Below are 55,281 nucleotides of genomic sequence, written 5' to 3'. Positions count from 1 at the left end.
CGCTACAATTACAGATGCTTCGGCAGAATTTTTGAAAATTTCGTTGTGAATTTTCTCGAATCTTGTCTCCTCAAATTGTCCTGGACTTTTGTAAGTGATATTTAAGATGTTTTTCATCTGAATTTTATTAAAAAGTTAGTCTCTTTTGCTTCTCTTTTTTGAATCAGATTATTATTTCAAATCAAAAAAAAGAGTTCTCAAAAAAGAAGTATTTAAAGCAAATATAAAAATATTTTATTAATTTTATATTTATTATTAAAATATTTTAATAAATATAAAATTAAAAAATGGTACTGTATTTTTCAGTTTTACTGTACCATTAAATATTTCAATTACAGCTCTATATGAACTGTAAAATGCTATGCTTTTTCTGAATAATCAAGATCGGTAAAAAAGGTTTCTTTCAATCTTGAAAGAGCGAACAATGAAATAAGTGATAAAACTGCACCTACCAGCATACCCGCTTTTAGAATATTTCCAGTAAAAACAGAATCTCTAATATAAGAGTAAGCCAAAATTATTAACGGAAGTGATCCACGAACAAAATTGGGCGCTGTCGTTGTTACTGTTGCACGAATATTGGTTCCGAACTGTTCTGCAGCAATAGTTACAAATAATACCCAATATCCAACCGAAACCCCCATCAATAAACATAAAAAATAGAAAAGACTTGTTGAGATATTAGATGTATTTAGATAAACAAAAACCATCACAAGATTGAATGCTAAAAACCAATACATCACTTTTTTTCTGCTTTTCAACCACTGACTCAGTAAACCACTTGCAATATCTCCTAAAACCAAACCAGAATAACAAAATGCAATGGCTTTTCCGGCTTCGATTGTGTCAGCTTGTTGTATTCCTAATGCTTTTGCGAATTCAGGTGAAAATGTAATTAAAACCCCAACCAAAAACCAAAGCGGCATTCCGATCAGAATACAATTTATGTATTTTAAAAACCTTTTTTTATTGGTAAATAAAGACAAAAAATCGCCTTTTTTCTCTGTATTATTTTCTTGTACTTTTTTAAATATTCCAGATTCGGTAATACTAATTCTTAAAAACAATAATAAGATTCCTAAAATTCCTCCAGCATAATAACACAAACGCCAATCCTGAAAAATTTCGTAAACTAAATAGGCTGCAACAGCTCCGGAAACACCTACAGAAGCCACAATCATAGTTCCGTATCCTCTTTTTTCTTTTGGCAAAGATTCGGCAACTAATGTAATTCCGGCTCCAAGTTCTCCAGCCAGACCTATTCCGGCAATTAATCTCCAAAAAGCATATCCGTCAACAGTGGTTACCATTCCGTTTGCAATATTGGCGACAGAATAAATTAAAATCGAGCCAAATAAAACAGAAATTCTTCCTTTTTTATCGCCTAGAATTCCCCATAAAATACCCCCAAAGAGCATTCCGAACATTTGCATACTGATCAAATATTCGCCCTGGTCCCGAATGGCATCGCCGGTTATTCCTAAATCTTTTAAACTGTCGGTTCGGACAATTCCGAATAATAATAAGTCATATATGTCTACAAAATAACCTAATGCAGCTACGATAACCGCTGCATTTAAGATTGATTTTGAGTCTGTTGATTTTACTGCTGAAAAAAGTTTCATAAAATAATTATTGTGGTTTGGTTGATAGCAAGTTTAAAAGAATCCTTAATGTGCAATCCAGATATCTTCAATTTCTTCCAGAGATTTTCCTGTTGTTTCCGGAACGAAAAAATAAGTAATTAAAAGATATGGAATACACATTACTGCAAAAATCCAAAAAGAGATAGCAGGACTTAGAGATTCTAAAAGAACCGGAGTTAACTGGCCTATTAAATACGAACCTATCCAAAGTGAGAAACCAGCCATAGACATTGCCAGTCCACGAACTTTTACAGGATACATTTCTGAAATAAGAACCCAGATAACAACACATATTGAAATAGCGCAAAAGAAGATATATCCAATTATTAAATACAATAGAATAGTAGGATTATTTAGTGCTAGAGAAAAATAGAAGCCAATTGCAATTAGCATCACAAACATTCCGGTAACACCAATGTAAACCAATTGTTTTCTACCGATTTTATCCACAAGATACATTCCTAATATGGTAGATACTACATTCACAACGCCAATCACAATCTGAAAATCGAGAGAGCCTTGTGAAGCCATTCCTGCTTCTTTAAATATAATTGGGCCGTAATAGAAAATTACGTTTACTCCCATGAATTGTCCTAAAATTGCCAAGCTCATTCCTATGAACAAAGCCGTTCGATAACCTTTTTGGAATAAAATCCTCCAATCTGATTTTTCTTTATTGGATAAAGATGTTTTGATATTTTCAACCTGAATTAGAGCTTCGCTTTCGCCAAATAACTGCGTTAATGTTTTTTCTGCAGAAGCGATATTGTTTTTAGAGATCTGCCATCTTGGACTTTCAGGAATAAAAAAGATTATGACAAAGAAAAGAAAAGAGGGAACGGCACACAATCCTAACATACCTCTCCAATGTTCATCCTGAAAGATAAATTTCATCCATTGTGAATCAAAATGACCTGTATTAGCCCATTGCAAAACTTGTGCATTAGCAAAGTACGAAGCAACAATTCCGATGGTAATTGCTAATTGATAAAGTGTTACTAAAGTTCCTCTAAAACGGGCTGGCGAAACTTCTGAAATGTATAACGGAGACACAATTGAAGCTACTCCAATTCCCATACCGCCGAGAATTCTGCACCAAATTAAGATTTCAAAACTTGTCACAAACATACATCCCAAAGCAGAAATAGTAAAAAGTGTCGCTGCTAAAAGCATCGTCCATTTGCGTCCTAAAATATCTGAAATTTTACCTGCAAAAGCGACTCCAACTATAGAGCCAATTAATGCACAGCCCACATACCAGCCTGTTGCTATATTATCTAAAGCAAACTGTTTGGATACCTGCTCAATAGTACCAGATATGACGGCAACATCATATCCGAAAAGAAATCCTCCTATTGCGCCGATTACCGATAGAAAAATTACATATTTAATATTTTCTTTTTGATTCATTAGTTTTTGGTTAATTAGTTAAAATGGTTTTTTATTTGATATCAAAATACTCTTTATATCTGTCATACAAATGCCCCGCTTGCAAATAAGCCGACTGCGGACTCATAAAATGCGAAAATTCAAATGTAATTCCTTTTTGAAAACCAGCTCTTTTTGCAGCTTCCAGTTTAAGGCGTAGTTTTTCAAATTTGATTGGGAAAAATTTGATTGGCATGTCTCTGTCAAAAGTTTCAGCATTTGTCCAGCATTCTAAACCGTATTTATCACCTAATTTTTTATTTACTGAGAAGAAAGCATCTAATTCGTCATAATCAATATGTCCGTCCTGAAAGGCACACGCATCAACAGCTCCTTTGATTCCGTCAAAAATTTCGCCCCATTCTTTTTCATGCTCCTGAACCGAAACGGCATCAGCTTTAGAAAGTGTTCCAGAAGCAGCCATAACCGCTTTTTTTCCGTCAATCCAAGGTGACATGAAAGTTGGTAAACCTCCCGAAACATCTTTACATAATTGTCCTAAAGTTCTGAAAGATTCTATAGCGCCTTTTGTTTTTCGGCTTATTTCTCCACTTAAATACCATCCGGCAAAGCTTTTATAGTGTCCGTATTTTTTCCAAACTTCTTCGATTACAAATTTATTCGATTCTATTTCTACCGTCATATCTCCGGTATCCCAATAAACCCCAGAATCATACAATCCGAAATAAAACTTCATTTTATGTTTATCTGCTAGTCTCAAATACATATCTAACAAATCGACACCTGGTTTATAGCATCCTTTTTTTATTAAATAATCTGAGTTATAGGTAATAAATTTTCGGTATCCGGAACGAATCATAATTACGGTATCAATTCCGATAGCTTTCATGTGGGCAAAGTCCTGATCCCATTCTTTTTCACCCCAATTTTGATGCGGAATATCATGCGAGATTTCGTCTAAAAAAGTTCCTGTAATTTTTAGTGCATTCCCTTTTGGAACTAATAATTCTGGACGATCTTCTGTAATTATCTCTGGTCTTTCAACATCTTTTATAGACGAATCACTCTCAAAAGAGCTCAATAACGGAATACTCACTGCAGATGCTGCTCCTAATCCTAATTGGCTCAAAAAATCTCTTCTGGTTTTCATTTTTTATTTTTTTATAGCTTAGTAGTTATTTTTTTATCTCGAACCAAAAATATCAATTGATTCTCCGCTTTCACCAAAAGAACTTAAATTAAAGTAACTTTTAGCAGGACATTGCATATCTGTAAAGCGTTTCGTATGCATTGGTGCTTTTTCGATAGTACCATTTACAGAACGAAACAAAAAGGTTTCAGACCATTTTGCACCTGTCACTTTTGCTGTTGTCGGTTGAACTGGCTTTCCTTCATTTGCTACCTGATCGATTGCATTTACCCGTTTGTATTGTGCCATAAATGTTGCATCGTAACCATCAACATCAAAAATTTGTTCGTATTTTTTCCCAGCACCTTCAACAATAAATTTCAATTTTTTAGATTCTATCAACTGAATACTGATAGTAACTGTTTCTCCTGGATACCAATAATATTTGGCTTCGGCAGGCGCATTCATGTAAAGTGCGGTCTGACCAGATTTATAACCTGTTCGGCGCAGAAACGGACGAAACGCTTTGTGTTCTTGACTAACAGAACCATCTGCTTCGCGAATGACTTCCCAAGTTAAGCCTATATCTGTTTCCTGTTCATCAGAATTTCCTCCTAAATATACTGAGGCATTATCTAAATAGGCTCCAGGTTTATTTGGATTTGTTCTAGAAGGGTCGTAAGTTAAAACCGGCAGTGTTACTATTCCTCCTATTCCCAGCCAAAAATCTTTACTTGAATATGCTTTTCTATAATAAGCTCCTGAAAAACAAGGACTTGAAGCTAAAGGCAGTATTTCTTTTTCAAATTTGGTTTTGATTTGTTCTTCTATGCTTAGTTTAATAGCGGGTTTTGATTGTGAATTACTTTCTGAACAACCAGCAAGAAAAATCATGCATGAAAGTACAAATAATTGAATTAAACAACTGTTTTTCATGGTTAGTTAATTAATGTTAGTTAATTCTAATTTCGTCTACAAATAAAAATGTAGGTTGTCCAGCAGAATAATGCCATTCTGGAATTTTCTCAAAAATTGGAGCGTTGATTTTTACAAATCTTGCATCTTGTGCAGCAAAAACAGCTTTTAGAGTTATAATTTTTGGACCATCCTCTTTTTGGGCAATTTTTAAATCTTCGCTATGAACTTGTGTAAAATTTATTCCGTCTTTTGAGATAAAAACTTGAAATTGTCTCGGACCAAAAATCCAGTCATTTGGAGAGGTAAATGTATTTAAGCTGACCTCTGTTATTTGTTGTACCGATCTCAAATCTATAGTAGCTTCAAAATCATCTTTGTAAAGGGCTATCCAGTCTCCAGTACTAAATGCAGTTGTACCTGTTCTTCCATCAACCAATGTTTTTCCCCCATTAAAACGATAACGGTCAACAGGTTCATTTTTTAACACAATTGGTTTTGAAGTTGCTTTGTTAAAATCAAACTTTTTGGTAAAAATTTTACTTTTATAATTTTCTGAAATAACTGCCGCTTTTACCGTCAAAGAACCTCTGATAATTATGCTTTCTTTATATTTCTCACTTTTCAATGTTGGTTCTAAACCATCTAGAGTATAATAAATTGGAGATTTACTTGACGTTTTTAAGTTTAAAATCAATTGACCATTTTCTGTATCTACTTTATATTCTGAAGAAACCTCTAGAATGTGTTTCGCATAATTGTAATGCAGCTTATTATAAATAGTCAAAAAACTAGATAATCGTTTCAAGAAATCATCATAATTCTTTTTATCAGCATTTGTCCATACCACTTCGCTTAAAGCAGCAAGCCTTGGCAAAACCATATATTCTGTCTGTTCATCGGTAGCGATATATTCTCTCCAAAGATTTGCCTGTGCACCTATAACAAGTTTTCTTTCATTTTCTGTCAATTCTTCCGGAACTGGTTCAAAAGAATAGACACGTTCTATATTTGTAAAACCGCCAATCGCTAATGGCTCTGTAACAGCATCTGTACTTTGGTAATGGTCAAAGTACACATGCGAGCTTGGTGTCATAATAGCTTTATGTCCTTGTTTAACAGCTTCTATTCCCGCCTGAGAACTCCTCCAAGACATTATTGTTGCATTTGGAGCAATTCCGCCTTCGAGTATTTCGTCCCAACCTATTACCTGTTTTCCTTTTGCATTCAAAAATTTTTCTATTCTTGACATACAGTAGCTCTGCAACTTTTCTTCTGCACTGTGATAACTGTCTTTTTGCAAATCTAATGTTGCAATTTTGGCTTGGCATTTAGGACATTTTTCCCATCTTTTTTTAGGACATTCATCTCCTCCAATATGAAAATATTTTGAAGGAAAAAGCGGTATTAATTCACTAAAAACTCCTTCTAAAAAAGCAAACGTCTTTTCATTTCCAAGACAAAGAACATCATCTGAAACTCCCCATTTCTTGTACACTTCATACCCCTCTCCAACACAGCCAAGTTCTGGATAAGAAGCCAAGGCAGCAACCATATGTCCAGGCAAATCAATTTCAGGAATAATCCTTATAAAGCGCTTCTTGGCATAGGCTACAACTTCTTTAATTTGTTCTTGAGTATAAAAACCTCCATGTGGTTTTCCATCATAAACTCCGGCCTGTTTTCCTACTTGTGTTTCAGTTCTTACTGCTCCTACTTGAGTTAATTTTGGGTATTTTTTAATTTCTACTCGCCATCCCTGGTCGTCAGTTAAGTGCCAATGAAAGGTATTGATATTGTGAAGAACCAATAAATCAATATACTTTTTTACAAATTCGACTGATGCGAAATGACGGGCAACATCTAAATGCATACCGCGGTAAGCAAATCTTGGGTAATCTGTAATTTCTACAGCCGGAAATTCGATTTGTGATTTTGTTTCATTTTCCAGCAGCACTTTTCTCAGCAATTGTGCACCATAAAAAGTTCCTCCAGCCGATGCTCCACTTATAATGATTTTATTTTGATCTACATTGAAAGTATAAGCTTCCGAATTATCATGTTTTAGATTATTCTCTAAAACAATAACATTTTCTTTTACTGGTGAGTTTATAACCTGAACTTTTATTCCTTTTGCTATTTCAATATATTCTGAAAGAAAAACTGCGATTTGATTTAAGTCGGCATTGCTTTTTGGACAATAAATCTTTGTTTTTGACGAAAGTATAAATGGTTTTCCTGAAACTAAATTGATGTTTTGTGCTAACGGAATTGTTCTATAAAAATCATTTTTTGCGTTTTGCCCAAAAACAGACAAACCTAAAAACAAAAAGACTAAGCAAATGATATGTTTTTTCATGATTTGATTTTACTTGTTTTTTTTAAAATAATCCTATTTGTTTTTTGAGCTTAATAGAGGCCTAACGGGTTTTAAAAACCTGTTAGGTCTTCATGTCAAAGCTATTTTTTACTGATTTTATCCGTCATTTTAAAAACTAATTCCCCTCCATAAGCAATTTCATTATGACTGAAGAAAAGCGAATTCAGTTTTTTTCCATTTAAAGAAACTGATTCGATGTATTTATTTGTTGGTCTATTATTTATTGTTTTGATAATTAGCTTTTTACCATTCTCAAGTTCAATAGTCGCTTTATCAAAAAGAGGTCTTGATAATGTATAAGTTGGATTTCCGGGAGCAACTTGATAAAAACCAAGCGCATTTAAAATATACCAAGCCGACATTTGCCCACAATCTTCATTTCCGCTCAAACCATCAGGAGCATTTCGATATTGTTCGCGCATGATTTTATCAGCAAGTTCTTGTGTTTTGTATCCTTTGTTTAAAAAATTATAGAAATAAATGATATGATGACTAGGTTCATTTCCGTGTGCATATTGACCGATTAAACCTGAAATATCAGCCGATGCCTCTGAACCTTCCACTTTAGCAGAAGTATTAAAAAGGGCATCTAAATTTTTCTCAAAAGCTTGTTTTCCGCCCATCAGGTCAATTAATCCAGGAACATCCTGAGGTACAAACCATGTCCACTGCCAGGCATTTCCTTCGCAATAGGGACTATTCATGTGATCTGAAAACGAGGGATTAAAAGGCCCAATAAACTTTCCATTACTGTCTAAAGCTCTCATGAAACCGGTTTCTTTGTCAAAATATTTTTTGTATCTCAAGCCTCTTTCTGAAAGATAATTGTAGTCTTCCGTTTTTCCCATGTCTTTCGCCACCTGAGCCAATGCCCAATCGTTATATGCATATTCTAAACCTCTCGACGTAGCAAAAATCACATCTTTATCGGCAGGGATAAAACCCATTTCCTGATTGTATTTTTTTCCTTTTGTCATCAGCCATTCCCAAATGGCAGGATGATTTACTTTGATTCCGGTTGTATCATAAGGAACTGATCGCATCATGGCTTTGTACGCCAATTGTGTGTCATAACCTCTTATATTTTTGGTATAAGCATCTACAATTAAGGATGTCGCATGTGCGCCAATCATTGTACCGGTATAATTTGCGGCAAGATCCCACATTGGCAATAATCCGCCTTGTTGGTATTTTAGTAAAAGTGAATTAATAAATTCATTTGTTTTTGAAGGAAAAACTAAATCTACCAATGGCATTTGTGCTCTGTAAGTATCCCAAAGTGAAAACACCGTATAATAAGTTCCTGATTCTAAAGTGTGAATTTTAAGGTCCTGACCACGGTATCTTTTATCTATATCAGAATAAGTAGACGGATGAATGAAGGCATGGTATAAACTGGTGTAAAAAATTACTTTTTCGTCTTGGGAACCTCCTTCAATTTTTATTTTCTCTAGTTGTTTTTCCCAAGCGTTTTTAGCTTCTTTTTTTACTTTTTCAAAATTCCAGTCTGCGATTTCGGCGTTTAAATTTTGAAATGCTCCTTTATCATCAACAGGCGAAATTCCAACTTTTACCTTTACTGTTTTGGGATTTTCAAAATGAAGTACTGCTTTTACATTTTCATCTTTCAATTGTTTGCCATCAATTGCTTTATTATTTTTGTATAATTGAAAAGTAAATGGCTTGTCGAATTTGGCATAAAAATAAACGTAATCTCTCTTAGACCAGCCTTCCGTTAAACGCATTCCTCTAATTTCAGTATTACTCACAATTTCAATCGAAGATTCAAGTACTTTTTGATTGTTTAAATTATGATGAAGGTCTATAATAATCCCCGAATCAATAGACGGAAATTCATATTGATGAAAACCAGCTCTTGTTGCGGCTGTCAAAGAAGCTTTAATTCCGTTATCAAAAAGAACACTATAGAAACCTGCTGATGCATTTTCATTTTTATGAGAAAAATTCAATGGATAATACTCTTGAATATTATTATCCTCCATTTTTAATTTTCCTGAAAAAGGCGTAAATAAAACATCGGCAAAATCTGTCATTCCAGTTCCGCTTAAATGACGATGCGAAAATCCGAGAATACTGTTATCATCTGTATAGTATCCACCACAGGCATCCCATCCTTGCGTTCTTGTGTCTGGACTCAACTGAACCATTCCAAAAGGCAACACTGCGCCAGGAAAAGTATGGCCGTGACCACCTGTTCCAATAAATGGATTAATGTACTGAGTCAGGTTTTTATTTTTTTGACTTATTACTTTTGATGGCGCAAAACAAAAAAAAGTAATTGATAATAGCAGGACAATTTTTTTCATTTTAAAATATTGTATTTATATTTTTTTCAAACATTTTCCAGTCTGATTCTTTAAGTTCTAAAACATACGCAAAACCTTTTTCATCTCCAGACTGCATCCATGTATCAACTAATTTTTGTTGATCACTACTGATTAGTTTCCCATCATTATCCCATACTTCACTTGTGCACAGGCATCCCAGAGAAGGTGTTTGTCCGTAAAATTCTTTGCCAATATATAAATTTTGATCAATGGTAGTACCATGAAAATAAATTTCTGACCTTCCGGCTTTTCCAGCCCAGTAAGATTGTTGCAAACTGAGGTTTTTCTGCATTTCTTTTGAAAAAAAAGAAAGGTAATGGCTTAAGGTAAAATCTTTTGTTTCATCACTAAAAAATAAATCTGCCGAACATTCAAAGGGCAAATAAGCAGCGAAACTTTTTGTTGGTCCAATGAATAAATTGTCAGAGATTGCTAAATTATGTATGCGATAAAGTCCAATTGGTGTATTTCCGTTGGTAATATACATCGGAAGATTTGTTGCGCTTCTGGCCAATTGATCGATTAGTATAATTTTGCCTTCCTTTCTGACAATTTGGCCATTTTTATTCTGAATAAAAACTTTACCAATTTTATCTCTATTTTGATGCTGAATGGAATATAAGACTTTGCTTTTTTTATCAAAATTAAATTCAATTAACTGTTTTAATTCTTTAAAAGAAATCGGTTTGTAACTTGTTAAAAACTGATTTCTTAAAGCTTTTAAAATGGGATTGTCGTTATTTTTGAATTTTGTTTTTAATAAATATCTAATGTCTTTATTGTTTCGGGATAAATAGTTAACGGCACTTGCAAAAACTTTTTCACTTTCAGATTCATTTTCTGCGATTACAATTACTTCATTAACAAAATCATTTGGAAAACAGGCAAAAACCGATTCGAATACTTTTTGCAATTCAGCTTTAGAGAATTGCTTATAGTCGCTTAATGCTTTTTTAAGAACGGTATAATTTTGCAAAGAATTATCTATAATTAAGGTTGTAGCCCAAGCATAACCGTTCCAATTAATTTTTTGATTATTTAGGAATTTATCAGCTTCCGTTTTAATGATAGAATCCTTCAATTTTATTATTAAATTTTCCCGGCTTTTTTTAGACGCAAAAGAAGATGAAACCTCTTGCGAAAAAATATTGCAAACTGTCAGAAGTAGAACCGGTAAAAATATTTTTATGCGCATTAGGTAACTTTTTCAATAATTAATTCTAATCGATTAAAGAAAAACTTCCATCGGGCAAATTTTTTCTTCGCCCGATAGTCGTTTTTTTTATTTTTATTTTGAACCATACTTTGTTGTGAAATACTCTGAGTTGTATTTTAATCCTTCAAAAAAGAAGAAAATTTCTCCGCTCACATAATTATTTCTGTTCTCATTAATTATTTGCTCTAAATATTGATTCGATGTATTGTAGGTTCCTGATTGCAAAAGTACACCTGCATACAATTTAGATCGGTCTGCGCTATTTTTTACATACGAAATTTGAGATTTCAATGTCTGAGTATAAGAAGCCAAATCATAACGATACAATTGCGGAATTACATAATCGCAGTATTTTTTATCCAGCCATGTTGGCCAGTCCTGCAGATAATTTTCCTTAGCCCAAGGATGTACACTTGGAGCCATTGAAACTATTACATTTGGTTTTGCTGCTTTTACCGCTTTATATAAATCACCTAAAAATTCAGTCAGTTTATTCGTTCTCCAGTCAGTCCATGTTGCATCTTTTTCATTCGTCGGAGGAGTAACACCTTTTTCAGTTTTATAAAGTTGAACTGTATAATCATCATACCCTCCGGCAATTGGCATCGCAGGTAATCTGTCATCTCCCTGAATTCCGTCTACATCGTATTTTTTTACCACTTCCAAAACGAGTGATTTTATAAAATTCTGAACATCAGGATTAATTCCGTTCATCCATTCAAAACCACTAGACGAAACCAGTAGGTTTTTATTAGCGTTTTTTGCGGCCCATTGCGGATATTTTTTAAGGATTACGCCACCTTGCTGATTGTTTGAAGCTGCAAATCCATATTCAAACCAGGCATGTACTTTTATTTTTTCTTTATGCGCTTCGGTAATCATTTCTAATAAAGGATCTCTTCCTTCATAGCCTTCCATAATTGAAATACCGAATTCCTTGTTCATGATTTCACTCGGGTAAAGTGTTCTTCCTTTATTCCAAACTACTACATAAATATCTGTAATGTTCGATTTTTTACAGGTTTGAACAGTTTCTTTAATCATATTTAAAGAACTCAATGCAGATGAAGCCACGTTGGTTACCCAAACACCTTTTATTCCTTTCGTAGTTTGTACAGGTTTGTTTGGCAAAACCGTTGGCGGTTCTTCACTTGCACAGGCAAAAAATAAGGCCGCAATTGATAAGATTAAAAATTTTTTCATTTTATTTAATTTTTAAACGGGAGATTTTGCAAAGCGAGCAAAATCTCCCATTTTATTTATTTCTCTAGTTTATAAACCGCTAAACGATCATTTGTTCCGTAATACAATACATGCAGTTTACCATTTATTACTGCGAAGTCTGCATCTACAGTATTATTGGCATTTGAAACAGCGTCTCCAGTTATTTCTAAAATTGGATTTTCAAGAGCATAAACGCTTGCTGTTGTGTAATCTAATAATCTAAAAACGTGTTTTCCTCCAATAAATGCTACATAAGCGATATACTTGCGGTTTTGATATGTTATTGTTTTACAATCTGTTGTTACGATACCGGAAGTTGTTTTAAAGCTTTCAGAGAAAGAACTTCCTAATATGTTTACACCGCTGTAACTTGTTCCTGTAGACGCACCTATATAACCTGTGTCATCTGGCTGAACACTAAAATAGAATCCTGTACCAGTATACGGGAATGATTGCTGAACAGGAGTAGGATTTAATACTCCATTAGTTACTTTCCAAACCAACACATTATTCTTTTGTGCAAGAGGTACTGTAATAGTCGCATTTCCGTCTAAAGATCCGCTAATATTGATACCAGCACTACGAGGCGCAAATGCTAAACCTAAACTATTTTGAGAATAGGTAATGTAATTTGTTGGTGCAGCATCTGTAATAGAGTTCCATTTAATAATTGACAATGTTGTCGCTGCTCCGGCTCCAGCTCCTAATTGAACACCTAATATTTTTCCGTTATCATCAGTAGCCAGTTTACGAATTCCTGTAACAGCACCACCGTCGAAGTTTGTACCGGTTTTAGAAAGTCCATTTAAATAATTTCCAGATAAATCATAAGCATTGATTCCTAAAGCCGCTGTTTGACCCGCAAGCATAGCATTTGTAGCGATAACAATATTGTTTCCGCTAAATCCTGCTGATGAACCTGCATTTGCAGCAAAACCAAATTGAGCATGTGATTTTTCAAGAATTGGAGTTGATTTTATCAAAGGATTTTTTACAGTAAATTCTCTTTCAATTCCATCAGTACCAGTCACTTTAACTTTAAAGCCAGCTAACGTATTTACATTTGTTCCTGTAAAAGCAGGGTCAATCGTATTTCCAAAAGAAGCGTTTATTACTACTGTTGCAGCTGAGAAATTTGTTAAATAAGGTACAACAGGCTGAATAATATTTTTTGCAGCATCTACGACAATGATTTCTGAAGTTAAATCTCCATTGATCACCATACTATTGATTTTTGCCGGTCCTACAGCTTCTGAAGTAAATACTACATCATATTTGTAAATTGTAGTTCCGTCAGCTCCTAAAACTTCTAATTTGAAAGGAGGTGTAGCTGGTAAATTGAATGTGTAATTTTTTGAAGTACCATTAACAAAATTGTTTAATGTACCATTAGCAAATTCATAAGAAACAGCCAAATTAGTAATGTCAGTTCCTACCGGAACCTGAACGATTATAGATGTTTTTCCAAAAAATATTTTGTCTTTTGGAATCGTCATACCCACTACTGTTAATCCGGTAAGACTTGGTGGTGACTGAACAATTAATTTCCATGTACTGCTTTGTCCGTCTTCACCAGAAATTTGAACATCGACTGGTTTGGTCAGATTCATATTTGTATTATTCGCCGGACTTATTACAGTTCCGTTTGAAACAAGAATTTCCGTTTTAACATCTTTCAAATTAACACCTGCAGGCAAAACTACTTTCGCCTCGTTCTTATCGTTTGGCTGAATGTTATACAAAACATTGTTTAATTTGACAGCTACAATTTTGGCTGACTGATAAGCACGATTGTCAGTGTAACTATCATCACAAGAGAATAATAGTACCAGACTTATGAGTAAATAAAATATTTTCTTCATTTGTTTATATTTTAATTAAGTGAAACAACACAAAATTTTATCTTTTTAGTTTAATTCTACTCAGGAATTTATTGACCGTAACCATCGTTTTGGCTCAACCATGGCGCTTTGTTTCTTTCAACTTGCGGTATTGGCCATAAATAGAATTTGTCTTTCCAGTTGTTAGGTCTGTCAGCATCTCTTTGACGAAGTTTTGCTCCAAATGCAGCATACAATGCTAAATCATTCAAATCTCTATCAGATCCGGTAGCTCCATAAGTTGGCACCATATCAGGAGTTACTTGAGAATATCCATCAGGATAAGTATTTGTTGCAGCATTTACGCCAGTCGCAATTGGGAATCCGTAAGTTTTTTCAGCATTTTCTAAAGCTCCGGTTCTCCAACGTCTCATGTCAAAAAAGTGTAAACCAGCTTCTCTCGCAAGCTCAACTTTACGCTCTCTACGAACCAATTGTCTTAATTTCGCAGGATCTGCCAAAGTTGTACTTGGCATATTTACTCTGTTTCTTACTTCATTAATAGCACCCGTAACGGTAGCATCAATTTGGTTTAACTCTATTTTTGCTTCAGCATAGATTAATAAGATTTCAGCGTAACGCATCATTAAAATATTATAAGATGCTTCAGAAACGATCTCATCATTAAAATAATTGTATTTTCTCCATAAGTACCCCACTCCACTCTGGATATAACCGTATTGTGCTACAGATCCTGTATAATCAAGATTAGTAATAGATGTTGAATTACCCGCTGCATCAAATGATAAAGTTGTTGGTTTGTATAAATCCATTACTATATTCAACTTTACACCGCCATTGTTTGAAATAATACGGTCTTTGTGCGTATAGATTGAAAGTTTTAAACGAGGGTCTCTATTTGCAAATGGGTTTTTAGGATCATATCCAGAACCAACTTCATCGATTCTTTTTCCATTAGCCATTTCATAAGTATCTACTAATAATTGCGTTGGGAATCTTCCTGATTGTCCGCCAACAGTTCTCGCCATTTCTCCAAAAGATTGATAATGTGTCTTTTTTGACGATTGATCTGAATAAGCAAGTGCAAAAATATTTTCTTTTTTTGCAGCACCAGTAAGTTGTCCAGCTCTCGTAAATAAATCATCAAAATTTGGATCTAATGCTCTGCCCGATTCTAACATTATACGTCTTGCCGTTTGAGCTGCAATATCAAAGTAAACCGCTGCTTTTGCAGGGTTTTTTACACCTTTTTCGCCAAAACCTTCTTTGCACCAAGAACCAGCATACAATGCCATTCTTGCTTTTAAACCTAATGCATATGATTTATCAATTCTTCCAAATTCGCTCGCTTGCCATGGCAATTGTGTGCTGGCCTCTTCTAAATCGTTCAATAAATAATCAACGATTTCTGTCCAGGGTGTTCTTGCAATTGCTTTTTGCTCTTCAGGAGTAACTGATTTAGTAAAAAATGGTACATCTCCATATAATGCTGTCAAATAATGGTAGTGAGTCGCTCTTATCACTTTGATTTCTGCAAGATATTGTTTTGCTTTATCGCTTAACTCATTAACATAAGGCTGTGCACCTTCTAAAACAGTGTTGCTTCTTGCAACTCCTTTATAAAAGTTTGCCCACTGTGCTTCAACAATAAAATTGTTTTCAAGAGCCACATTATTTATACCAATAGCATTATTATCTGCACGTTCGATGCCCATAGGCGTATACATATCGTACAATGTAAAAAAAGGTAACTGGCTTGACTCCATGTACAAACTTTGGTAAGCACCACTCGCACCTTGTTTTATAGCCGCTTCATTGTTGTAAAAGTTAGATGACAAATAATCACTTAAAGGTTCTTTGTCAATATAATCATCGCAAGATCCAAACCCTATAACAAGGGCTAATCCTAATATTGTTTTTTTGATTAAGTTCATTTTGTTAAAATTTTAAATTAGCACCAAATGTTATAGTCTGCATAATTGGATAGAATTCACCTCCCAGATTTCCTCCGTAATTCACCTCAGGGTCATATCCAGAATAGAAGTGACTTAATGTCCATAAATTTTGTCCACTTACATAAAAACGAACATTATCAATTTTTGTCTTAGTCAAAAATGATTTTGGCAAGCTATATCCAATCACAATATTTTTTAATCTTAAATAAGCACCATTTTTCACCCATTTATCAGAAGTAACAAAGTTATCTGCAGAGTTAGCTTCCGGAACTAAAATAGGATATTCAGCGTCCTGATTATCCGGAGTCCAGGAATCTAATTGATGTGTAAATAAGTTAGATCCGTTAAAAAATGGTCGTACTCCGATACCGCTCATTAATACCTTTCTTTCGCCCACTCCTTGAAAGAAGCAAGTAAAATCAAAATTTTTGTAGCTTGCAGTCAAGTTCACACTATACTCGTAATGTGGAAAAGGATCCCCTAAATACACTTTATCATTTTCTGTAATTTGATTAGGATTCAAACCACTTGGGTCCATTTTTAAATATTTTACGTATCCAGGTTTAGCTGCACTTGACAATTTTGGCGAATTAGCAACGTCAGCTGCATCAACATAATATCCATCAGTTTTGTAACCCCAAATTCCTCCATTTGGATATCCTACAGTAACAGATCTGTCTGAGTTTGGCCCGTAAAGTTTTGTAATTTCATTTTCGTTGTTACTAAGAGTTGCAGTAATTCCGTAATTGAACTCTCCAATATTACTTTTATATGAAATAGTAGTTTCCCAACCTTTATTTTGCATATCTCCTGCATTGCTGTATGTAGCGTTAAGACCTACATAATATGGCACAGGATAAACCATAAGCATATCATAAATATCTTTTATATAATAATCGAATGTTGCAGAAAGTTTTCTTTTGAAGAAAGTAGCATCCAATCCAAAGTTAGTTTGTCTTGATTTTTCCCAAGTAATATTTGGATTTGATAATGTTGTTTGTGCAACACCTTGTGCTAATTGCTTATCGATCCAGTAGCTATATCCTGGCTGAATTGTTGATGCATAAGGATAGTTTCCGATATCCTGATTTCCTAAAGTTCCTACAGACGCTCTTAATTTTAAATCACTAACATAATCCAAAATAGACTCCATGAATTTTTCTTTACTCACAATCCATCCTGCTGAAAAAGAAGGAAAGAATCCCCATTTTTTGCCTTCTACAAAACGAGAAGAACCATCATAACGTCCGCTAAACTCGAATAAATATTTACTATCATAATTGTAGTTAAATCTTCCGTAGAAAGATGACATTGCCCATTCTGATGCACCGCCAGTAGCCGATGCAGTTGCTCCGTCTCCATTTACTAAATAATATCTTTCAAGATCAAAACCATTTTTACTTGCGCTAAAATCTCTTGCTTCGTTATTTTCGCTTTGTGTACCAACCATTAACTTAGTTTCGTGCTCACCAAATTTTTTACCATAAGAAGCCTGAGCTCTGAAATAGTTTCTGAAATTCTCTGAATATAATTCTGTTACTCCATCTCTAGCTGGATAATAACCTTGTACAACACCTTTTAAAGAAGTTAAATATGGCGTAGTTATATACGTTGCTCTCGCCTCTGTTTTTCTGTAGCTGTACTGACCTAGAATTTCTAAGTCTTTTACTGGTGTTGCAATCAAAGTTGCATTCAATAATATTTCTGGTCTTGATACTGTATTTTGTCCGGAAGCTTCGGCATTAGCTACTGGATTATCGCCATTTTTTCCATATCCCCAATTACCATCTAATTCTTTAACAGCCGAAAGCGTTGGCAACATGTATAAAGCCTTATTAATAATGCCTTTTGGTGAAGAAATTCCAGGAGTTACTTGAGTTGAAGTTCTATATGAAATTTCATTATTTAATTTTAACCAGCTATTAATATTAGCATCAGTATTTAATCTAACATTGATACGTTTATAATTGTTGTTATCAATTAAACCACCTTGGTTAAGAGATGTTAAGGCTCCAAAATATTTTATATCCTTAGCGCCACCAGATAAAGTAACATTATTGTTTGTCATTAAGGCACTGTTTTTTAAAGTAGCCTCTTTCCAATCTGTATCATATCTGTTCCAGTTGTCTGGTTTGTAAGCTCTTTGATCTGCAATCATTTGTTCTCTTGCTGCTCTTTGATCTGCAGGAATAGTAATCCCAGCATTGTCAAAAGAATTAAGTTCAGCTTGAAGATAATCTGCCGCTTTTACAACTTTCGGCATATTAGTAGGTGTCTGAATTGTAGTGTATGAATCAAGAAGTACTTTCATTTTTCCTTCTTTACCTCTTTTCGTGGTAATCAGAATAACACCATTTGAAGCTCTTGAACCATAAATAGAAGCTGAAGCAGCATCTTTTAATACAGAAACAGACTCAACAGTATTCATATCCACTTGATTGATATCCATTTCGATACCATCTACCAGAACTAATGGGTAAGTATTTGAGTTTACAGAACCAATACCTCTAATTCGAATATTAGAACCATCCGATCCAGGTTCTCCAGAAGTTTGCTGCACCGTTACACCTGCAATTGTTCCCTGTAAGGCTGTAGATAAAGAAGCAACTGCTCTTTTATTAAGATCAGCACCTTTTACAATTCCGAGAGCCCCTGTTACGGTTTCTTTTTTCTGAGTACCGTAACCAACAACTACAACTTCCTGCATTTGATTTGCAATTGACTGCATTTTTACTTTTACGGTTGTTTTTCCTGTTATATCAACAGTAATGTCTTTGTGCCCCATATAGCTCACAATGATCGCATTTTTGCCAGAAGGAACAGTGATTTGAAAATTTCCGTCAAAATCTGTGGAAGTTCCTTCTCTCGATCCTTCCACGACAATATTGGCTCCAATTAATGGCATACCGTCTGGGTCAACAACTGATCCTTTTAATTGTTTTGATTGTGCCTGTATTGCTACCGATGACAAACAAAACAGTAAAAAAAATATCATTTTTTTCATAGTTAAAATTATTTAGATTGGTTAGTTAATTAGTTTATTTAAGTGTTTTCCATAATTCGTATAATCCTCGCGGGACATGGAAACACCCTTTCCATTTACCGCCTTTTGCTTCTAGCAATGGCTTACCTTCTCTAGTAAGATAGCCAAACCATTCACCTTGAAATTCAGCATCTCTAAAATGATTCCAAGTATAATCATGAAGTTTTAAAAACCATTCTTTTGATTTTTCGTTTCCAGTCAATTTATAGGCTTTAGCAAAAGAAATCATCGTTTCAATATGCACCCACCAAAGCTTTTGATTCCATTGTAATTCCTGGGTCGGATGCCCTTGAATGTCAAGGAAATAATAAATACCTCCAAACTCCTTATCCCAGCCAAACTCTGTTGTACGAGTTAAAATTTCTTCACACTGCTTAATCAAATCCTGTTTATTGTAACGAACGGCAATATCCATCAGAAACCACATTGACTCATTTCCGTGCCCAGGATTTACAACTCTTCCTTCAAAACTGTCACTAAATTCTCCCGTTGTATACACGTTTTCCATGATAATACCATGCTCCTTATTTAAGAAATTCGTCATAATATCCTCAATCAATGGCGGTACCATTTGGTCAACAACTTCTTTACCTATTACTTCTTCTAATAACAAAGAAAGGTTACATAAAATCATAGGAAGTGAGAAGCTCTTTAACTCTCTTGTCCCAGCATGAATTTTGTTCCATTTGCCTTTAGGATTATTTTGTCTCGCCAAAATATTATGGTACGTTTTAACAGCAATTTCTTTATGCTCGGGATTATTGGTTGCTTTATAAAGCTCGCCAAAAGCCATTGCTGCAAAGCAATCTGAAAAAATATTGTATGGCTCAACTAGTGGTTCTCCTTTTTGATTCAGAGAAAAATACCAGTTTCCTTCTTTATCACGTCCATTTTTTATTAGGAAATCGGCACCATGAAGTGATGTATCCAGCCACTCCTGCTTTTTTTCAACATTATTGTAAAGCATTGCATAAGTCCAAACCTGTCTGCCCTGAAGCCAGATAAATTTATCAGTATCATAAACTTTTCCTTGTCGATCTAAACAAGTAAAATAACCACCAAATTCACTATCAATAGAATTTTTATCCCAAAAAGGAATTATTTGCTCTAATAATTCTTTTTCATAGAGTTTGGCATATGCTGTCAAATCAACATCTTGAAGATGTTTTGGACTTTCTATATTTTTTGTTTCTAACATTAATCGTATGTGTTAAGTTTAAGTTTATATTTTATTAAATGTATTTTTTTAGAATAGAGGCCCATCGCAGATATCCATTTCCTAAAAGATGCAAACCATCATTTGTAAATTCTTTGCTCAATTTTCCCTGATCATCCAAAAATTCCGGAAAAATATTCAGAAAGAATATTTTGTTTTGTTTCGCTAGATTCTCTAGGTCCAAATTCACTTCTTTTATCACATCCATTTTTCCCTGATGGTTTTTGAACGTAGTGAATTCATCATTTGTGGGTAAAATACTTTGAATATAAATCAACGTTGCAGGACTATCATTTTTAATTTTTGAGATAATTTTTTGATAGTTGCTTATTATTATCTCCTTATTTAAATTCAATGCTATATCATTGATTCCTATTAATATGAATACTTTTTTTGGATGTCTATTTACAACTTCATCCATTCGATCCAATACTCCCAAAGTTATGTCGCCAGAAATCCCTCTGTTTTTGACATTTTTTCCAGAAAATATTTCATCCCAGTTGGCGCAATTTGTAATACTATCGCCCAACAAAATGATTTCGTTTTTGCCAGCGGGCATTGATTCAAAGAAAGAGCGTCTTTGATCATAGAAATAGTTATGAAAATTTTGCTTCACTTCCTGTGCAAATAAGCCACAGAAAAGCGTAGAGAAATAAATACTAATTAATTTAATCATGCTTAAAAATTCTACCTATTATTATTTGCTTTTACCTGAAAAATCAATCTCTTTGGAGAATGGATGCAAACTTTCATCTATAAGAATTGCCAGCTCTTTTTTAGTAATTATTTTAGATGAATAATTTTCTTTGTTTTTAAAAGTTCCTCCTGCTTTTATTAAAATCTCAACTGCTTTTTCTTCAGTCAGTTTATCTTGATTTTTAATAATTTTATTCTTTTTATCAAATTGATTTAATCCTTCTGTAAATTCCTGAATGGTGATTGTCGCCTCTGGATAAAACCATGTTCTGTTTGCCCATTGATAGCTTTCTCCTTTCGTTTTTAAAATTCCGGTAGCTGAAATTTTTTGTATTGTTTGAAAAGCTTCATCTGTTGGTTTTACATCAAAAATTGGCATGATGTAAGCTTTTTGATCTAATAAAGACTGCTGTACACTTCTCACAGAAACATCGCGGACTTCCTGATTTTTATTTACTGCAAGCGCTGCAAGAGTTCCTGCTGCTTGACCAGTTAAAAGTACAACTGGCTGTAAACGAGTTGCTCCGTTAATAAGATTTGAAACTGAAATCGCTTTATCTGAAACAATAAAACCATCCACTTTTTCAGGAATCAATGCACCCAAAGGAATATTATAAGACGGCACAGGCGGAAAACCTACATGTGGGGCATCCGGATTTTGATTATGATGATGATCTACAGGATAATCGCCAACAGAAATTCCAGTTTTATATAAAGCTTCTTTCTGATTGTAAGGTTCTGCAACATGATTATAGGTTAAAAAAGAAACTCCTTTTAATCTTCGGCCTTCTCTATGATAGGGTGCATAAGCCAGTAAATCTGATGTTGTAAATTCATCGTCAGCCAAACCTAAATTTTTATATCCCAGCTCTTTTTGAATGTAATAAACAAATTGCAAAGTGTAATTTCTTGCTTTTAGCAACTCTTTATTGCGATCTTCTCTAGACATTTCAATAACGTTCAAGTAAACATCATTTCCTTTTTTAGGCCAATTGATCATGTATTTATTGTTTGGCAATTTTCCGTAACCCAACATTTTGTCACAATCAATTTGCTTATTATCGACAGTTTCCGCACACGAACCTTTAAAATGATTTGCATCGTAGTTTTCTGGTTTTACTATTGTCTTGTCAGTACCAGCTCCGTAGTCTTTTAATATTGCAACCCAAGTCAAATCCTGAACAACATTATTCGCCTTTAAAGGAGCATTTGCTTCTTTCGTTTCAGTCTTAGAATCCATACCTAATCTGTAAGCTGCTCCGGCTATTTTCAGACTTTCGCCAATGTCAGTCGCATCAATTGTAACTTTTGCGGTAACCTCTAGTACATCATTTTTATCATTTTTAAAAGTAGCCCCAATAACTTTATTTCCTGATTTTTTAATAGTTACGACATAAAAACCATGAATGATTTCTAATTTCTTTTCCTTTGAAGCAATTTTATTAAAAATCATATTTCCAACAGAAGGTTCAAACAAAGTATTGCTTACCCATCCCGTTTCTAACGCTGATGCACCTCCGTAATGCGTTCTTAAGGCATCTCTAAACTCGTACCAAATTCCTGAATCAAGATTATGATTTCCGTCGCATGCCCCTACACCCTGAGAAGTGAACATACCACCTATCCAAGGAGACTCTTCTACAATAAGCGTTTGTGCGCCTAGTCGGGCAGACGAAATACCTGCAGATGTCCCACTGGTGGTTCCTCCTATTACTAAAACGTCAATATTTTTTTTAGTTACATTTTGTGAATGAGCTGCAAAAAATAAAAGAAATGCAAGAATATTTATTTTCATACTATTTAAATTATCGTAATTATGGCTATAATTAAGTTCTCCAAAAACATTTTATTTTTGAAAAAAACAGGGTTACTGAAATGGCTAAAAGAGTAAATAAAACACCTCTCATTATGCCCCAAAAAGCACTTTGATTAAAAACATCAAAATAATCTGTGATCGAAAACAGCGTCAAAACTGGTGTTGTTAATAAAGCTGTTGTTGCATATGCCAACATTGGATTCTGGCCTGTCATTACCAAAATTTTCGTTGATTTTATATATTTAAAATAATCACACAAAACGGATAATAAAATCATTGCAAAAAAAGCCAAGCCTGAAGTCACAAAATAGTAACTGTAAGTAGAATCATCTTTACGGATACCGCCCTGATAAGCTTCCAAAAACAATCCAAGCAATAAACAATACGCTCCGATAGAAAAAAGTTTTTTCCAAAGAACACCAAAACAGGTATTGCTTTTTTTTATAACAAAATGAATTAGGATGAGTAGTGCGGCAGTTATTAAAAAATTCAGTTCTAGCTGACGGGTAAAAAGCAAAAAGACATTACTGACTATCAATGCAAAACAACTAAGCGCTAATAAATAAGACCGTTTTTTTAAATCATTTGAAGCATCACCATTATCCGAATTAATCCATGGACTTATATACTCTCCAGCTATACTTCCTGGAATTACAATAAATAAGTATTTTAAGTAATAAAAAGTATAAGCCCAAGGAATTGGTGTATAATCATATACATTTTTTACCCATCCTAAATTTGCGGAAGAAAGAAATGTAGCCATAACAAATGGTAAAACCAACAATCTGTGGTAAGGCTTTTTAAAGGTAAAAATGTAAATTACACTTGCAAAAAAAGCCATATTTGCCAAAACAATAATGATAATATCACTAAAATAAACATCAAAAAAAGTACTATTTTTTCCTTGATAACTAAGATTGTACATTAATCCAAAACCGAGAGCAAAGGCAATTAGTTTAATCGGAGAAAAATTGATCGACTTGTAGGTGATTTTAGTGCTTTCTGGAACTATATTTTCTGCAAACATAAAAAACATCAATGCAAAGGCGCTTATAGAAATCAGACAGGAAGTAATTGTCACCGGACTTTCGATCACAAATGGTTTCATGTGTTGGAAAAAGATGGCAAAAAAAACCAATTGCACTGCTCTAAAAAAGGACTGTAAGCATAATTTCCATTTATTTTCACCATTTTCTAATTTGTTTCCTAAAGAGAAAGGAAAAGAAGCTCCCATTGTAAATAAGAAAAAAGGAAAAACTAAATCAACCCAAGTTATTCCATAAATCGATGGGTCAAATGAAGAATTTGGCGGTACTTGCGCATGAGCCATCCACGCTGGCAAATGCGTTAAAATTATTTGACCAGACAAAATCATTGCGATAATCGCAAATCCTCGTAAGGCATCAATTGATAAAGCTCTTTTTTTCATGATTAAAATGGGCATCAAATCATTTATAAAAATTTAAATCTTTCTTAATTTACTTCTTGATATATTCTTTTGTGAAATAATCCGGAAAAGCTTTTAATCCTTCATAAAAAAAGAATGATTCTCCTTTAACACCTGCTTTACGATTAGCTTCAATCATTTCTTTCAAAAATTCTGGTGAAGGATTAACTCCGCTAACTTGAAGTAAAACTCCTGAGAAAAATTTCTTCTTTTGATCTCCTTTCAAAAACGAAACCTGAGCTTCTAATGTACTGGTGTAACTTTCGATATTTTTTCTGTAAATCTGAGGAACCACATAATCGCAATATCCTTTATCTAACCAAGTTGGCCAGTCCTGAAGATATTCTTCTTTTGCCCATGGATGTATGCTTGGCGCCATGCTTACAATCATTTTAGGTTTGATTGCTTTTACTTCCTTATATAATTGACCTAAAAAAACAGTTAATTTATCCGCTCTCCAAGTAAGCCAAGCTGGATCTTTATAGTCATTTGGAGGAAGTTGTCCATTATTTTCTTTTTTATATAATGCAACAGTATAAGGATCATACCCCCCTAATGATGGCATTGCTGGCAAACGGTCATCTCCTTGTATACCATCTACATTATAATTTGCAACAACTTCAAGAACTAGTGATTTTACAAAATTTTGAACTTCCGGATCCATTGCATTCATCCATTCAAAACCATTTTTTGAAACTAAATTTCCATGATTATCTATAGCTTTCCAATTTGGAAATTTTTTCAGAATCTCTCCTCCATTTTCTCCATAAGAAGAAGCAAAACCAAATTCAAACCAAGCGTGAACTCGAATATTTTCTTTATGGCTTGCTTCAATCATTTCCTGCAAAGGATCTCTTTGTCCAAAACGCTCCATTATTGAAACTCCAAATAAATCTTTCATGATCTTACTTGGATATAAAGTTCTTCCGCGATTCCATACTACAACATAAATATCTGTGATTCCTGATTTTTTACAGATTTGAACAGTTTCTTTTATTTTATCATTTGAGGCAAGAGCATCTGAAGCTACATTAGTAACCCAAACTCCTTTTATATACGAAGGATAAGTTGTATTATTTTCTTTGACAGTTTTTTGCCCGGTGCAAGATAAAACTGAAAATACAACGATTGAAATGGTTAATAGTTTGGTAAATTTTATCATTTGTTTTTGGTTTATAAAAAACAAATATATAAAATTTTATTAATTACAATTCAATTATTAAATATTTTTAATAATAAAAAGTCAATTAATAAAAAATGACATTTAAAAACCACTTTTAAGAGGGAAAATAAGTATTAAATTATGACATGCAGAAATAATCTTTGCTTAAAATTTCAAACAAAGATCGAAGGTTTAATCTGAAAAAGAGAGAATTATATTATTGCTTAAATAGCGGAGAAAGCATTTTTTCCTTAACAATACAACATGCCCCAATAACACCGACACGATGCCCTAAAGTGGATTTTTTTAGCTTCATATCTCTATTAACTAAACCTAGGGAATGTTTTTTTAATGCAGATTGAATTGGCAAAAGCGCATATTCTCCTAACTGAGAAAAATCACCGCCAATTACTAATAAATCAGGATTAAAGATATTAAGCAAGATAGATAAGTAACGCCCCATTTTTTCACTTTGTTTTGTCACCAATTCCACGCACAAACCATCTTCAAGGTTTACTGCGCCTGCAATAATGTCCAAATGCTGTAAATCAGCATTTTCATTAAGAACAACTTTAGATTGTTTCCCTTGTTCTAAAGCCGCTTTAAACTGATTCACCAATGACCAGCCAGAAATCTCGGTTTCTAAGCAGCCTAATTTGCCGCACTGACACATAATTTCATTATCAAAAATCGTACTGTGACCAAACTCACCCGAATAACCAGACTTACCGTAGTACAACTTACCATCTGTAATCATTCCTATAGCAACACCCCAACTGTAATTTAAAAATATAATGTTTTGCTCATCGTCTACAACCCCTTCGCAATATTCCCCAAAAGCCATCGCTCGGGAGTCATTTTCTAAATGAACAGGAAGATTCAATTGTTCCGAAATAATCTCCGTTAAAGGTCTGTTTTCACTAAAGAAATAGTTGTAACTAAAACCTTCCATTGAGTTAATACGCCCTGAAAAATTAATACAGATCCCTACAATTAATTGTTTTTCAACTGAACTTTCTTCAATATAATTATTGATTAAATTACAGAATTCCAAAAGAGATTCCTGAGAGTTTTTTAAAGCAAAAGGAATTCTAAGGTCTATACTGATAAATTCATTTTTGATATTTTGCAGACCAATAGACATATTAGTTCGGCTTACCTCAACTCCTAAAAAGAAAGCACAAGTAGGATTAATACTGTAGAGCGATGGTCGTCTGCCTCCGCTATTGCTGATTTTTCCCATATCAACAACATTTCCTTCTAATAGCAATTCATTAACAGCTTTTGTAATAGTAGGAACACTAGATTGTAATTCTGAACTAATTTCGGCAATTGTTGCGTTACCTGCAGAAAGCAAATGCTTAACGATAGATTGTCTTAACATATGCCATTTTTGTCCTGAAAGAGTATTGTCTTTACTATTACCTAATAAATCTTTTAAATTCATCTTTTTTCTTTTAATAAACCTATACACAAACTTAATCTAATTTTTTAAATAGTTTTCTACATTTTAGCATTTAATAAAAAAAGATTTACAAAATGCTTTAATTATTAAAAAAAATTAATATGAAAAGACTTGATAATAAATTTTTTATTATTTTTAACCAATTAATAACCAATTAATAACCAATTAATAACCAATTTACTAACTTAAAACCACTTTATTAACTATGCAAACAAAAAAAATCTTATTAGCAGGCTTATTTTCTGCAATGCTTTTCTCTTGTTCAAACGAAGACGTCTCAGTAGAAACTAAAAGTGCAGCAACCAATAAAGGCACGGCCAAAATGCTTGTTCAAAATTTAGCTCTTACATCATCTGACTGGACTTCGGGAAATCTTTCTACATCGATTGTCCCAGTTAACAATTTAAAACATCTTGAAGGAGATTTATCAGGAATTCCTATTTGGAAAAGCAATAATCCTGAAGTAATAAAAGGAGATGGCTGGCTGATGCAAAATGCCAGAACAGATTCAACAAGAGGCGGTTCTTCTAATCCTTTATCAGGTACATTTGGAATCTATTTGTTTCACATCAATAAATCTAATACTACAAAATATTTGCATGTATTAATATCAAATCCGCAAAGCACCACAGTCACTGTAAGTGGAAAAGGATCTATTTATACGAACAATGAAAAACCATTAAATGGCAGCGGAACAGGACAAAGCTATTTTGTTTCAAAAGACAGACTTCTTAATACACCAAGAACTACTTTTAATAATGTTTCAATAAATTCATTTAAAGTTTACGAAGTCTATAAAACACAATTATTAAACGGCAATATGGTCGATGGTTCTTATGAAATAACTGCTTCTCAAGGCGTTTATGTTTACACCGTTGTAACTTCTAGCGGATTACTTGCAGATGCTGTAAATGCAACTAAAACACCAGCTTTAGGAGATATTTACACTGAAAGCACAAATGCATACGGCAGAGAAGCCGGAATATATAGCGCTTCAGGTTGGACTGGATCAACACCCATTACTTTACCATCTGGTCCGGCTTATATGGGGTTGTGCTTAAATACAAGTTCAAAATTTGCAACAAATGGAATTTATCTTCAAAATCAAAATGCACCTTTTTTATATAATTTAAATGGAGCGTCGCAAAATACTTATGGAAATTACGGCCATAAATACTCTATTACTTTACAGCTTACTAACCCTAATAGCAGTGCAAAAACGGTGTCGCTATCATTTGCATCAAATTTTACATCGACAACAAATTCTCCATCATTTACTTACAACGGACCGATTTATTTAAACGGAACTCTAAAAAACATTTATACTACTCCAACACAACCTAAGCAGACCCTATCAACATGGAATATTCCTGCAAATTCTAATTTCAATGCTACTATTAGTTTTTATGTTCCTGGACTCATTACTACGGGACAACAATTAATATTAGAACAGTCTAATTAATAATTTTACAAAATTTCGTTTAAATTTTAATGCAAAAAACTCTAAAAACAGATTCCTACTGTTTTTAGAGTTTTTATTTTTCGGTGAAACTAATTTTATAATTGAGTTGTAAATTTCTAATAAATTAAAAAATACTCTCCATTAAATACATTGGGCTATAATTGCCTTCAATTTTTCCAAAAAAAGCTAAGATTGCTTAAAAATAAAAAAAAAGACATACTTTGAAAGGGATGACTGTGATAATAATTAAAACTATTGGGCACTATGTTTTTAGAAAACAAAATAAATTTTATACCGGCAATATGATATGAAATTCAGCGCCAATATTTTCTTCAGCTTTCGAGTAAATAATCCCTTTATGATTTTCTACAATTTTTTTTCCTATTGCGAGGCCAATACCGGTACCACTATACTCTTCGTTATTGTGCAGTCTCTGGAAAATAGTGAAAATTTTATTTTCATACTGTTTATCAAAACCTATACCGTTGTCTTTAATAACAATTTTGTAATAACCTTTAGTTGAATTTAAAGTGGGATACTTTTTAATCTGAGCTAAAGTAAGTTTGCGAGAACTGATTTCTATTTTACAAATTGAATCGTCATTTTTGCAAAACTTAAGTGCATTACTAATAAGATTGTAAAAAAGCTGATTCATTTGTAATGCAACAGCTGTAATAATTGGTAATCTTCCGAGTTTTATTTCAACCTGACTTTCTTCTATAAACAACTCAAAATCAAAAAGAATATTTTCAACTATTACATTTAAATCTGTTTTCACAAATTGTTTCTCCGGATCGTTAAGATAGGAATACGCCAATAAATCCTTAATAAGTGTATTCATTCTTGTAGATGATTTACTGATTTTTTCCAGTAAGATTAGCGCCTCGTCAGAAATTTTTTCATCCATTCCTAGAAGTCTGCTAATAAACATTAATATTTTGCGCAGCGGCTCCTGCAAGTCATGGCTGGCCACATAAGCATATTCCTGTAACTGGACATTGGCCACATGTAATTTTTTGACTGAACTTTCAAGTTCTGTATTAGAATTTAGTAAGTCGGCAGTACGTTCCTGAACTTTGGCTTCAAAACCATCCGAAAGTTCCTGTAATCTTTTTTCTGTAATTCTGCGTTCGGTTATATCTTCAATAGCCAGCAATATCAATTGTTCTTTACTAGTTTCATTAGTTACTTTTCTCGCATTAAGCAGCATTATGCTCTCTCTGTAAGGAAAAAGATTGACCGTTATCTGATAATCATCTAATTGTATTTTCTCAGGAAGTACTTTCTCAAGCATGGAGCGCATAGGAGTATTATCAAAAAGATAGTTTTTAATTTCATAAATCAACTTGCCAGCAGCTTCATCCTTTGCAATATTGTATTTTTTAGAGAAAGCCCTGTTAGTGTCTTTTATTCTTAAATTACTATCTAATATTACGATTGGCTCCCTAAGAGTTTCTACTATAGCTTCTGTATAATTTTTAGAAATGTTTACCTCTTGTTGTTTATTTAAAAGTTCCTGGTTGATTTGTAAAAGCTCCTCATTACTCGATTGTAATTCTTCTTTAGAAGTTTCCAGTTCTTCATTCAAACTTTGCAACTCTTCGCTTCCGCTTAATAATTCTTCATTAGCACTCTGTAATTCTTCGTTGGAAGCCTCTTGCTCCTCACTGATAACGTTAATATCATCATGTATTTTAGCCAATTCTTTTTCAAGCTGCTTTATCCTCTTTAAGTAGATATTGTCTTGTAATTCTTCAGAAGGAATTTTGTTTAAGAGCAAATTATCTTTATTAATACTGCTTTTATAAAACAAGACTAAAAAATAAGGTTCAGAGGTGTCCTCTAATCGCTGTAATTCAATGGTAATTTCTTCTGCAGCACCTTTACTTTTAATCTGAATTCCTTCTTTTTTGATAGTTGAATCTGTTTCTTTGACTTTATGCCAAGCATTACGAAGCTCAAATGCTAATCCTTCTTTGGCCATTTTCAATAAATTGAAAGTAGGTTTGCCAGAAGAAAGCTCAATAAATTCGGCTATTGATCCATTAATATGGACAATATCCATTTGTTCATTTACGATAACACTGGCCGGAGTATATTTGGAAAGCAATACTGACTCTGCACTCTTTCTAAAATCTTCTTTGATAATTTCTTTTCGTTGAATATTAGATTTAAAACTTTTTAACCGTCCATTGGCTTCTAAACCAGAATTTATAAATCGGCCAGAAACTTGTTTACGAATATAAATTTTGCCAGCTTTATCAAATGACTGAAAAAATTCAGCAGCAGGAACAGCCGTTTCAGATTTTCCCAAAATTAAAAACCCATTTTCTTTTAATGCGTAATGAAAAGTTGCGAGTGATTTTTTTTGCAAAAAAGAGTCCATATAAATAAAGACATTTCTACAGGTGATTATATCCATTTTAGCAAAAGGAGGATTATTCAAAAAATTATGAACGGCGAAAATACATAAATCCCTAATTTGCCTTTTGATGGTGTAACCATTTGTATTGGAGGTAAAATATTTAGAAAGAGTATTTTCAGAAACATTTCTCATTTGGGATTTCTTGTAAAACCCAATTCGAGCTTTGGCAATAGCCACTTCAGAAATATCTGAAGCAAAAATCTGAATTTCTTTTCCGTGAAGATTTTCACCTAAAAATTCATGAAGCGCAATGGCTAATGAGTAAGCCTCTTCGCCAGTAGAACAGCCTGCTATCCAAATCCGTATTGTATTTCCGTCCGGCACTCTGCTAGTTATTATTGGGAAAACTTTTTCTTTTACTATTTGAAACATTTTACCATCTCTGAAAAATTCAGTTACAGGTATAAGCATATCATTAAACAAATCTTCGGATGCTACTTTATCACCTCGTAAAACTTTAAGATAATCCCTAAGGTTAACAATTTTGCTTAATGCCATTCTTCTTGCAATGCGACGGCGTATAGTTGTTTGCTTGTAATATGTAAAATCAACGCCACTTTGCTCATGCAGAATTTTAATAATTTCCTGGAATACTACTTCGTCATTTGTATTTGTGTCAAGCTCTTGACTAATTAAATATTTTGATTTTGAAATTTTTATCAATTTCTCCACTATTTTTACTGGATTCATTACAAAATCAACCACTCCGGCATTAATGGCGTTTTGAGGCATTTCATTATAAGAAGCATCTGTATCCTGGGCAAAAGTAGTCCCTCCATGTTTTTTTATGGCTTTTAATCCTATTGTTCCGTCAGATCCACTTCCTGAAAGCAGTACGCCATATGCTAAATCCAGGTGGACGTCAGCTAATGAATTAAAAAAAATATCTATTGCCTGATTTTTAGTATCTTTTAAACGAGGGCTAAGCTTGAGAACTCCATCAAAAGAGGTAAGCATTTTGTTCTCAGGAATAACATACATATGATTTGGAGCGAGATGAATTTCATCTGTAATTTCATTGATTGGAATTTTTGCCACACGCGAAAGAAGTTCAGTAAGCATACTGTCATGCATAGGATGCAAATGCTGTACAAAAACATAAGCCATTTCAGAATTATCTGGGATTGCATCAATAAATTTGGTAAAAGCATCAAGTCCCCCAGCTGAAGCTCCAATACCTACAATAGGAAAATCTTGACGAGTTGCCATTGGTAAATTATTTGTCTTGGCATCCATGATTTCTAGTATTAATTTTTAATTTGAGCAACACAACTATAAATCAATCCCAAATTAAATTGTTGGAACATTTATAAAGTTTAAACTGAAATAATAAAAGAGGCTATTTCTAGATGTCCGAACCTTTCTTTCCAATCCATTTCAATCACTTTTTTAAGTAATTTCTTTAAATCGTTGAAATCAGTTGGTTTTACAATATAGGCATTGGCGCCTAATCCAAAAGTATTCTTTATACCCTCATCCGTTGCCGAAGTTGAATAAATTGCTATGACGGGAATATCCTTAAATTTAGCATCATCACGAATTTGTTTTAAGCTTTCAAATCCCGACATTACAGGCATATTTAAATCTAAAAAAATAATATCCGGAATATCTAGATTTTTATCATAAAGACGATTTAAAAGTTCCTGCCCGTTTCTACAAAATTCAATCGGAGAATTAAAATGAATATCCTTTATTGCATCTGCAAAAAATTCCCTGTCATCAGCATCATCATCAGTAAGTAAAATCTTTAAATCCTTTCTGTTTATCATTAGTTTGTTTAGCGTTTAATCCAAATGTACGATTAAATAAGAGGTTAGAGAGTAATCAAAGAATTTACTTTATAGTATTAATAATCAAATAGTTTAATTTTTCTAGAAAAGAACTGTATTGCTGATAAATCTAGTTTTTATTTAAAAAAAAAATCTTTCAGACTCATTAAAATAGTAGTCTTTTTACTATGTTTTATAAAAACAGTAATTGTATATGTAAAGAATTTAGCAGTTATTTTTATAAGTTGCTAAAAAATGAATTTATCTTCTGCAATTTCACGCGGGTTCTTAAATAAAAAATACGCTTTTTTTGAAAAAGGTATTACTTAAAAAACCTCAAAGTTCAAAAAAGTATTAACATACTGTGAATTATACAATTACTAAAGATACTTATATAAGTTAATAGCCTATTACAGCGCTATCTTTACTATTATAATTAATCTTAAAAATATAACATTATGAATACTTCAAACACAAAAAAAAGCACTGAGAGTGCTAAGGCATCAGATAAAAAAACTGATAAAAAAGAAACTGTATCAAAAAGCACTGATAAAACTGCGGATACAAAAAAAGAAGCAACGAAAAGTAAAAAATAATCCCAAAAAATTATATTATGATTTTAGATGAAAAAGAAAATTCCGCTCATAAAAATTACGGACAAGATAATAACCACGGCTTTACGGATCAAGATGATTATGTAAAGAAAGATGATTTCGATGCAAATGATCAGGAAGAAGAAGATTTAGAAGAGGAAAATGATCTTGATAGTATCGATGATGAAGATGATGATTCTGAATCAGAATCTGACAACGATTTCACAGAAAGTGATATCAATAAAAGCCTTTAAAAAGAATATAAACCGTCTAAAATCAGACGGTTTTTTTATTTTAATTGGTGATAACTGAATTATGCGAGGAGAATAACAATAAAAAATGCAAGAAAAATTTTCTTGAAACAAAATACAAATGCCTGTAGAAAATATTTTCTACAGGCATTTGTATTATCAACTTCTTTCGTTGGACAATACTACTTTTTAAATCTTTTAGCAATTATTTATTCACCTGTTTCAGTATGCGGTGCATCTACGGGTTTGGACTGAGATGAACCTATCTGTCGCAAATAAATAGAAAGGACAATAATAGCGAAAACAGAAAGAAATTCACTCTGCCAATTTTGAAAAGATTCAAACCAAAATCGTGAATCGAATATATATTGAGAAGCAGTTTTTAAAGGCATATTTTTAAAGAAAAGCTGTTCGTTTTCGTCTTTTAAACTTCCGTAAAAATGCAAAACGAAGGAAAATACAAATAATGCAAACAATGCAATTGTGAGAGAATGTTTGTAAATTTCTAAAATCAATCCGCCTTTTTTAACAGGCCAAGGTGCATGTTTACGTTTTGCTGATGGTTCCCGGTCGACCTCTTCCTCTTTATTAAAATCTTTAGATTCTGAAGAACCTTTTTGCTGAAGAAAAATAGTCAATAATACCAAAAGCGCCATTTGCAAAAACTCACTTTCCCAATTTTCAAAAGTAGATTCTACAAAGTGTCCGGATGAAAAGTAAGTTAATAGGTCGACTGTCATCGCACCATTTTCAATAAGATCTTTGTTGTATTCTTTGAAACCAAAAAAAATCTGGCCCGCAAAAGCACCAATAAATAATACGAAAAAGCTAATCGATAATCCGTTGTTGCGTATAAAATTTTTCATCTTTATTGTTTTAATTACTCTGCTGGCAAAAGCTGAGATTCCATAAATTTTCCGGTGACTAATGTACCTTCTTCATCTTCCCACTGGGTGATGACATTTTCTATTAAATCGGGTTCAAAATCAATAATTTTCATAACCTGATTACCAAATTCCTGCTGTACCATCTGGCCTTTCTTAAACATAACTACTATTTTATATTACATACTAAATTTATTTGTCAAATAACATTTCCTTGAAATGCTGTGATAATTATTAAGGCGACTGCCACATGTAAAAGTAGTTCGCCAACTCTCTAATTAATTTACATCATTGTACAACTTTATTATATTATTACTTCTTTTTAAAATTATATCAAATTGTTCTTCAACTAATTAACCATACTGGAAATTGTGTAATTCGCGGGTTGCAATTTTATAACCACAACAATAATGGTAAGAGTACTTTTGGATAAACCTGAGAATTGCATTAAGAATTCATCTGCATTTATAAAGTGATGAACTTATGTGAACTTCTATTTCAGGTACTTTATAACTAATAACTCTAACAATATGGAAAATTTGCAGGATGAAAAGCAGAGAGATCTGTCTATCAACAAATCTGACGGCACCAATAAATTCTTAACTACAGATCAGGGTGTCAGAATTAATGATGATAACAATTCTTTAAAGGCAGGAGAAAGAGGTCCTTCCTTATTAGAGGATTTTATCTTAAGAGAAAAAATTACTCACTTTGACCACGAAAGAATCCCTGAACGAATTGTTCATGCAAGAGGTTCGGGAGCTCATGGTTTTTTTGAAGTAACCAACCCGATACCGGAATTAACAAAAGCTGGTTTTCTACAGGAAGCCGGGCTTAAAACACCCGTTTTTACCCGATTTTCTACTGTCGCAGGATCTCGCGGATCTACTGATTTGGCACGTGATGTTCGCGGATTCTCGGTGAAATTTTATACTCAGGAAGGAATCTACGATTTAGTAGGAAATAATATTCCCGTATTCTTTATTCAAGATGCATCAAAATTTCCTGATTTAGTTCATGCCGTAAAACCAGAACCACATAACGAAATACCGCAAGCCGCATCTGCACATGATACGTTTTGGGACTTTATTTCCTTAATGCCAGAATCTATGCACATGATCATGTGGGTTATGTCAGATCGTGCAATTCCAAGAAGCTATCGAATGATGGAAGGTTTTGGGGTTCATACTTTCCGATTAATTAATGAAGCCGGCGATTCTACTTTCGTGAAATTCCACTGGAAACCTAAATTAGGAACGCACGCTGTTGCTTGGGACGAAGCTCAAAAAATTTCAGGTAAAAATCCTGACTTTCACCGAGAAGATTTATGGCAGGCTATTGAAATGGGGAATTTTCCAGAATGGGAACTTGGAGTACAAATCATACCCGCTGAAGACGAAGAAAAATACGAATTTGATTTACTGGATCCAACTAAATTAGTACCAGAAGAATTGGTTCCGGTAACTATCGTAGGCCGAATGGTTTTGAACAAAAACCCTGATAATTTCTTTGCTGAAACGGAGCAGATTGCTTTTCACCCCGGACATGTTGTTCCCGGAATTGATTTTTCAAATGATCCGCTTTTACAAGGACGTTTATTTTCTTATACCGACACACAATTATCAAGACTAGGAAGTCCTAATTTTCATGAAATTCCGATTAACCGAAGCGTTGCTCCTGTTCACAATAATCAGCGTGACGGACATATGCGTCAGGAAATTAACAAAGGCCGTGTGAGCTATCACCCAAATTCACTTGGCGGCGGCTGTCCTTATCAGGCAAAAATTGCTGAAGGTGGTTTTTCTAGCTTTGAAGAACGCGTAGATGCCCACAAAGTGAGAGCAAGAAGCGAAAGTTTCTCTGATCACTTCGGGCAAGCCAAATTATTCTTCAACAGCCAGACGCCAGAAGAAAAAAGCCATATCGTAAAAGCACTTCGTTTTGAACTTGGAAAGGTGGAGACAACCGCAATTCGCGTTAGAATGCTGGGATTATTATCTCAAGTTGATACGGAACTTGCTGAAAAAGTTGCAATTGGACTTGGAGCTACCGTTCCATCAACTCTCGAATATCCTGTAAATAAGGGTGTTTCGCCAGAAAATGAAGGCGGCGATCAGGAGCCAAAAACCGTAGAACAATCTGTTTCTTCTTCTGAAGCATTAAGTATGATAAATAATCCGACCAATACACCAACTATTGAGTCAAGAAAAGTAGCCATACTTTGCTCTGATGGTGTCTCAGAAGCAGCGGTTACCAATATTAAAAATGCGCTGAAAAAACAAGGCGCTAAAGGCTATGTTATTGCACCTAATTTAGGAGATGTACTTACCGATTCTGACGGAGCATTAAAAGCTGATTTTAGTTTCCTTACTGCATCTTCTGTTTTATTCGATGCCGTTTATGTACCTCACGGATTGGGACTTAATGTACTAGCTAAAAATGACGATGCACTTGAATATCTCAACGATGCTTATAAACACTGCAAAGTTATTGGGGCAGACGGAGAAGCTAGTGAATTGCTTAGTGCCACAAATTTTGCTTCAAAAATAACCAGTGAAAATGGTGGTATTATTATATCCAGCGAAGTCGGTTCTGAAACATTTGCTCAGGAATTTATTACTGCCATGACGAAGCATCGTTTCTGGGAACGTGAACCAAACCTATACATTTAATTTAAAAACATACAAACATGAAAAATTCAGAAAAAGAAGGTCAAATCAATACCTCACAAGGAAAAGCAACGGAAACTAAAGCTGCAAAAAATAACGCTAAAGCGAATATTGTTGAACCATCATCAGATGCGGCAACAGATCTAAAAGAACTGTTTGTTGACAGTTTGAAAGATATTTACTGGGCTGAAAACGCACTTGTTGGAGCATTGCCAAAAATGGCGGCCAATGCGACCTCGCCAGGTCTCGCCAGCGCAATCTTAGAACATTTGGACATAACGCAGCTTCAGGTATCGAGATTAGAACAAGTTTTTGATCTTTTGGGAGAAAAAGCGGAAGGAAAAAAATGCGAAGCCATGGCAGGACTTTTAAAAGAGGGTGATACAATTCTTTTAGAAACCACTCCCGGTTCTGTGAGGGACGCCGGTATCATAGCGGCATCTCAAAAAATCGAACATTATGAAATTGCAACCTACGGAACCTTAGTGGCTTTTGCCAAAACTCTTGGAGAAAATGACGCCGCAAAATTATTAACACAAACCCTTGCAGAAGAAAAAGAAGCAGACTGTGTTCTTAACGACGTTGCTTTAAATAGCGTAAATACTGTAGCAGCGGAGTAGATTTTAGATTTTAGATTAAAAAAAATTGCAACATGTTGCAGATTTTTTTTTTGTTTAAAATACACTATAAAATTTATGATAATGTTTTAGCAGATTCTTAATTTTTAATTCCATCTAAATCAGCATAAAAAATATTAGTTCCAAGGATCCAGACCACTTTTACACATTCGTTTTCGCATTTTTTGAAAATGTCGTAAACATGTGCGATCTCAGACATTGGTAGTCGGTACGTAATAATATCATCTTTAGCTTTTAATTTTGGGGCGTCAACCCTATCATATTTAACAGATCCGGATGCATGAATAACTGCTACTTTAATAATTTGTTATTTTAAATCAATACAAACCTAAGTAACTATTATTAAAACACTTAACATTCTACTAAATATTTTATTGTTCACATTAGGACCAACTGGCAATGATGTAAACTAATAATTTATAGCTGTAATCTTTTAGAATTTACATTAGATAATTTTGAACGGGTTAAGAAACACTTTACAAACAAAAATTAGCGATGCTTCAAAAGTGATTTCACCATAATACACGTTGAATACTAATTTAAATTTTTGCCATGTCTTTATCTATCATATTTCAGGTTTTAACATCCTCTATTGCTGCAACTTCTGTAATGACTTTATTCAGTTATGCTGTTTCGGCAAGCGCAAGAGAAATTTATAAGGAACCGGTATTGTTAACCTATATTCTATCTGCTATGCACTTCAAAATGTCTCCGAATCTTAAAATTAATGTAGGGTGGGTTTTACATTATTTAATAGGTCTGTTTTTTGTTATCGGTTACCATATATTATGGTTCAATCAATTTTTGGAAATATCCTGGTCTGTCAGTATTTTTTTAGGAGTGATTAGTGGCATTATTGGAATAATCAGTTGGGTCATCTTATTTGAAATTATTCCCCAAAAACCTAATATCAATTTTAAAGGATATTATTTGCAGCTTTTTATTGCGCATATACTATTTTCTGTAGTTGCATTTGTTTTTTATGTAATGTTTCTGTAGGCTTTTATTTTTTTTGAAATCACATGAAAGAAATTTTAAAATTAGATAGCATAAAAAACAGAACTTCCTCTCCAATTTCACAAAGGTTTCCCAGACACATAATCTATCATACTCCTGATTATCAACAAACAAAACTTTTAATTGTATAACATCGTTGCGTAATTGTATAAGTAGATTACTGGATTAAGGAGTTACATTTGAATCCGTAAAACTTTACAAAAAAGTAAGTTACCTATACTCAATAATCACTTATAAATACTTAACGCCATGCAGACAAATTTACACGGGTCTAAAATAAGATCCGCAGAAACTACTGTTTCTGCCAATAACAACGAACCGCCTCAAAATTATGATATGGTAGTATTTTGTCATTTAAGATGGCAATTTGTTTACCAACGTCCACAGCACTTAATCAGCAGAATGTCTAAAAATATGAAAGTGCTGCTAATAGAGGAACCAATTGATTACGATATAGAACAGGAAAATACCGCAAATCTTCAAATAATTAGTGATAACCTACATATTTTACAACCTAAAGTAAAAGACATAGCATCAATCGCAGCGATATTGCCTCATTATATTTCGGGCAAAAACATTTCAATTGGCTGGTTTTATTCTGCTTCTTTTACTCCTCTTTTGGATTTATTTAAGTTTGAAACCATTGTGTATGATTGTATGGACGAACTTACTTTATTTAAGGGAGCTCCAGAGCATCTGATCAATCAGGAAAAATATTTGATAGCCAATGCCGACATCGTTTTTACTGGAGGAAAATCCTTATATGAAGCAAAAAAACAAACCCATTCTAATGTTTATTGTTTTCCAAGTTCTGTTGATGAACCTCACTTTGCCCAATCATTAAACGGAATCGAAATTCCTGCAGATATTGCAAATTTAGAATCTCCTATTGTGGGCTATTTTGGTGTAATTGACGAAAGAATCGATTTACTACTTTTGCGAGAAACTGCCCTAAAATTACCGAAAGTGTCTTTTGTGATGATTGGTCCATTGGCCAAAATTGATGAAGCCGACCTTCCTAAAGAGGAAAATATTTATTACCTCGGAATGAGATCTTATAACGAACTCCCTAATTATCTAAAAGGTTTTGATGTTGCAATGATGCCATTTGCAATCAATGACGCTACTAAATATATTAGTCCAACAAAAACTTTGGAGTATATGGCTGCTGGAAAACCTATCATCTCAACAAAAATCACCGATGTAGTTAGGGATTACAGCCATTGCGTAAGTCTTGTCGAAACTGCTAATGATTTTTGTGATGCCATTACGCTATTATTTGACAAAAGAGCCAGTGCATTAATTCCATTGAAATATGCAGAGATTTTAAAAAACACCTCTTGGGACAATACTGCGGATAAAATGCAGGAAATTATAAAAGAATTTGCCAAATGAAACAGGTAGACATTTTAATAATCGGTGCGGGAATTTCCGGATCGGTATTAGCGGAAAGATATGCTTCAATTGGAAAAAAAGTGCTCATTATAGAAAAGCGAAATCATATTGCAGGAAATTGTTACGATTATATTGACCAAAATAATATTCTAGTCTCGAAATATGGAGCACATCTTTTTCATACCAATGAAGAGTCGGTATGGAAATATGTAAATCAGTTTTCTGAATGGTATCCATGGGAACATAAAGTCATTGCGAGGGTTGATGACAAAACGGTTCCAATTCCTGTGAATATTACAACGGTAAACGAATTATTTTCTACCAATATCATTTCTGAAGAAGAGATGAAAAACTGGCTGGAAGATAATCGTACACCAATTGAAACCCCTAAAAATGGCGAAGAAGCAGTCTTAAACAGAGTTGGCGGTGTTTTGTATGAGAAAATGTTCAAACATTACACCAAGAAGCAATGGGATAAATATCCAGCTGAATTAGATGCTTCTGTTTTAGAACGTATTCCGGTTCGCTACAATTATGATGACCGTTATTTTTCAGATATACATCAGGCTTTACCAAAAGGTGGTTACACGCAATTATTCAAAAATATATTGGATAATCCTAATATCGATGTGCTTCTTGATACAGATTATTTTGATGTAAAAGATCAATATACAAATTATGAAAAACTCTTTTATACCGGACCTGTGGATCGTTTCTTTGAATTCAAACACAGTTTGTTGGAAAAGCTTGAATACCGTTCAATTAATTTTGTAAGTGAAACGGTCGATGCCGAATTCTATCAGGAAAATTCGGTTGTAAATTATCCTGGAACCGAAGTTGATTTTACTCGAATCATCGAATACAAGCACTTTGGAAATCAAATTTCAGAGCAAACAACTGTTGTAAAAGAATTTACAGTAGACGAAGGAGAACCGTATTATCCGGTTCCGAATCCGAGAAATCAGGAAATTTATGCTCGTTATAAAGCAGAAGCCGATAAACTTATTGATGTGTATTTTGTGGGAAGGCTGGCAAATTATAAATATTTCAATATGGACCAAGCGTTTAAAAATGCTCTGGATCTCTTTGATACACTCGAAAAAAAGAATGAACCTCTTTATAAAACTGCCATATAATGGAAATTTTCAATTCTTTTTTTATGGGAGGTTTTGAATGCGCAGATCATATCAACAGATCTGGCGAGAGGATCAATCTATTAAAAGAAACTCAGCACGACATTCGTTGTTATGAAGATTACGAAGCATTAGCAGCTATGGGAATAAAAACAGTCCGCGAAGGTATTTGTTGGAGCTCGGTAGATACAAATTCCGGATTTTATAATTTCTATGATGTCTTAATTCGCATCAGAGCAGCAGAAAAGTACGGGATCCAACAGATTTGGGATTTAGTTCATTTTGGATATCCGGATGATTTATCGCCGACTCATCCTCTTTTTTGCAAGCGTTTTGAACAATTGTGTCATGCTTTTGCTGCATTTTATCTTGAGAATTCTAGACAGGAATTGCATGTAGTCCCCATAAATGAAATTAGTTTTCTATCGTGGCATTCAGGTGATGCGAGGGGCACAGTCCCTTTTGCAGTCAACAGCGGTTGGGATATAAAATATCATCTTTGTAAAGCTGCAATTATTGGAATTAAAGCTCTAAAACAAGCAGATCCAAAGTGTGTCATCATTTTGGTAGAACCATTGGTTAAAATTCATGGAAATGAGGCAGAAGATCCACAACATATTCATAATTTAAATGAACACCAGTTTCAGGCAATGGATATTATCGCGGGCAGAATGTGTCCTGAACTTGGCGGTTCTGAGGAGTTTTTAGATGTTTTAGGTTTTAATTACTACTGGAACTGCCAATGGAAAACTGATAAAACTACTCTTGAATGGCCGGAAAAATTTAAACTAAGAACACCTCTCTCCGATTTATTGCAGCTTGCATATGAAAGATATCAAAAGCCCATTTTTATATCAGAGACTGGTCATTTTGGCTCTGGAAGGGTACAATGGATAGAGGAAGTCACTGCCGAATGCCGAATTGCAAAAGAAAGAGGTGTTGATTTAAACGGAATTTGTATTTATCCCATTACAGACAGGCCTGATTGGGATGATCTGGCAAGTTATTCCAACTGCGGGATTTGGGATCTAGATTCGGCTGGAAACAGAATTCCTCATTTTGAATACATAAAAGCTATTAAGAAAGCACAAGCAAACTTTAAAAACAACGGCAAAATTTTAGATTTTGTCATCAACTTTTTTAAAAATTAAATATTTTGTAATGGAACTAACGAGAACAAAAACAGGAATTACATTCAGTTCCTTTGATCTGCTACATGCAGGACACGTAAGAATGCTTGAAGAAGCTAAACTGCACTGTGATTATCTTATTGTGGGTCTTCAGACAGATCCTACTATAGACAGACCAGAGAAAAACAAGCCTACACAATCAGTTGTAGAACGATATATCCAACTTAAAGCATGCCGATTTGTTGATGAGATTATTCCTTATACGACAGAACAGGATCTTGAAGATATTCTTCAGGCGATTCCAATAGATGTCCGAATTCTAGGTGATGAATATAAAGAAGTAAACTTCACAGGAAGAGAATATTGCGAAAAAATGGATATTGAATTGGTATACAATAAAAGAAACCACCGTTTTTCAAGCAGCGGACTCCGAAAAGAGGTATACCAATCTGAAAGTCTAAAAATTGTTAATGATTAACATTTTTAAAAGGTCATGATGAACACTTGAAAAATGCCTAATAAAATACTTTCTAACATTTAAATAGTATGTTATGCCATCAGAACTTGTAATTAAATGCGCTAAAGTATTAGCCGCAAAAGATTGGAATATCGCCTTTGCCGAAAGTGTTACCGCTGGCAGGATGAGCGCTGAATTTTCTATGACTGAACAATCAGGAAAAATACTTCGTGGAGGAATAACCTGTTATGAAGTATTTGTTAAAGAACAGATTTTAAATGTACCTCATTCCTTAATTCAAAAATGTACCCCAGAATCTTCTGAGGTTACTCAAAAGCTTGCAGAAGGCGCCTTAAAAATGTTTAACTCAAAAATCGTGGTTGCGGTTACCGGTCTTAGTACTGCCGGAGGAAGTGAAACAAAAGACAAACCTGTGGGAACGATTTTCATTTGCATTATAACACCAGCAAAAAAAATTAATCACAGAAAAGTTTTTAAAGGCTCGCCTGAAGAAATTATATTGCAGGCCATTGATGAGACTGCAAAGCTTATAATTGAGAGTATTTTAAGTTTATAATTTAATTAGATTAACCTAAATTTTTCACTTTTTTCGCTCATCTTCCAATCAATCTGCAAAACCTCTTTGACAAAAGATTTTAGAACATCAAATCGGTTAGGTTTCACCGCATAAAAAGTCGCACCAAGCTCTATTGCCTTCTCAATATCGTGGGGATCATTACTGGTTGAAAGTATAATAATATTAATTCCTTTTATTCTTCCCTCCTGTTTTCTGATTTCTTCCAAACATTCAAATCCACTTTTTCCCGGCATGTTTATATCCAGGAAAAGAATTTCAGGAAGCGGATCTTTAATGGTGCTCAGGATTTCCATTAGCTGAAGGCCATCTTCTGCCTGTGTTAAAATGACAGAAGGATCAACTTCACGCAGCGCATCAAGAAACAACACACGGTCGTCCTCATCATCATCTGCCAAATAAATATATCGTTGGGAATTTTGTTTTTCTAAGCTCATATGCAAATCTTTTATACAAAACATAAGACAAGAATTTAAAAATCTGCAAAATGTTTATATAAAAATATAAGCTCCTGTAAATCGATAAATGATCGAATTATATCCGTAAAAACGGTTAATAATATTTAAAGATAATTTTTATAATTAAGATATCTATTACTTTTTGTGTTTAAATGAGACGATTATTCATCTGCTTTTTACTATTTGATTAGATAAAGGCAAGACTAGAAATACATTTCTCAAGCAAATTAAATTTGTTACTGGTCTGTTGAACACATTATCCATTTCTATAATTTCAGAATATGTTTTAAAACCGCCTTTAATTCAACAAAACTATTAGGCTTTGTAATATATCTTTCAGTATGCTCATTTATGCCCAATTGTTCTGCAGCTTCCACTGAGTAGGTAGAATATAGTATAACAGGGATTTCACTAAGTTGTTGCACCTGGAGCATTTTCTCAAGAAATTCACTGCCATTTAATACCGGCATATGATAATCAAGAAATATAAGATCCGGCAGTTCTTCACTACTTTTTAAATTTTCTAATGCTTTGATAGGGTTTGTTTCAGACAGACACCGGATATTTTCATCTAAAGAATGAATTGCCTCGATAAAGACATCGGCATCATCATTATCATCATCAATCAGTAATATGTTTTTGTATAACATGGCGATTATAATTTTATAGTTCATATAAACCATCTCCTTGATCGTGGTCATTTTCTACGTGTAAATTTTATGCTGAAAATGAAATCTAAAAAAAAACCTGTACTAAAGAAAGTAAAGGTTTTTTCTCAATTCTGAAATGGATTTGTTTTACTAATTTATTCTTTATCCTGACTTTCACTATCAGCATCAAAATTGATGGTATTATAAGCAGCTTCTGTTAGTAGTGTATCAGCTTCTTTTTCTTCGGCCAAAGTTTTCTCCAGCAGCAGTACGGCATCATCTTCTCCTAATGTTGTGGCAAAGGCGGCCAACGTGCCGTAAGTTGCAATTTCATAATGCTCAATTTTTTGCGATGCAGCTATAATTCCAGCATCACGCACAGGTCCAACTTCTGTTTCCTCCATAATGCTCTCCCCTTCTTTTATAAGACCTTCCATAGCTTCGCATTTTTTTGCAGTTGCTTTTTCTCCCACTAATGAAAAAACCTGTTCCAGTCTTTTAACCTGCTCTTCTGTAACAGCAAGATGATTATTAATAGCTGCAATCAGATTTTCCGATGTGGCGTTTTTAGCCATCTTAGGCAGTGCTTTTGTTAGTGCTTTTTCAGCCCAATAAATATCTTTTAGAGAATCTACAAACAATTCTCTCAATCCTTCTGCTGCCGTTGACTTAGCTTTAACGGTTCCATTAGAATTTTTTGATACAGTTTTAGTATCACTTTTAGAAGACACATCTTTCGTCTTTGCAGCCTTTATATTTTTTACTGTAGTTGCCATAATGTTTGTTTTTAAGATTATATCCAAATGTACAAAGCCGTTTCCAGCATGTCTTACACAATAGGTTTAGTTTATTACAGCATTCAAACATCTATTAATAATCTACACCTTTATCGTTTTTAGCATAATAATTGGATATCTTTATAAAAAAATAAAAAAAAAATGAATAAAGGCGGCCCTATAATAATTATAGAAGATGATATGGATGATCAGGAACTTTTTAATGATGTATTCTTGTCCTTAGCTTATAAGAATGAGATTATATTTTTTTCTGATGGCGAAAAAGCTTTAGAATATCTTGAGAAGACTGATGTAGAGCCTTTCATCATTTTCTCCGATATAAACATGCCGCGCCTTAGCGGTATGGAATTAAGACATAAAGTTCACGAAAACGAAGATTTGAGAATTAAATCAATTCCATATTTATTTTTTTCTACAAGTGCTGAACAATCACACGTCGTTGACGCCTACTCGAAGTCGATTCAGGGATTCTTTGTAAAACCTGTAAAATACGACGAGATTAAAGATACAATCCGCGTCATAGTGGAATATTGGTCAAAATGTGTTTCTCCTAATTACGTAAAATAATTCATTTCTTTTGTAGATTAATCAATATTGATTATGAAAGTATGTTCAAACAAATTAAAAGTGTATGCTACTATATTTTAATTGAAGCTTCCTTCCGGAATATTCCCGAAGATGCTGTAATTCGGTAAAAAAGAAATAAAAAGTTTTTAGGAATATTTTATTGAACAGTCTGAAAGAACAAAAGAATATGAAACAGAAAGGCACTATCTATCATCATACGCACATTGATTTGATTTATAAGTCAAATCAAATTGAAAGCAGCAGAATTACTCCCGCTCAAACGAAATATATTTTTGAAACCAAAAACAGAACAGCTTAAACTTTTTTACTACAGAGGATTTGTCGTTAAAAAGTAATGATCTATGTTTTAATTGACTCTTTAATCTTGCAACGATTGAAAAAATTCATAAGCTCTTTTCTCAGCATAAGAATACATTGAATCACGAAGCGGAAAAGCACAATGTCCTCCATATTTTGGAGTTTCCAGATAAACATATCGACTGTTCTTTGCAATAGCTCTTGGATAACATCTTTCGCCTAAAAAAGGATCATCAAGCGAATTAAGTATTAAAACCGGAGTTGTAATATTTTGAAGAGAAAATTCAGGAGATACGCGTTGATAATAATCATCTTTGCTTTTAAAACCATGCAAAGGTGCTGTAAAATATTGATCAACTTCATCAAAAGAAGAGATTTTATCAATCTGATCGCTGTTTATAAAATCAGGAAACTGCGCTGCTTTATATTTCAGCTTTTTTTTGATATCAATTGTAAAATTCTTTAAGTAAACTCTATTAAAACCTTGTTTAAGTACCTCAGCGCTTGTTGCAATATGCGTTGGTACAGAAATCGAAACTGCGCCCTTTATACGTTGATCGATTTTTGTCCATCCGAAATAATTCAGCAGCTGAACACCTCCCATCGAATAGCCAATCATATAAACCTCTTGGAATCCTTTTCTCAAAACAAACTGCACTACCTCATCAAGATCGTCAACAGCGCCGTGATGATAAAGCCTCGGCAAACGATTCATTTCGCCTCCGCAAGTGCGATTATTCCATGCAAAAACTGAAAAACCTTTTTCTTCAAAATAAGATGCACAGCTATTATTGTAAGTTCTTCTGGAATCACCTTCTAAACCATGACATAAAATAACGGCCTTTTTTGAATCATTTATAATAAAATCGATATTTATAAAATCACCGTCATTTAGTTCAAGTTTTTCTCTGGTATAGCCAGGAACTTCAAATTTTTTAAACAAAGCGGCATAAATAGTAGAAACATGCCTGTTGCGATGAATAATAGCGGGAGAATCATATTCTGATTGTTCAATTATTGGCATGATTAAAAAAGTTTTTATGTTGGTTCTTACAAATTTAAGAAATCAATCAATATGTAAATTAATACTGTCTTTTTTATTTCATGAACTCAAAAAAAAAATTGGATATCTAAACCGAATAAAACAGAGATGACGTTTTATTTTTTCTCAAAATACAGATAATTAGTTGTATTGCTGACATCTCGCAATCGCACTTGAGAATTGTTAAACTCAAACAATTTCCAATTGTTGTTTAATTTACTTAATAAATCGGAGCTAAAAGTTAGTTTTAATTCTCTAACATTATTTTGAACACTGCTATCCCACTGACCTGTTTCTGAAGTTGAGCCTTTTGTCGCAACTACTGACTTGTCACTTTTGAAAACAAACGAATAACCGCTATAAGAAGAAGTTTTCTCCGAATCACTGAAATAATACGGAATTCCCCATGAACCTTTTGTTATAGCGCCAACAAAATCAAGTGTTACAATATTATTTTCAGGACAATAATCAATAGCATATTTTATGGCATTTTCGAAATCTGAATTATTTGAAAGCGATTTTGTCTGATTATTATAATCCACTATAGAAATTGGATATTTTAATGAAATATACTGGCTGGCGTTCAGATTTTTAATAAAATTAAAAAACGCCTGATCGCTTATTATCGACACCGAACTTGCAGCTTGATTCGCGCTGTTATAAATATTAATTGTTATGGGATAATTAATATTTAATCCATTTATTTTTGATAAAAGATCCGGATATTGGTTCCAATAATCGATTAAGGAATTAAAATCGGCCTCATTCGGAATATTTTTTTCGATGTAATTATAATACACCATCGTAACCGGGAAATTTATTTTTACAATGTCTGAATCAGCATTGCTAGCGTTAATATTATCGATCACTTTTTGATAATCTGCAGCGCTGTTTATAGCAATTTGTGCGTTATTTACAGTAACCGTGTAGGGAGGTTTTATAGTGCAGTAAGTCGATCCGTCAATTACATTATCCTGAACGGTTTGCACCATTGCAACTCTTTGCAGATAGGAAGTCAGAGGCGAAGAATTTGTTATTGTTCCCTGCGTATTATTACCCTGTTCATCCATTTCACTTTGGCAAGACAATAAGAACAAAAAAACAACTAGAGATAAATATTTTTTTAGCGGAAACATACTTATATTTTTACAAAGGTAATAAAATTTAAAAAACTGTTTTTCAATAAATTCGGCAGTAAAGCTTTTAATTTTTCTTTTAAAAAGTGTATCCATTAAACGAAAATAACATTTTATGTCTCTATAAAACAATCAGCTTTACTTTTACCCTACTTAAACCAAAAACAAATACTTTTGTACGGTATCAAATCGAAAATTTAAATGCCAACTAAAAACGAGTCAAATACTTGCGACGAAATTATTTTTTCGTCTTTTTTTAAAAGCCACATTAAAGCGCTTAGAAATTTTCTTTTTTACAAATTTGGCAATCTAAATCAGGCAGAAGATGTAGCGCAGGAAGCGTTTGTAAAGCTTTGGCAAAACTGTGCTTCTGTACCGCTCGAAAAAGCAAAATCATACATTTATACTATTGCAAATAATAGCAGTCTCAATGAAATTGCGCATCAGAAAGTGGTTTTGAAATATGAAAAAAACTTCACTGGTTTAGATAAAACCAATGAAAATCCAGAATATATTTTGGAAGAAAAACAATTTCAGTCAAAACTTCTGAAAGCAATTGAAAACTTAAACGAAAAACAACGTGTTGCTTTTTTGATGCATCGAATTGATGGAAAAAAATACAGTGAAATCGCGCTTGAATTAAACATTAGTGTAAAGGCTGTCGAAAAACGAATTCATCTGGCGTTATTAAGTTTGCGTAAAGAAATTGATTTATAAAAGTAGGGTAAATTTAGTTCCAATTGTTTTAATTATACAATACAAGAAAATGAAAAAAAATCGCTTATTAGCAAAATGGCTCAACAATGATTTGTCACAGGACGAATTAGCTGCATTTGAAGCAAGTCCCGATTTTGAAAAATACCAGAAAATTAAACAGTATACAGATCATTTAGCAATGGATGATTTGGATGAAAACGCTATGTTGTATAATATTCTTAAACAGAAAAAAGCGGCTCCAAAAGTGATTCCGTTGTACAAAAAATGGGCTTTTCGAGCGGCGGCTATATTTGTTTTGGCACTTGGCGTTACGCTTGCATTTAATTTTTTGACACCTCAAACACAAACAGCAGGTTTTGGCGAGCGAACTACTTTTTCATTACCGGATAACTCGGAAGTAGTACTGAATTCAGGCTCTGAAATAAATTATAAAAAATTAAACTGGGATAGCCACAGAACTCTTGACCTTAAAGGAGAAGCTTATTTTAGAGTTGCAAAGGGACGCCGATTTGAAGTACAAACTAATTTAGGAAAAGTAACTGTTCTCGGAACTCAATTCAATGTTAAAGCCAGAAAAAACAGATTTGATGTCGTATGTTATGAGGGACGCGTAAAAGTAAACTATGCAAACACCCAAATTGTATTGACCCACGGACAAAGCGTTAGTTTCGAAAATAAAAACCAAACGAACACAATTGTAAATGTATCGAAACCTGAATGGATGGATAATCAAATAAGTTTTTATAAAGAAGATATCCGAAGTTTGCTGGATGAAGTTGAAAGACAATACAACATTACAGTCGAATTAAATTCTAAAGATACAACCTCTTTATTTACAGGAAAATTACCTGCCAAAGACTTAAATGTAGCTTTGCATATTATTAGTACAACTTATCATTTAGAGGCCAAAAAAGTCTCAGAAAATAAAATAATTTTTGACGAAAAATAAATGTTGCTCCCCAAACAATTTCATTTTTTGTTTTTCCTTCTTTTTCTGACCCTCAATCTTTTTGCTCAGGGTCAAGGGCAAGTCATGCCTTTTAAAAAAATAATATCTGAAATTGAAAAGCAGCATCAGGTTAGTTTCAATTATACTGAAGACAACATTGCTGGTCTTGAATTAATTCCTCCAAAAAAAACACTTTCGCTAGCGCAAAAACTAGAATATCTTTCTAAAAAAACCAATTTGTCTTTTGAAAATATTGGAAACCAATTCATTAATATCTACAAAAAAAGTGACGAACCTAAAATCATTTGCGGATATGTTTTTTCTAGTGTCGATAAGAAACCAATAGAAAACGCCAATATTAATTTAGCCAATAAAACACAAACCAGAACAGATTCAAAAGGTTATTTTGAATTTAAAAAGGAAAATCAAAATACATTTCTCATCACGCATATTGGATTTGTGTCAAAAAAAAATTCGATTGGAAATTCCGATTCTGAAAATTGTCTTCAACTATTTTTGGAACCTGAAATCACAGAACTTCACGAAATTAAAACCAATGCGATTCTGGCTTCGGGAATTTCTAAAAATGTCGATGGATCATTTGAGATTAAACCCAAGAAATTCGGAATTTTGCCCGGACTTATCGAACCCGATGCTTTACAAACCATGCAACAGATTCCCGGTGTTAATAGTATCGACGAAAGCGTATCGAGCATCAACGTGCGCGGCGGTACGCATGATCAGAATTTGTTTTTATGGAACGGAATTCGGATGTACCAAACGGGGCATTTTTTTGGCTTAATATCGGTTTTTAATCCCAATTTAGCGCATACAATTTCAATTTATAAAAACGGAAGTTCTGCTTTTTACGGAGAAAGTGTATCCAGTGTTGTAGCAATGTCTTCGACGCCGGAAACAACTGAAAAAAATTCTTTTAGCGCCGGAATCAATATGATTAATGCCGATATTTATGCGAAATATAATCTTTCGAAAAAAAGTTATATCGAAATTTCAGCCCGAAAATCCATTACTGATTTTGTTGAAACACCCACTTATAAAGAGTATTTTAATAAAGTATTCCAAAATACTACAATCACCGATTTTTCAAACAATCAAAACGTTGATTATCAAAGTGACAAGAAATTCGGTTTTTATGATGCGACGCTAAAATATGTTCAAAAAATAGGAAACAAAGATCAAATCGTACTTGATTTAATTACGATTAAAGATAATCTGGAAGTTTTTCAAAGTGCGACGGTATATGATATTTTCAGATCGGAAAACAACATATTGCGTCAACAAAATTATGGCGGAAATCTGGCTTGGAAAAGAAATTGGAATAACTTTAATACCACTAAAATCAATGTCTATAATTCGGCTTACGAACTTTTAGCCAATCAGACCTCAACTTTTGGAAATCAAATTGCGATTCAGGAGAATACCGTTAATAATAACGGAGTTAACTTAGAAAACAATCATATTCTTACCTCAAAATTTAGTTTAAATGATGGATATCAGTTCAACGAAATAGGTGTCACGAATTTAGAGGATGTAACCAATCCTGATTTCTATCGCAAGGTTAAAGATGTTTTGAGAACACATGCTTTAATTTTGGAAGGAAAATACAATGACACCATTTCGAGAGTTTATTTTAAGGCCGGAACCCGAGTTAATTATATCGAAAAATTTAAAAAATTCATTCCCGAGCCTAGAATTGAGTTTGGCTATGGAATCAATAAAAGTCTGAATTTAGAATTGCTGGGCGAAATGAAAAGTCAAAATTCCCAACAAATTATTGACTTACAAAAAGATTATTTCGGAATTGAAAAGAGACGATGGATTATCTCAAACGACTCCACAATTCCGATTCAGAAAAGTAGACAACTATCTTTAAACTTATCTTATGAAAAAAAAGGCTGGCTGCTTGATATCGAAAATTTTTATAAAAAAGTAACCGGAATTACAACCTCGAGCCAAGGTTTTCAGAATCAATTGGAATTTGTAAAAACAACCGGAGATTATGAAATCTGGGGAACAGAAATGCTTGTTCAGAAAAAAATGAATCATTTTTTGACCTGGCTGAGTTATACTTACAACCGCAATAATTATCATTTTATTAATTATGAATATCCCGTTTTTCCTAACAACTTTGAAGTAATGCATACTGCAAGCTGGGCAGGAATTTATGAGAAAAACAATTTCAAAATTGCTTTAGGAACAAAATGGACTTCGGGCCGACCAAAAACTTCTCCAGACAATTCTCAAATTGATCTTTCAAATCCCACATTGATATACAATAAACCTAATAACACCAATTTACACACTTTTGCACAGGTTAATTTTTCTTCAACTTACAAGTGGGAAGATGCTAATGGAATTCAGTATAAATTGGGCGTTTCCATCTTGAATATCCTTAATCGAAAAAATGAAATCAGCGAATATTATAGAATAAGTTCGCTAACAAATTCTATTGAAGAAGTGGAGACATTTTCACTGCAACGAACTCCAAATGTGAGTTTTAGAGCTTCATTTTAATCTTAATCCTACAAGGCTTTAAAAAAATCTTAGACTTTTTTTACTTTTTTTTTTCAAAATATCAATTCTTAAGGTAGGGTATTCTATCACAAGACTGTTTTACTATTGAATTTTATCAAAATAGTAAAAAATGAACCCCTTAAAAAATCTGAAATTATTTCCTCTGGACAGTTCGTAATACTAAAATTATCGAATAGCACGTCCATAAAAATCAAGTGAAAATCTTGATACAAAATCATTAAACCAAAATACTTTACTAGTCTGTAAAGTCCATTTCAATTTAACATAACTTAAATCCAAAGTATTATGAAATTAAGACTATTTAAATTCGCCGCAATTACCCTTGCAATCTCATCATTTTTTATAAGCTGCAGCAACGACAGTGGAAGTGATACCCCTACCACTCCACCACCACCGGTTACAAAAACAGAAGTAAACCTTGCTACAAGCACTACTTTAGGCTCTTATCTTACAGATAAAAACGGAAGATCTTTATATTTTTTCGCAACAGATGCAAACGGACAATCTTCATGTACCGGCGGATGTGAAGCTTTTTGGCCTGTTTTTAATGTTGATAATTTAACCACCGACAAATTAGGAACCGGATTAACATTAGCTGATTTTGCTTCTATTACCACTCCTTCTGGCAAAAAGCAATTGACTTATAAAGGTTGGCCTTTGTATTACTACGCACCAATGTCTGCCGGAGATGGATATGGTGGCGCAGGTGTCAATACTCCCGAAGCTGCCGGAAAAACTTCAGGAGACGGAGTTGATGGCACATGGTTTATTGCAAAACCAGATTATTCAATCATGATTGTGAGAAATCAGCTTGTAGGTCATGACACTAAAAATTACAAATCAGATTATACTGTTGGAGTTGGTACAACGACCTACTTTACTGATGCTAAAGGATTGACATTGTACACATTCAAAAATGACAATTTCAAGAAAAACAATTTCACAAAAGAAGATTTTTCAAACAATGCGGTTTGGCCAATTTATGAAACAGATAAAATTGTTGTTCCCTCTATTCTTGATAAATCTAAATTCAGTTCGATAACCGTTTTTGGAAAAGTGCAATTGACTTATAATGGCTGGCCTTTATATTACTTCGGACAAGATGCTGGCGTAAGAGGCGCCAACAAAGGAATTAGTTTTCCAAGTCCTGGAATTTGGCCAGTTCCGGTAAAAGATATACCACTTGCCATTTAAACTGCTAAAATAAAAGAAAACATTATTAAGGCTGAAATCAAAATAAGTTCTAATAATGTTTTCTGAATATCAACAAATTGAAAAGAGAAATGAATAAAAAAACCAAAATAATTATTTCAATACTATTCGCAATTGTCCTAATCATTTTTTTCTCTTATAACTGTTTAATGCATAGCGGAGCTCGAAATTTAGCAACTGAAAAAACAGATTTCACAGTTAGTTCCGCTGCCATTACAGCCGAATTTATTTCAGATTTAGAAGCTGCAAACAAAAAATATCTTGAAAATGCCGTTGCTATAAAAGGAAAAATAACAGCTCTGAATGGAAAAGAAGTAATTCTGGACGGCACTATTATCTGCAGTTTTAAAGATCAGGATTTATCCATTAAAAAAGACCAAATAGTGACTGTAAAAGGGAGAATTGTCGGATATGATGATTTGATGGGCGAAGTAAAACTAGATCAATGTTTTATAATCAAAAACTAACTAAATGAAGGTAAAATTATTTTTATCCGTAGCATTTTTTCTTTCAATCATTTGCCATGTATCGGCACAAGATGATTTGTTAAAGGAACTGGATACTATAAAATCAAAAGAAAAACAGACAGAAACTTTAGGTTTCAAAGGACTGCAGATTTGTAATATGCAATCAACAAAATTAACTGCCAAAGGAGAATGGTATGTATTGATTTCCCATCGTTTTGGTGATTTGACTAAGGGCTTTGAGAATTTCTTTGGATTAGATGATGCGTATACCAAATTGGGAGCAATTTACGGTGTAACCAACTGGCTTTCTGTTGGAGCTTCAAGGCAAACTAATAATAAAATTTATGAATTAACATTAAAATACAGACTGAAAACGCAGGAAGTGGATGGCTTTCCGGTGACTATTGTGGGCTATAATACGATGGATATCAATACCAATTTAAGTACAGATCAATATCCGAATTTACAATTTAATAATCGATTGGCTTATACTACACAACTGTTGGTTTCAAGGCAATTTTCAGATAAGATTTCACTTGAAATAAACCCGATTTATATTCACAAAAATCTGTATGATGAAACTACGGAAAGAAAAGATCAATTTGCGGTTGGACTTGGCGGAAGATATAAGTTCACAAAAAGATTGAGCATGAATCTTGAATATGCACCCCGAATTAATGCTCCCGAAAGCGAGGTATATCACAACTTGCTTTCAGTAGGATTAGATATCGATACCGGTGGGCACATTTTTCAAATGGTATTCTCAAATTGCCAGACTATGAACGACGTTTATGTATTTTCTAATGCCACAGGAAAATGGAATGGCGGAGGTATTTACTTCGGATTTAATCTCTACAGGGTTTTTTAAAAATTAATACGAAATTCTATGAAAAAAATAAAAATTTGCCTGACCCTATTATCCAGTGTTTTCATTGTCTCCTGCGAATCTAACACTTATAGCGAATTAGCTCCGCCTACCAGCAATCCAACTTATGTAGCAAACATAGAGCATATTATGGAACATAACTGTATCAGCTGTCATTCCGGAACATCGCAATACCCAAATCTGGAAACGTTTGATGGAGTCAAAAATGCCTGTACCAATG

The 55,281-nt window shown here is 33.5% G+C and carries 46 protein-coding genes (1 of these 46 cut by a window edge); 20 read left to right on the top strand and 26 right to left on the bottom strand.

What is annotated here, in order from left to right; translation table 11 throughout:
- Positions 1-359: 359 nt before the first annotated feature.
- The 17 genes from ACWA1B_RS21000 to ACWA1B_RS20920 form a co-directional block, all read right to left on the bottom strand.
- Positions 360-1,625 carry an MFS transporter gene (locus ACWA1B_RS21000; protein ID WP_456910364.1) on the bottom strand — a complete coding sequence of 422 codons (1,266 nt, stop codon included), beginning with the start codon at positions 1,623-1,625 and terminating at the stop codon, positions 360-362.
- A gap of 45 nt (positions 1,626-1,670) precedes the next feature.
- Positions 1,671-3,056, bottom strand: coding sequence for a sugar porter family MFS transporter (locus tag ACWA1B_RS20995; protein ID WP_456910362.1), 1,386 nt, complete (start codon positions 3,054-3,056; stop codon positions 1,671-1,673).
- 31 nt (positions 3,057-3,087) lie between these two features.
- Positions 3,088-4,185, bottom strand: a complete 1,098-nt coding sequence (locus ACWA1B_RS20990) for a DUF4434 domain-containing protein (RefSeq protein ID WP_456910360.1) — start codon at positions 4,183-4,185, stop codon at positions 3,088-3,090.
- Between the two features lie 33 nt (positions 4,186-4,218).
- Positions 4,219-5,100, bottom strand: a complete 882-nt coding sequence (locus ACWA1B_RS20985; protein ID WP_456910358.1) for a hypothetical protein — start codon at positions 5,098-5,100, stop codon at positions 4,219-4,221.
- A gap of 16 nt (positions 5,101-5,116) precedes the next feature.
- Positions 5,117-7,438, bottom strand: coding sequence for a glycoside hydrolase family 20 protein (locus ACWA1B_RS20980; protein WP_456910356.1), 2,322 nt, complete (start codon positions 7,436-7,438; stop codon positions 5,117-5,119).
- A 101-nt stretch (positions 7,439-7,539) separates the two neighbouring features.
- The gene (locus ACWA1B_RS20975; protein ID WP_456910354.1) at positions 7,540-9,786 is read right to left on the bottom strand and encodes a GH92 family glycosyl hydrolase; all 2,247 of its coding nucleotides are present in this window, start codon (positions 9,784-9,786) and stop codon (positions 7,540-7,542) included.
- 1 nt (position 9,787) lies between these two features.
- Positions 9,788-10,888, bottom strand: a complete 1,101-nt coding sequence (locus tag ACWA1B_RS20970; RefSeq protein WP_456910352.1) for a hypothetical protein — start codon at positions 10,886-10,888, stop codon at positions 9,788-9,790.
- A 207-nt stretch (positions 10,889-11,095) separates the two neighbouring features.
- Positions 11,096-12,226, bottom strand: a complete 1,131-nt coding sequence (locus ACWA1B_RS20965) for a glycoside hydrolase family 10 protein (protein ID WP_456910350.1) — start codon at positions 12,224-12,226, stop codon at positions 11,096-11,098.
- Positions 12,227-12,282: 56 nt separating this feature from the next.
- A complete protein-coding gene (locus ACWA1B_RS20960; RefSeq protein WP_456910348.1) occupies positions 12,283-14,109 on the bottom strand; it encodes a hypothetical protein in 1,827 nt (608 codons plus the stop codon).
- A gap of 68 nt (positions 14,110-14,177) precedes the next feature.
- Positions 14,178-16,022: a RagB/SusD family nutrient uptake outer membrane protein gene (locus tag ACWA1B_RS20955; RefSeq protein ID WP_456910346.1), complete on the bottom strand. Its 1,845-nt coding sequence runs from the start codon at positions 16,020-16,022 to the stop codon at positions 14,178-14,180.
- A gap of 4 nt (positions 16,023-16,026) precedes the next feature.
- The gene (locus tag ACWA1B_RS20950) at positions 16,027-19,047 is read right to left on the bottom strand and encodes a SusC/RagA family TonB-linked outer membrane protein (RefSeq protein ID WP_456910344.1); all 3,021 of its coding nucleotides are present in this window, start codon (positions 19,045-19,047) and stop codon (positions 16,027-16,029) included.
- 34 nt (positions 19,048-19,081) lie between these two features.
- On the bottom strand, positions 19,082-20,284 hold the full coding sequence (locus ACWA1B_RS20945) for a n-acyl-d-glucosamine 2-epimerase (protein ID WP_456910342.1): 1,203 nt from the start codon (positions 20,282-20,284) through the stop codon (positions 19,082-19,084).
- Between the two features lie 34 nt (positions 20,285-20,318).
- Entirely contained in the window at positions 20,319-20,978 is a 660-nt protein-coding gene (locus ACWA1B_RS20940) for a GDSL-type esterase/lipase family protein (RefSeq protein WP_456910340.1), read from the bottom strand.
- A gap of 21 nt (positions 20,979-20,999) precedes the next feature.
- Positions 21,000-22,793: an FAD-dependent oxidoreductase gene (locus ACWA1B_RS20935; RefSeq protein WP_456910338.1), complete on the bottom strand. Its 1,794-nt coding sequence runs from the start codon at positions 22,791-22,793 to the stop codon at positions 21,000-21,002.
- A gap of 31 nt (positions 22,794-22,824) precedes the next feature.
- Complete coding sequence (locus ACWA1B_RS20930) at positions 22,825-24,243, bottom strand: DUF5009 domain-containing protein (RefSeq protein WP_456910336.1); 1,419 nt, start codon at positions 24,241-24,243, stop codon at positions 22,825-22,827.
- A gap of 49 nt (positions 24,244-24,292) precedes the next feature.
- Complete coding sequence (locus tag ACWA1B_RS20925; RefSeq protein WP_456910334.1) at positions 24,293-25,423, bottom strand: glycoside hydrolase family 10 protein; 1,131 nt, start codon at positions 25,421-25,423, stop codon at positions 24,293-24,295.
- A 217-nt stretch (positions 25,424-25,640) separates the two neighbouring features.
- Positions 25,641-26,870, bottom strand: a complete 1,230-nt coding sequence (locus ACWA1B_RS20920; protein ID WP_456910332.1) for an ROK family protein — start codon at positions 26,868-26,870, stop codon at positions 25,641-25,643.
- 223 nt (positions 26,871-27,093) lie between these two features.
- Here ACWA1B_RS20920 and ACWA1B_RS20915 point away from each other — a divergent pair, with 223 nt between their 5' ends.
- On the top strand, positions 27,094-28,350 hold the full coding sequence (locus tag ACWA1B_RS20915) for a DUF3370 family protein (RefSeq protein WP_456910330.1): 1,257 nt from the start codon (positions 27,094-27,096) through the stop codon (positions 28,348-28,350).
- A 289-nt stretch (positions 28,351-28,639) separates the two neighbouring features.
- Here ACWA1B_RS20915 and ACWA1B_RS20910 read toward each other — a convergent pair whose 3' ends face one another.
- Both ACWA1B_RS20910 and ACWA1B_RS20905 read right to left on the bottom strand, forming a co-directional pair.
- Positions 28,640-32,011, bottom strand: a complete 3,372-nt coding sequence (locus ACWA1B_RS20910) for a CheR family methyltransferase (RefSeq protein WP_456910328.1) — start codon at positions 32,009-32,011, stop codon at positions 28,640-28,642.
- Positions 32,012-32,091: 80 nt separating this feature from the next.
- The gene (locus ACWA1B_RS20905; RefSeq protein WP_456910326.1) at positions 32,092-32,544 is read right to left on the bottom strand and encodes a response regulator; all 453 of its coding nucleotides are present in this window, start codon (positions 32,542-32,544) and stop codon (positions 32,092-32,094) included.
- 458 nt (positions 32,545-33,002) lie between these two features.
- Between ACWA1B_RS20905 and ACWA1B_RS20900 the strand changes: the two genes are divergently transcribed.
- Both ACWA1B_RS20900 and ACWA1B_RS20895 read left to right on the top strand, forming a co-directional pair.
- Complete coding sequence (locus ACWA1B_RS20900; RefSeq protein ID WP_456910324.1) at positions 33,003-33,140, top strand: hypothetical protein; 138 nt, start codon at positions 33,003-33,005, stop codon at positions 33,138-33,140.
- Between the two features lie 17 nt (positions 33,141-33,157).
- Entirely contained in the window at positions 33,158-33,391 is a 234-nt protein-coding gene (locus tag ACWA1B_RS20895) for a hypothetical protein (RefSeq protein WP_456910322.1), read from the top strand.
- Between the two features lie 206 nt (positions 33,392-33,597).
- On the opposite strand, the gene ACWA1B_RS20890 is transcribed toward ACWA1B_RS20895, so the two are convergent.
- Together ACWA1B_RS20890 and ACWA1B_RS20885 are read right to left on the bottom strand one after the other, a co-directional pair.
- Positions 33,598-34,254 carry a DUF6766 family protein gene (locus ACWA1B_RS20890; RefSeq protein ID WP_456910320.1) on the bottom strand — a complete coding sequence of 219 codons (657 nt, stop codon included), beginning with the start codon at positions 34,252-34,254 and terminating at the stop codon, positions 33,598-33,600.
- 14 nt (positions 34,255-34,268) lie between these two features.
- On the bottom strand, positions 34,269-34,436 hold the full coding sequence (locus tag ACWA1B_RS20885; protein ID WP_456910318.1) for a hypothetical protein: 168 nt from the start codon (positions 34,434-34,436) through the stop codon (positions 34,269-34,271).
- 366 nt (positions 34,437-34,802) lie between these two features.
- On the opposite strand from ACWA1B_RS20885, the gene ACWA1B_RS20880 reads away from it, so the two are divergent.
- The 8 genes from ACWA1B_RS20880 (at position 34,803) to ACWA1B_RS20845 (ending at position 43,288) form a co-directional block, all read left to right on the top strand.
- A complete protein-coding gene (locus tag ACWA1B_RS20880; RefSeq protein ID WP_456910316.1) occupies positions 34,803-36,944 on the top strand; it encodes a catalase in 2,142 nt (713 codons plus the stop codon).
- A gap of 17 nt (positions 36,945-36,961) precedes the next feature.
- Positions 36,962-37,561 carry a YciE/YciF ferroxidase family protein gene (locus ACWA1B_RS20875; protein WP_456910314.1) on the top strand — a complete coding sequence of 200 codons (600 nt, stop codon included), beginning with the start codon at positions 36,962-36,964 and terminating at the stop codon, positions 37,559-37,561.
- A 570-nt stretch (positions 37,562-38,131) separates the two neighbouring features.
- Complete coding sequence (locus ACWA1B_RS20870; protein ID WP_456910312.1) at positions 38,132-38,578, top strand: hypothetical protein; 447 nt, start codon at positions 38,132-38,134, stop codon at positions 38,576-38,578.
- Positions 38,579-38,845: 267 nt separating this feature from the next.
- A complete protein-coding gene (locus tag ACWA1B_RS20865) occupies positions 38,846-39,991 on the top strand; it encodes a glycosyltransferase (protein WP_456910310.1) in 1,146 nt (381 codons plus the stop codon).
- Positions 39,988-41,127: a UDP-galactopyranose mutase gene (glf, locus tag ACWA1B_RS20860; protein ID WP_456910308.1), complete on the top strand. Its 1,140-nt coding sequence runs from the start codon at positions 39,988-39,990 to the stop codon at positions 41,125-41,127. Before ACWA1B_RS20865 ends, glf begins: the two co-directional genes overlap by 4 nt.
- Complete coding sequence (locus tag ACWA1B_RS20855; RefSeq protein ID WP_456910306.1) at positions 41,127-42,275, top strand: glycoside hydrolase family protein; 1,149 nt, start codon at positions 41,127-41,129, stop codon at positions 42,273-42,275. The genes glf and ACWA1B_RS20855 overlap by 1 nt, the downstream gene beginning before the upstream one ends.
- A gap of 10 nt (positions 42,276-42,285) precedes the next feature.
- The gene (locus ACWA1B_RS20850) at positions 42,286-42,732 is read left to right on the top strand and encodes an adenylyltransferase/cytidyltransferase family protein (RefSeq protein ID WP_456910304.1); all 447 of its coding nucleotides are present in this window, start codon (positions 42,286-42,288) and stop codon (positions 42,730-42,732) included.
- A 73-nt stretch (positions 42,733-42,805) separates the two neighbouring features.
- Positions 42,806-43,288 (top strand): CinA family protein, encoded by a 483-nt coding sequence (locus ACWA1B_RS20845; RefSeq protein WP_456910302.1) that lies wholly within the window; start codon positions 42,806-42,808, stop codon positions 43,286-43,288.
- 5 nt (positions 43,289-43,293) lie between these two features.
- Here ACWA1B_RS20845 and ACWA1B_RS20840 read toward each other — a convergent pair whose 3' ends face one another.
- From ACWA1B_RS20840 to ACWA1B_RS20830, 3 genes are all read right to left on the bottom strand, one after another.
- Positions 43,294-43,743: a response regulator gene (locus ACWA1B_RS20840; protein ID WP_456910300.1), complete on the bottom strand. Its 450-nt coding sequence runs from the start codon at positions 43,741-43,743 to the stop codon at positions 43,294-43,296.
- Between the two features lie 287 nt (positions 43,744-44,030).
- Positions 44,031-44,465, bottom strand: coding sequence for a response regulator (locus ACWA1B_RS20835; RefSeq protein WP_456910298.1), 435 nt, complete (start codon positions 44,463-44,465; stop codon positions 44,031-44,033).
- Between the two features lie 104 nt (positions 44,466-44,569).
- Entirely contained in the window at positions 44,570-45,190 is a 621-nt protein-coding gene (locus ACWA1B_RS20830; protein ID WP_456910296.1) for a YciE/YciF ferroxidase family protein, read from the bottom strand.
- Between the two features lie 162 nt (positions 45,191-45,352).
- On the opposite strand from ACWA1B_RS20830, the gene ACWA1B_RS20825 reads away from it, so the two are divergent.
- Positions 45,353-45,778 carry a response regulator gene (locus ACWA1B_RS20825; RefSeq protein ID WP_456910294.1) on the top strand — a complete coding sequence of 142 codons (426 nt, stop codon included), beginning with the start codon at positions 45,353-45,355 and terminating at the stop codon, positions 45,776-45,778.
- Positions 45,779-45,965: 187 nt separating this feature from the next.
- Entirely contained in the window at positions 45,966-46,097 is a 132-nt protein-coding gene (locus tag ACWA1B_RS20820; protein WP_456910292.1) for a hypothetical protein, read from the top strand.
- Positions 46,098-46,157: 60 nt separating this feature from the next.
- Here the strand turns inward: ACWA1B_RS20820 and ACWA1B_RS20815 are convergent, their stop codons facing one another.
- Positions 46,158-47,120, bottom strand: coding sequence for a YheT family hydrolase (locus ACWA1B_RS20815; protein ID WP_456910290.1), 963 nt, complete (start codon positions 47,118-47,120; stop codon positions 46,158-46,160).
- A 134-nt stretch (positions 47,121-47,254) separates the two neighbouring features.
- Positions 47,255-48,274 (bottom strand): hypothetical protein, encoded by a 1,020-nt coding sequence (locus ACWA1B_RS20810; RefSeq protein WP_456910288.1) that lies wholly within the window; start codon positions 48,272-48,274, stop codon positions 47,255-47,257.
- 201 nt (positions 48,275-48,475) lie between these two features.
- Between ACWA1B_RS20810 and ACWA1B_RS20805 the strand changes: the two genes are divergently transcribed.
- The 7 genes from ACWA1B_RS20805 to ACWA1B_RS20775 form a co-directional block, all read left to right on the top strand.
- Complete coding sequence (locus ACWA1B_RS20805) at positions 48,476-48,991, top strand: RNA polymerase sigma factor (RefSeq protein ID WP_142450749.1); 516 nt, start codon at positions 48,476-48,478, stop codon at positions 48,989-48,991.
- Between the two features lie 49 nt (positions 48,992-49,040).
- A complete protein-coding gene (locus ACWA1B_RS20800) occupies positions 49,041-49,940 on the top strand; it encodes a FecR family protein (RefSeq protein WP_456910286.1) in 900 nt (299 codons plus the stop codon).
- Positions 49,941-50,024: 84 nt separating this feature from the next.
- Complete coding sequence (locus ACWA1B_RS20795; protein WP_456910284.1) at positions 50,025-52,475, top strand: TonB-dependent receptor; 2,451 nt, start codon at positions 50,025-50,027, stop codon at positions 52,473-52,475.
- A 306-nt stretch (positions 52,476-52,781) separates the two neighbouring features.
- Entirely contained in the window at positions 52,782-53,690 is a 909-nt protein-coding gene (locus tag ACWA1B_RS20790) for a COG4315 family predicted lipoprotein (protein ID WP_456910282.1), read from the top strand.
- Between the two features lie 89 nt (positions 53,691-53,779).
- Positions 53,780-54,175, top strand: coding sequence for an OB-fold protein (locus tag ACWA1B_RS20785; protein WP_456910280.1), 396 nt, complete (start codon positions 53,780-53,782; stop codon positions 54,173-54,175).
- A 4-nt stretch (positions 54,176-54,179) separates the two neighbouring features.
- Positions 54,180-55,043: a DUF5777 family beta-barrel protein gene (locus ACWA1B_RS20780; protein WP_456910278.1), complete on the top strand. Its 864-nt coding sequence runs from the start codon at positions 54,180-54,182 to the stop codon at positions 55,041-55,043.
- An 18-nt stretch (positions 55,044-55,061) separates the two neighbouring features.
- On the top strand, positions 55,062-55,281 hold the 5' portion of the coding sequence (locus tag ACWA1B_RS20775; protein WP_456910276.1) for a c-type cytochrome. It continues 125 nt past the right edge of the window; 220 of the gene's 345 nt are visible here — the first part of the coding sequence; its start codon is at positions 55,062-55,064; the stop codon falls past the right edge of the window.

This window comes from Flavobacterium xizangense, from assembly GCF_054075145.1.
This window is presented reverse-complemented; position numbering and strand designations above follow the sequence as displayed.

What these genes read in the sequence shown, in the direction of transcription:
- ACWA1B_RS20830 (WP_456910296.1), bottom strand. Translation starts at nt 45,190, where the DNA reads ATGGCAACTACAGTAAAAAATATAAAGGCTGCAAAGACGAAAGATGTG.
- ACWA1B_RS20810 (WP_456910288.1), bottom strand. Translation starts at nt 48,274, where the DNA reads ATGTTTCCGCTAAAAAAATATTTATCTCTAGTTGTTTTTTTGTTCTTA.
- glf (WP_456910308.1), top strand. Translation starts at nt 39,988, where the DNA reads ATGAAACAGGTAGACATTTTAATAATCGGTGCGGGAATTTCCGGATCG.
- ACWA1B_RS20930 (WP_456910336.1), bottom strand. Translation starts at nt 24,243, where the DNA reads ATGAAAAAAAGAGCTTTATCAATTGATGCCTTACGAGGATTTGCGATT.
- ACWA1B_RS20785 (WP_456910280.1), top strand. Translation starts at nt 53,780, where the DNA reads ATGAATAAAAAAACCAAAATAATTATTTCAATACTATTCGCAATTGTC.
- ACWA1B_RS20840 (WP_456910300.1), bottom strand. Translation starts at nt 43,743, where the DNA reads ATGAGCTTAGAAAAACAAAATTCCCAACGATATATTTATTTGGCAGAT.
- ACWA1B_RS20885 (WP_456910318.1), bottom strand. Translation starts at nt 34,436, where the DNA reads ATGTTTAAGAAAGGCCAGATGGTACAGCAGGAATTTGGTAATCAGGTT.
- ACWA1B_RS20900 (WP_456910324.1), top strand. Translation starts at nt 33,003, where the DNA reads ATGAATACTTCAAACACAAAAAAAAGCACTGAGAGTGCTAAGGCATCA.
- ACWA1B_RS20795 (WP_456910284.1), top strand. Translation starts at nt 50,025, where the DNA reads ATGCCTTTTAAAAAAATAATATCTGAAATTGAAAAGCAGCATCAGGTT.
- ACWA1B_RS20790 (WP_456910282.1), top strand. Translation starts at nt 52,782, where the DNA reads ATGAAATTAAGACTATTTAAATTCGCCGCAATTACCCTTGCAATCTCA.
- ACWA1B_RS20935 (WP_456910338.1), bottom strand. Translation starts at nt 22,793, where the DNA reads ATGAAAATAAATATTCTTGCATTTCTTTTATTTTTTGCAGCTCATTCA.
- ACWA1B_RS20960 (WP_456910348.1), bottom strand. Translation starts at nt 14,109, where the DNA reads ATGAAGAAAATATTTTATTTACTCATAAGTCTGGTACTATTATTCTCT.
- ACWA1B_RS20845 (WP_456910302.1), top strand. Translation starts at nt 42,806, where the DNA reads ATGCCATCAGAACTTGTAATTAAATGCGCTAAAGTATTAGCCGCAAAA.
- ACWA1B_RS20975 (WP_456910354.1), bottom strand. Translation starts at nt 9,786, where the DNA reads ATGAAAAAAATTGTCCTGCTATTATCAATTACTTTTTTTTGTTTTGCG.
- ACWA1B_RS20815 (WP_456910290.1), bottom strand. Translation starts at nt 47,120, where the DNA reads ATGCCAATAATTGAACAATCAGAATATGATTCTCCCGCTATTATTCAT.
- ACWA1B_RS20825 (WP_456910294.1), top strand. Translation starts at nt 45,353, where the DNA reads ATGAATAAAGGCGGCCCTATAATAATTATAGAAGATGATATGGATGAT.
- ACWA1B_RS20965 (WP_456910350.1), bottom strand. Translation starts at nt 12,226, where the DNA reads ATGAAAAAATTTTTAATCTTATCAATTGCGGCCTTATTTTTTGCCTGT.
- ACWA1B_RS20940 (WP_456910340.1), bottom strand. Translation starts at nt 20,978, where the DNA reads ATGATTAAATTAATTAGTATTTATTTCTCTACGCTTTTCTGTGGCTTA.
- ACWA1B_RS20955 (WP_456910346.1), bottom strand. Translation starts at nt 16,022, where the DNA reads ATGAACTTAATCAAAAAAACAATATTAGGATTAGCCCTTGTTATAGGG.
- ACWA1B_RS20880 (WP_456910316.1), top strand. Translation starts at nt 34,803, where the DNA reads ATGGAAAATTTGCAGGATGAAAAGCAGAGAGATCTGTCTATCAACAAA.
- ACWA1B_RS20925 (WP_456910334.1), bottom strand. Translation starts at nt 25,423, where the DNA reads ATGATAAAATTTACCAAACTATTAACCATTTCAATCGTTGTATTTTCA.
- ACWA1B_RS20995 (WP_456910362.1), bottom strand. Translation starts at nt 3,056, where the DNA reads ATGAATCAAAAAGAAAATATTAAATATGTAATTTTTCTATCGGTAATC.
- ACWA1B_RS20945 (WP_456910342.1), bottom strand. Translation starts at nt 20,284, where the DNA reads ATGTTAGAAACAAAAAATATAGAAAGTCCAAAACATCTTCAAGATGTT.
- ACWA1B_RS20850 (WP_456910304.1), top strand. Translation starts at nt 42,286, where the DNA reads ATGGAACTAACGAGAACAAAAACAGGAATTACATTCAGTTCCTTTGAT.
- ACWA1B_RS20980 (WP_456910356.1), bottom strand. Translation starts at nt 7,438, where the DNA reads ATGAAAAAACATATCATTTGCTTAGTCTTTTTGTTTTTAGGTTTGTCT.
- ACWA1B_RS20855 (WP_456910306.1), top strand. Translation starts at nt 41,127, where the DNA reads ATGGAAATTTTCAATTCTTTTTTTATGGGAGGTTTTGAATGCGCAGAT.
- ACWA1B_RS21000 (WP_456910364.1), bottom strand. Translation starts at nt 1,625, where the DNA reads ATGAAACTTTTTTCAGCAGTAAAATCAACAGACTCAAAATCAATCTTA.
- ACWA1B_RS20895 (WP_456910322.1), top strand. Translation starts at nt 33,158, where the DNA reads ATGATTTTAGATGAAAAAGAAAATTCCGCTCATAAAAATTACGGACAA.
- ACWA1B_RS20865 (WP_456910310.1), top strand. Translation starts at nt 38,846, where the DNA reads ATGCAGACAAATTTACACGGGTCTAAAATAAGATCCGCAGAAACTACT.
- ACWA1B_RS20835 (WP_456910298.1), bottom strand. Translation starts at nt 44,465, where the DNA reads ATGACCACGATCAAGGAGATGGTTTATATGAACTATAAAATTATAATC.
- ACWA1B_RS20805 (WP_142450749.1), top strand. Translation starts at nt 48,476, where the DNA reads ATGCCAACTAAAAACGAGTCAAATACTTGCGACGAAATTATTTTTTCG.
- ACWA1B_RS20800 (WP_456910286.1), top strand. Translation starts at nt 49,041, where the DNA reads ATGAAAAAAAATCGCTTATTAGCAAAATGGCTCAACAATGATTTGTCA.
- ACWA1B_RS20820 (WP_456910292.1), top strand. Translation starts at nt 45,966, where the DNA reads ATGAAACAGAAAGGCACTATCTATCATCATACGCACATTGATTTGATT.
- ACWA1B_RS20875 (WP_456910314.1), top strand. Translation starts at nt 36,962, where the DNA reads ATGAAAAATTCAGAAAAAGAAGGTCAAATCAATACCTCACAAGGAAAA.
- ACWA1B_RS20985 (WP_456910358.1), bottom strand. Translation starts at nt 5,100, where the DNA reads ATGAAAAACAGTTGTTTAATTCAATTATTTGTACTTTCATGCATGATT.
- ACWA1B_RS20920 (WP_456910332.1), bottom strand. Translation starts at nt 26,870, where the DNA reads ATGAATTTAAAAGATTTATTAGGTAATAGTAAAGACAATACTCTTTCA.
- ACWA1B_RS20780 (WP_456910278.1), top strand. Translation starts at nt 54,180, where the DNA reads ATGAAGGTAAAATTATTTTTATCCGTAGCATTTTTTCTTTCAATCATT.
- ACWA1B_RS20990 (WP_456910360.1), bottom strand. Translation starts at nt 4,185, where the DNA reads ATGAAAACCAGAAGAGATTTTTTGAGCCAATTAGGATTAGGAGCAGCA.
- ACWA1B_RS20890 (WP_456910320.1), bottom strand. Translation starts at nt 34,254, where the DNA reads ATGAAAAATTTTATACGCAACAACGGATTATCGATTAGCTTTTTCGTA.
- ACWA1B_RS20905 (WP_456910326.1), bottom strand. Translation starts at nt 32,544, where the DNA reads ATGATAAACAGAAAGGATTTAAAGATTTTACTTACTGATGATGATGCT.
- ACWA1B_RS20950 (WP_456910344.1), bottom strand. Translation starts at nt 19,047, where the DNA reads ATGAAAAAAATGATATTTTTTTTACTGTTTTGTTTGTCATCGGTAGCA.
- ACWA1B_RS20870 (WP_456910312.1), top strand. Translation starts at nt 38,132, where the DNA reads ATGTCTTTATCTATCATATTTCAGGTTTTAACATCCTCTATTGCTGCA.
- ACWA1B_RS20915 (WP_456910330.1), top strand. Translation starts at nt 27,094, where the DNA reads ATGCAAACAAAAAAAATCTTATTAGCAGGCTTATTTTCTGCAATGCTT.
- ACWA1B_RS20910 (WP_456910328.1), bottom strand. Translation starts at nt 32,011, where the DNA reads ATGGATGCCAAGACAAATAATTTACCAATGGCAACTCGTCAAGATTTT.